Raw genomic sequence first — 55250 nt, 5'->3', positions numbered from 1 at the left:
GACGAAGTAGTTCACCGCTTGCACATTGCCCGACGCGATCGCTTCCGACACGACTTGCGTCGCGCGGGCTTCTGCTTCGGCCTGACGTTCGCGGGCTTCAGACTCCAGGAACGCCGCCTGCCGGCTACCTTCGGCCTCAAGGATCTGCGCCTGTTTCTTGCCTTCGGCGGTCAGGATTGCCGATGCTCGCAGCCCTTCCGCTTCAAGGATCTGTGCACGCTTGATTCGCTCGGCTTTCATCTGGCCCGACATGGCGGCCATCAGGTCGGCGGGCGGGCTGATGTCCTTGATCTCGATACGGGTGATCTTGATGCCCCACGGCGCGGTGGCTTCGTCTACGGTCTTCAGCAGTTTTTCGTTGATGCCATCACGCTGGCTGAGCATGGCATCCAGCTCCATGGACCCGAGTACGGTACGGATGTTGGTTTGCAGCAGGTTGCGGATGGCGTGTTCGAGGTTGTTGACCTCGTACGCGGCCTGGGCGGTGTTGACCACCTGGAAGAAACACACGGCGTCGATCTGCACAGTGGCGTTGTCGGCGGTGATGACTTCCTGGGGTGGGATATCCAGCACGCTTTCCATCACGTTGATCTTGCGACCAATGCGGTCCATGACCGGGATGATGATGTTCAGGCCAGGTTTGAGGGTGTTGGTGTAGCGGCCGAAACGCTCGACCGTCCACTGGTACCCCTGTGGGACCACCTTGAAACCCATGAATAGGATGGCAATGGCCAATCCTACGAAAAGAAGCAGTACGGTTCCGATCTGCATAGCGATTCCCTATCTGAATGTTTCAGTGAAACGACGTTGAGCCGATTGTAACGGTGTTGTCACCGATAAGAACGGTTTCACTGCTTATCAAACAAAGGATTTGTTACCGAATCCCCAGGCGTTACTCGTAATACTTCTGCCATCGTGGTCAGCCCCGCCTCGACCTTTTTCACGCCGGCCATGCGCAGGCTGCACATACCTTGGGCAATCGCTTTCTGGCGCAGGGCGTGTAGATCGGCGCCGGGTGTGATCAGGGTTTTGAGTGCTTCATTCAGCACCATGATTTCGTAAACACCGGCTCGCCCCCGATAACCGCTCTGTCGACACTCCCCGCATCCGACCGCTTCATGGGCGTCACCCAGCGTCCGCTTGCAATGAGGGCACAACACCCGCACCAGCCGCTGCGCCATCACCCCCAGCAAGGTGGCCTTGATCAAATAATGAGCAATGCCCAGTTCCTGCAAACGGCTGATGGCGCTGGGGGCGTCGTTGGTGTGCAGGGTCGACAGCACCAGATGCCCAGTCAACGCGGCCTGGATCGCCATTTCGGCGGTCTCTTGGTCGCGGATCTCGCCAATCATGATGATGTCCGGGTCCTGGCGCAGCAGGGCGCGGATGCCGCTGGCGAAGGTCAGGTCGATGTTGTGCTGCACCTGCATTTGGTTGAACGTGGGCTCGACCATCTCGATCGGGTCTTCCACGGTGCACAGGTTGACCTCCCGGGTCGCCAGTTGCCTGAGTGTGGTGTAGAGCGTGCTGGTCTTGCCCGACCCGGTCGGGCCGGTCACCAGGATGATGCCGTGAGTCTGGCGCGTCATGGATTGCCAGCGTCGCTGGTCATCCGCCGACAGGCCAAGCTGGTCAAAGCCCTTGAGCAACACCTGCGGGTCGAAAATCCGCAGCACCAACTTCTCGCCAAATGCCGTGGGCAAGGTGCAAAGGCGTAGCTCAACCTCAGCGCCCGTCGGGCTTTTGGTTTTGACCCGGCCGTCCTGGGGCCTGCGTTTTTCTGCCACGTTCATGCGGCCCAGGCTTTTCAGGCGGCTGACTACCGCCATCGTTACCTGGGGCGGAAACTGGTAGACATCATGCAGCAGCCCGTCGATACGAAAGCGCACACGTCCCTGTTCACGGCACGGTTCAATGTGGATATCACTGGCGCGCTGGGCGAAAGCGTACTGCAGCAGCCAGTCGACGATATTGACGATGTGTGCGTCATTGGCATCCGGTTCCTGTTCGCGGGCGCCGAGGTTGAGCAGATCGACGTTGCCAGCTGCCACCACCTTTTGATCGGCTCCGCTGACGGACTTCGCCAGCCGGTAGAACTCACCGATACAGCGCGTAATGTCCTGGGGATTGGCGACCACGCGTTTGATCGAACGCTTGAGCACCTGCGAAAGCCCGGCTTCCCAACTGGTGACATGGGGCTGGGCGCTGGCGACGGTGACGGTTTGTGCATCCACCGCCACCGCGAGGATGGCGTGGCGTTGGGCGAACGCGTGGGACATCAGTGGCACTACCGTCGCCACGTCGATTTTCAATGGGTCGATGCGCAGATAAGGTTGCCCGGCCCGTTGGGCGAGCCATTCGGTCAGGGTTTCCAGGCACAGGCCTTGGGCTGCGATGCTCTCCAATGGGTGCAGGGTGTTGCTGGCCGGCAGCGCCGACAAGCGTTGGGCGATTTCTGGCGTGATCAGCCGCCCTTCGACCAAAGCCGGCAACAGTTGATGCAGTTCCAATCGTTGATCAACCGGCATGAAGGTTTTCCTGGGTGGCTGAGGGCGTAAGTCCCAGGCTAGCCAGCCGCTGAATATCTTCCTCCCAGTGTGTATTGCAGGCTTTTACTGGGCGACCGCCACCACCGCTTGAGGCCCTACGGAATCAGCCGACCACATATCCAGAGTGCACACGCTGATCAGGTTTCGAATCTTTTCACCGATCACCTGGGCCCGGTGCCAGCTCAGGCCGTCCATCACGATGTCGATGTTCAGCAGGTCCTCTTCGCGGTTCACCATGACCTGTCGCGGCGTGAGGAATTGCAGGGCGAAATAGTTGAGGACCCGGCACAACAGGTCGGGCTCCGCCTCGGCGACGATTCGGTAATGCGCCTGGCAATGAACGCTGTTGACGGCCCACGCGTCGACGCGGGTAACGGGGTAGTTGGTTTCGACGGCGTGCATGGGAAAGCTCCAGATTCGACTGGAGAAATTTTTACATTCGCCAGCGGAGATTTCTTATCTAAGATGAGCCTGTTTTAGGAATAATCGAATTGATCAATTCAAGATGGGCACCATTGAAGGTATTTATATGCACAGCGAGTTGGACGCTTACGACCGCCGTATCCTGGCCCTGCTGCAAGAGGACGCCTCGCTGTCCAGCGCACAGATCGCCGAACAGGTGGGCCTTTCCCAGTCACCCTGCTGGCGGCGTATTCAACGTCTCAAGGAAGAGGGCGTGATTCGCGGCCAGGTGACTTTGCTGGATCGCAAGAAGATCGGCCTCAATACGCAGATCTTCGCCGAGGTCAAACTCAACGCCCACGGGCGCTCCAACTTCACCGAGTTCACCGACGCGATTCGCGGGTTTCCGGAAGTGCTGGAGTGTTATGTGCTGATGGGGGCGGTGGATTTTCTGCTGCGCATCGTTACCTCGGACATTGAGGCCTATGAGCGGTTTTTCTTCGAGAAGTTGTCGATGGTGCCGGGGATTCAGGAGGTCAATTCGATTGTGGCGTTGTCGGAGATCAAGTCCACCACCAGCCTGCCAGTGTTGCGCTGACAGGGCCGGCCTCATCGCGGGCAAGCCCACAGTGGATTGAGTTCACAGCTACCTGTCTGTGAACACAATCAGCGTGGGAGCCGGGCTTGCCCGCGATGACATCGTTACAGACGCAACAAAGTCTTCCAGGCCCGGTTCTGATACACCGCAATCGCCTGATGCATCCGCGCATCCAGCGACTCATCGGTGATCGGCTGGTTGGCCAGTTGGGCCAACTTGTTCAGCTCACCGTACAAACGGTCCAGCTCCGGAATGTCCACCACCTGACGCGCATGGTGCAGCCAGGCCTGGATGCGTTCGATACGCGGCAGTTGCTCGGCCAGGTCTTCCGGCTGTTGCTGGTAGCGCGGCAGTTGCAGGGCGACGGCGTCCTCGGCGAGCAGGCGCGGCAGCCAGTTGGTGAGTTGCGCAGCGCCCTGGCGGTTGCCACGCACGTTGCGGTCGGCAGTCCAGGTACGGGCGAGCAGCCAGCGCGAGGCGTTCAGGGAAAACAGGCCCCAGCGCACGTCTTCCAGTTCTTCGGTGAACTGTTCCGGCGCGGCTTTGCGGATGTCTTCGTCGTCGTCACCGGCTTGAACCAGTGGGCGCCAGTCTTCCAGCAGGGCATCCAGTGCGCTGCGCAGTTCGCTGGTGGATTGACGCGGTGCGGCCTGGCCGAGGCTGCCGACCAGGGCGCGCAGTTCGCCGAGGTTGTCGACCCAGTCTTGCAGCAGGCGCCAGTGGCCATTGAAGCGGTACTGCTCGGCCAGGCGCTGGCTGCTGCCCAGCAGGTGCCACATGATCGCGGCGAAGGCGTCGTCCAATGGCATTTCGGCGTGCAGCTGTGGCGCCGGCAGGCTCAGGGAATAGCTGCTGGCGTCGTACAGGCGGTAGCCGCGCTCGGCCTTGCTGATATCGCATGGCATCAGTGCCAGGGTGGCGGCCAGTTCGGCGGCCAGCTCCAGCAATGCAGCCGGTTCGCCTTCGCGCAGTTCCAGTTCCAGCTCACAGATCTCTTCTTTCTGCTTGCCGACGACCACGTGGCCCAGGTCCAGGGCGGCTTCGATGACTACCTTGGCCTTGCCGCGGCCCCAGGCGATTTCGGCGCGTTCGCGCACGAAGTCGGTGGTGAAGATCGGCTTGAGGGTCTTTTTGTCCAACTCGGCCAATTGCTCGGGCCAGCATTCGCCGTCGAGTTTTTTCACGTCGAGCTTGGCTTTGGGCAGGTCCCAGTTGTATTCGTTGCGTTCCGACAAGCCGGCGACGCTTTGGCCGCGGGTCTTGAGGGTCTGGATGATGTCGTCACCGTCCTTGCGCAGGCGCAGGGCGACTTTGGCCTGGGCCAGATCGCGCTCGGGGGTGTCGAAATACTGGTTCATCAACTCACGGCGTTCCCAGCCACTTTTGTTGCGTTTTTTCAGGAGCGGGTGCTCACGCAGCGCCGCGAGGGTCTCGCGGCTGACGCGGAGTTTGATTTCAGTTTCTTTTTGCATGGCCGGTACATCCAGGATCGGGAGCGCAGCCGGGGAAAAGAGTGGCTGCCAAGGTCGTGCAGTGTACAGGAGTGAGCCCGGCAACGTGCCGCAACGGTTTATTGTGTCGTGCAGATGGCTCTATAGTGAGGTTCATCCGGGAAGCTGAGAGACCGCGCATGCCGTTACCGTCCATGAAAGAGCAGTTCGCCGCATTGATTGCAGCGCCTTCTGTGAGTTGCACCCAGGCATCTCTCGACCAGACCAACCGCCCGGTGATCGATTTGCTTGCCAGTTGGCTGGGGGACCTGGGGTTCGCCATCGACATCCAGCAAGTCAGCCCTGGCAAGTTCAACCTGCTGGCCAGCTTCGGCAGTGGTCCCGGTGGCCTGGTGCTGGCGGGGCATAGCGACACGGTCCCCTATGACGCCGCACTGTGGAAGACCGATCCGCTCAAGCTGACGGAAGTCGACGGCCGCTGGGTGGGACTGGGCAGTTGCGACATGAAAGGCTTTTTCGCCCTGGCCATCGAAGCAGTGCTGCCCCTGCTGGACCAGACGTTCAAGCAGCCGCTGCTGATCCTCGCCACCTGCGATGAAGAAAGCTCCATGTCCGGTGCCCGTGCATTGGCCGAGGCAGGGCGTCCGCTGGGCCGTGCAGCGGTGATTGGCGAGCCGACCGGGCTCAAGCCGATCCGCTTGCACAAAGGCGTGATGATGGAACGCATCGACATTCTCGGTCAAAGCGGCCATTCGTCGGATCCCAGCCTGGGCCACAGCGCCCTCGAAGCCATGCACGACGCCATCGGCGAACTGCGTGGCCTACGCCTGGGCTGGCAGCGCGAGTATCGCAACCCCCAATTCAGCGTGCCGCAGCCGACCATGAACTTCGGCTGCATCCACGGCGGCGATAACCCCAACCGCATCTGCGGCCAGTGTTCCCTGGAGTTTGATCTGCGGCCTTTGCCGGGCATGGATCCCGAGGTGCTGCGCGCCGCGATCCGGCAGAAGCTTGAACCGCTCGCCGAGCGCCATCAGGTCAAGATCGACTACGCGCCACTGTTCCCCGCAGTCCCTCCCTTCGAGCAACCGGAAGACGCCGAACTGGTGCGGGTGGCGGAACGATTGACCGGCCATCGTGCCGAAGCAGTAGCGTTCGGCACCGAAGCGCCTTATCTTCAGCGCCTTGGTTGTGAAACCCTGGTGCTCGGCCCCGGCGACATCGCGTGCGCCCACCAGCCGGGCGAGTACCTCGAAATGTCACGCTTGACGCCTACAGTGCGTCTATTGCGGGAACTGATCGAACATTACTGCCTGAAGCCTGCATAAATTAACCCCTGATTGTTCGTACATAGAAGGAGAGTGAGCGTGTCGCCAAGCCTGTTCCGACGATAACCATCAGCCCGCTGTGCGTTTTCACGACTCATCCTTTTTCGGCTGCTTTTTATTACAGGCCCAGGTTCCATGCCCGACTACGTAAATTGGCTTCGTCACGCTTCCCCTTACATCAACGCGCACCGCGACTGCACCTTTGTGGTCATGCTGCCCGGCGACGGTGTGGAACATCCCAACTTCGGCAACATCGTCCACGACCTGGTGTTGCTCCACAGCCTCGGCGTGCGCCTGGTATTGGTCCACGGCTCGCGCCCACAGATCGAAGCGCGCCTTGAAGCCCGTGGCCTGACCCCGGCTTACCACGAAGGCTTGCGCATCACTGATGCGGCAACGCTGGAGTGTGTGATCGACGCGGTTGGCCAACTGCGTATCGCCATTGAAGCGCGCCTGTCCATGGACATGGCGTCGTCGCCAATGCAGGGTTCGCGCCTGCGGGTAGCCAGCGGCAACCTGGTGACCGCGCGTCCTATCGGGGTATTGGAAGGCGTGGACTACCACCACACCGGCGAAGTGCGCCGCGTCGATCGCAAGGGTATCAATCGCCTGTTGGACGAGCGTTCCATCGTGCTGCTGTCGCCATTGGGGTACTCGCCTACCGGTGAGATCTTCAACCTGGCCTGCGAGGACGTCGCCACTCGCGCCGCCATCGACCTGGGTGCCGACAAGCTGCTGCTGTTTGGCGCAGACATGGGCCTGATCGATGAAAACGGTCGTCTGGTGCGCGAACTGCGTCCGCAACAAGTGCCCGCACACCTGCAGCGCCTGGGCAGCAGCAACTACCAGGCCGAGCTGTTGGATGCGGCCGCGGAGGCCTGCCGTGGCGGAGTAGGGCGCAGTCATATTGTCAGCTACGCCGAAGACGGCGCGTTGCTCACCGAACTGTTCACCCGCGACGGCGGCGGTACGCTGGTGGCCCAGGAGCAATTCGAACTGGTGCGCGAAGCGGCGATTGAAGATGTCGGTGGCTTGCTCGACCTGATCAGCCCGTTGGAAGAGCAGGGCATTCTGGTGCGCCGTTCGCGGGAAGTGCTGGAGCGCGAGATCGAGCAATTCAGCGTGGTGGAGCGCGAAGGCATGATCATCGCCTGCGCGGCGCTGTATCAGATCGCGGATTCGAATGCGGGGGAGCTGGCGTGCCTGGCGGTGAACCCGGAATATCGCCACGGCGCGCGCGGAGATGTGTTGCTGGAGCGTATCGAATCCCGTGCCCGAGCCCAGGGATTGAAGACCTTGTTTGTCCTCACCACCCGCACCGCCCACTGGTTCCGTGAGCGAGGTTTTGAGCCGAGCAGCGTGGACCGTCTGCCGTCGGCGCGGGCTTCGCTGTACAACTATCAGCGCAATTCGAAGATTTTCGAAAAGGCGCTGTAACTAAAAGCTGGGGCTGGCTTGTGTGGGAGCTGGCTTGCCAGCGATAGCATCACCTCGGTTCAACTGAGCACCGAGGCGCTTGCATCGCAGGCAAGCCAGCTCCCACAGGGAGCGCATTTATTTCGAGATAAATGTGTCGGTCACGAAGGCCGAGTAATCCGGCAATACCGTTTCAACCTTCCCTTGTTCCTTCAAGAACTTCGCCGTCTCCCCAATCGCGTTTGCTGTCCCGCCTTTAAGCAGCGCATCGGTTTGCTGTGCTTGCGCGTCTGGGAACGTCGTCCCGGCGAGCAGTTCAGGAATGTCCACAGCATTTGAGCCTGTCAGTTTCGCGATTTTCTGGACCGGCTCGGAATCCACGGTCCAGCCGTCCTTATGGGCCGCATACTCGGCAAATGAATCCAGCGTAACCTTGGCAAACTTGGCCACTATGTCAGGATGTTTTTCCGCAAAATCCTTGCGCGCCACCCACACTTCAAACGTCGGCGCGCCCCACTGACCCACCTGGGCCGCGTCTGTCAGGGTCTTGCCGGTCTTGCGGATTTCGCCCAGGGCCGGCGACCACACGAATGCACCGTCGATATCGCCGCGTTTCCACGCGGCGGCAATTTCGGCCGGTTGCAGGTTCACCACCTTGACTTGCCTGGTGTCCAGGCCCCAGTGCTTCAGTGCGCCGAGCAGGCTGTAATGCGAGGTTGAGACCAATGGCGTAGCGATGGTTTTGCCGATCAGATCCTTGGGTGCGTCAATGTGGCTGCCGTTACGCACCACCAATGCTTCAGAAGTATTGATCTGGGCCGATACGATGAACGCGACGATGGGTAGATTGCGAGAAGCCGCTGCCGCGAGGGGGCTGGAACCGAGATTGCCAATCTGCACATCGCCTGAGGCAATAGCGGTTACGACTTCCGGCCCACTGTTGAAACGGCGCCAGGCGATTTTCTCGCCGATGGCCTTCTCATAGAGGCCGTCGGCCTGTGGGACTTTGCTGGGATCGATGCCGGTTTGGTAGCCGATGGTTAAATCGGCCGCTTTGACACCAAAAGAAAGTATTAGTGACACAAAAACTGTAACAAATTGACGGGAGGATGTGCGTTTGGCCATGATGGCGTCGCCTTTTTGATCGTGGGTGACGTATGCAACTGTACGGCCACACTAATCGATCTAAAAAAGCGCTAACAAATACCCTTTAGGAATTAGCTTATGGAGCGGTTCGTCTAACCTGACAGGCCAGCATCATGGAAAGGCTTATTCCAAAATCGTATGAAAAAGAATGAAATAATTCTTTTTGGGTGTATGAAAAACTCATTACCCTGCAGGGACCAAATCAACTGCGATTAGACGAAGGTAGTAGACATACAAGGTTACGATTGACTTGGTAGTCACTATCTGGCGCTAATCGCGCATCTGTGGATCGAGGGCGTCAGACCCGAGACCAAAGAAATACAAAAATTAGAAATGAGAGGAGCGGTACATGAAGAAGTCCACCTTGGCACTGGCTGTAGCCCTGGGCGCAATCGCTCAGCAAGCAGGCGCTGCCGGTTTCGTTGAAGACAGTAAAGCAACACTGGGTCTGCGTAACTTTTACATCAATACCGACAACCGTAACGGTACCGGCGCGAACAAGAACGAAGAATGGGGTCAAGGCTTCGATCTGCGTTTCATCTCCGGTTATACCCAAGGCACTGTTGGCTTCGGTGTTGACGCTATTGGCCTGCTGGGTGTTCGCCTGGATTCGGGCGGCGGCACCAACGGCGCCACCAAGCCAAGCGGCGCCAACCCAGGCTCCTACGGCGGCACCATCTTCCCTAGCGAGCATAACGGCAAGGCCGTTAATGACTACTCCAGCCTGGGTTTGACGGCCAAAGCCAAGATCTCTCAGACCGAACTGAAGCTGGGTACCTTGCAGCCTAAGTTGCCTGTGATCATCACCAACGATGGTCGTCTGTTGCCACAGACGTTCCAGGGTGGCCAGATCACTACCAACGATATCAAGGACCTGACGCTGGTCGGCGGTCAGATCGAAAAAGCCAAGGGCCGTAACTCCAGCAGCAACGAAAACCTGTCGTTGTCGGGTGCTAACAGCCGTGGCGCTACCTGGCGTGACAGCAACAAATTCATCTACGCCGGTGGTGACTACAAGATCACCAAAGACCTGACTGCCCAGTATTACTACGGCAATCTGGAAGACTTCTACAAGCAGCACTTCCTGGGTCTGACCCACAACTGGGCTATCGGCCCGGGTGTTTTGAAGTCTGATCTGCGTTACTTCAACAGCTCCGATGATGGCGCCAACGGTAACGAATCCGCTTACTTCACCACTGGCAACTACCAAGGCTTCCGCGCCGGTAAGGGCAAGGTCGACAACAATCTGTACAGCGGCCTGTTCCTGTACACCGTTGCCGGTCACACCTTCGGTGGTGGTTATCAAGTCAGCAACGGCAGCAGCGACTTCCCTTGGTTGAACCAGGGCGACGGTTCGTCGGCTTACCTGACCACTGACATGCAGATCCAGAAGTTTGCCCGTGCCGGCGAACGTACCTGGCAAGCTCGCTACGCTTATGACTTCGCCAAGGTTGGCGTTCCTGGTCTGACCGCCGGTGTTGTCTACCTCAAAGGCAGCGACATCGACACCGTAGCTAACACCGCTTCTCGTACACAGTTCAACGGTCAGTCCGAGTGGGAACGTGACATCACCGTTGCCTACGTGATTCCAGAAGGTCCGCTGAAAAACCTCGGCGTGGCGTGGAAGAACGCTATGTGGCGCACCGACATCGCTGGCGCGCGTGATCAAGACGAAAACCGTCTGATCGTCAGCTACTCGATCCCGCTGTTGTAAGCCTGTAAAACCTTGCCCGGCGCAACGCCGGGCAGGGTGTCTTGCCGTTCAAGTCGGGCTAAACCCCCGCAAGCCCTTCCTGAACCCCTCTTTGTACAGCGTCTCAAGGCCTTCTCGAACCTTGGAAACGATGTTGCTCTTCGCCTTTGCCTACGTCCAATGAACAGATTTTTAATATTCCTTTATCGTCTAGATAAATCGATATTTATTCTTTTTAAATAATCCGCAAACCATGCACAGTGGGTTCCATAAGCACTCATCAGGAGCCACACCATGAGCCTAAGACTGGGCGATATCGCCCCCGACTTCGAACAGGATTCCAGCGCCGGCAAAATTCGTTTCCACGAGTGGCTGGGCGATAGCTGGGGTGTGTTGTTTTCCCACCCGGCGGACTTTACCCCGGTGTGCACCACCGAGCTGGGTTTCACCGCCAAGCTCAAGGACGAATTCGCCAAGCGCGGCGTCAAGGCTATCGCCCTGTCGGTTGACCCGGTGGACTCGCACCACAAGTGGATCGAAGACATCAACGAAACCCAGAACACGGTCGTCAACTTTCCGATCCTGGCCGACGCCGACCGTAAAGTGTCCGACCTGTACGACCTGATCCACCCCAACGCCAGTGACACCCTCACCGTGCGCTCCTTGTTCGTGATCGACCCGAACAAGAAGATCCGCCTGACCATCACCTACCCGGCCAGCACCGGCCGCAACTTCCACGAAATCCTGCGCGTCATCGACTCGCTGCAACTGACCGACAATCACAAGGTCGCCACGCCCGCCAACTGGCAGGACGGTGATGAGGTGGTGATCGTGCCGTCGCTCAAGGATGAGGACGAGATCAAGCAGCGCTTTCCGAAGGGTTACCGGGCGGTGAAGCCGTATCTGCGGCTTACCCCTCAGCCGAATCGTTAACGCAGGCCCAATGTGGGAGCGAGCTTGCTCGCGAAGGCAGGCTGTCAGTCGATGCATCCTTTAATGACACACCGCTTTCGCGAGCAAGCCCGCTCCCACATGTAAATCGCATTTCAAGGCTCACACAGCAGGGGTTTTCAGGCCGTTTTTACGGCCTTTTTTTTCGTCCGGCGATTCATCATCTGTATATTTCTTTAAGGAATAAACAAATGAAAAAATAAGATTTATAGATATATAAATCAGCTGATAAGGTCTGTTCCATCTTGGCGCTATCGCCACACAGCGAACCGCTGACACCTGCGCAAGGAATTCCTGCATGTTGGTCGTAACACTTGGAGGCAGTCCCAGCCAGCGCTCCCGCTCAGGGGTGCTGCTGGATAAAACCCGTCAGTGGTTGCAAGAAAAAGGCGTCGAAGTGGTGAGTTACCAGATACGGGATTTCCCGGCTGAAGACCTGCTGCATGCGCGCTTCGACAGTCCCAAGGTCATCGACCTGCTGCAACAAGTGGCTAATGCAGATGGCCTGGTGATCGCCACGCCGGTGTACAAGGCTTCGTTCTCCGGCGCGCTGAAAACCGTGTTGGACCTGCTGCCCGAGCGCGCCCTGGCCCACAAGGTCGTGTTGCCGATGGCCACGGGTGGCAGCATCGCCCACATGCTGGCCGTGGACTATGCCTTGAAGCCGGTGCTGTCGGCGCTGAAGGCACAGGAGTTGCTCCACGGTATCTTTGCCGAGGACAGTCAGATCGCTTACGGCGAAGGCAGTGCCCAGGCACAACTGGTGCCGGTACTCGAACACCGTTTGCACGAGGCACTGGAGACGCTGTACGACGCCATGGCCCGTCGCCCGAAACCGCTGGACCCCCACGTGTTGAATGAACGTTTGTTGAGTGCTCGCTGGAGCATTTAAGCCACATCGAAATGTAAAACCGAAATGTAAAAAACTCACCTTACTCAGCCGCCAACGGCCAAGCAGGTGCAGCCAACCCCCTAAACGCATTATTTGGAGAGAGCGCCATGCGCACTGTCATCTTGCGTCGTGGTCTGGTCGCACTGTTTGCTGCGGCTGTGTCCTTCGGCGCCATTGTTCAAGCTCAAGCCGCCGAGACCTTGCGGATCGGTTATCAGAAGTACGGCACGCTGGTGCTGCTCAAGGCCAAGGGCACGTTGGAAAAACGTTTGGCTGCCCAAGGCGTGAACGTGCAGTGGACTGAGTTCCCTGGCGGCCCGCAATTGCTGGAAGGCTTGAACGTCGGCTCCATCGACTTCGGCGTGACCGGCGAAACCCCACCGGTCTTCGCCCAGGCAGCCGGTGCCGACTTGCTCTACGTGGCCTACGAGCCGCCTGCACCGACCAGCGAAGCGATCCTGGTGCCGAAAGATTCACCGATCAAATCCGTGGCTGAGCTCAAGGGCAAGAAAGTCGTGCTCAACAAAGGCTCCAACGTGCATTACCTGTTGGTACGTGCCTTGGAAGATGCCGGCTTGAAATACACCGACGTGCAGGCCGTGTTCCTGCCGCCCGCCGATGCCCGTGCCGCCTTCGAGCGTGGCAGCGTGGACGCCTGGGTCATCTGGGACCCGTACCAGGCCGCCGCCGAAAAACAACTGCAAGCCCGCACCCTGCGTGATGGCACCGGCATCGCCGACAATCACCAGTTCTACCTGGCGACAAAGCCATACGCCCAACAGCACCCCGAAGTGATCAAGGCGCTGGTGGAGGAGGTACGCGCCGTGGGCGAATGGTCCAAGGCCAACCCACAGGAAGTGACTGAACAAGTGGCGCCGCTGCTTGGCCTGCCGGCTGACATCACCCTGACCTCGGTGAAACGCCAAGGCTACGGTGCACTGTTCCTGACCCCTGAAGTGGTGGCTGCCCAGCAGAAGATCGCCGACAGCTTCTACCAACTCAAACTGATCCCCAAGCCCTTGAACATCAAGGACGTTATCTGGACGCCACCCGCCGCCGTGGCCACAGCGCCGTAATGCGACTTCTTCAGGAGACAACTCCATGAGCCTCACTATTTTCTGGTTCCTGCCTACCCACGGCGACGGCCATTACCTTGGCACTGCCGAAGGCGCTCGCGCCGTTGACCACGGTTACCTGCAGCAAGTGGCCCAGGCCGCTGATCGCCTGGGTTTCGGCGGGGTGCTGATCCCTACCGGGCGCTCCTGCGAAGACTCGTGGCTGGTGGCCGCCTCGCTGATCCCGGTGACCCAGCGTCTGAAATTCCTTGTCGCACTGCGCCCCGGGATCATTTCCCCGACGGTAGCGGCGCGTCAGGCAGCAACCCTGGATCGTCTGTCCGGTGGCCGTGCGTTGTTTAATCTGGTCACCGGCGGTGATCCGGAAGAACTGGCCGGTGACGGCTTGTTCCTCAGCCACGAAGAGCGCTACCAGGCCTCGGTGGAATTCACCCGTATCTGGCGCCGTGTGCTGGAAGGCGAAACCGTGGATTACGACGGCGAGCACATCCGCGTCAAAGGCGCCAAGCTGCTTTACCCGCCGATCCAGCAACCGCGCCCGCCGCTGTACTTCGGTGGTTCTTCCGAAGCGGCCCAGGACCTGGCAGCCGAGCAGGTGGAAATGGTGCTGACCTGGGGCGAGCCGCCGGCGGCCGTCGCGGAAAAAATCGAACAGGTGCGGGCCAAGGCCGCAAAACTCGGACGCACCGTGCGCTTCGGTATTCGCCTGCATGTGATCGTGCGTGAAACCAACGATGAAGCGTGGAAAGCCGCCGACAAACTGATCTCCCATCTGGACGACGACACCATCGCCCGTGCCCAGGCCTCCCTGGCGCGTTTCGATTCCGTCGGCCAGCAGCGCATGGCCGCCTTGCATGGTGGTAACCGCGACAACCTCGAAGTCAGCCCCAACCTGTGGGCCGGCGTCGGCCTGGTCCGTGGCGGTGCGGGCACCGCGCTGGTGGGCGATGGCCCAACGGTGGCGGCACGCGTGAAGGAGTACGCAGCGCTGGGCATCGACACCTTTATCTTCTCCGGTTATCCACACCTGGAAGAATCGTATCGCGTCGCGGAGCTGCTGTTTCCCCACCTGGATATCGAGCGTCCCGAGCTGCCGAAAAGCGCCGGCTACGTGAGCCCGTTTGGCGAGATGGTCGCCAACGACATCCTTCCCAAAGCTGCGTCACAGAGCTAAGGCAGCGCCATGAACTATGAAAAATTGAGCCACCGTGTGGCGCCCTGGGTACTGCCGGTTCTATTGCTGGTGGTGTGGCAGTTGTCGGTATCGGCGGGCTGGTTGTCGACCCGTATCCTGCCGGCCCCCAGCGCAGTGATTGAAGCCGGTATCAACCTGGTCGCCAGCGGCGAAATCTGGACCCACCTGGCCATCAGTGGCTGGCGTGCCGGCCTGGGTTTCCTGATCGGTGGCAGCATCGGCCTGGCCCTGGGCTTCATCACCGGCCTGTCGAAGTGGGGCGAACGCCTGCTGGACAGCTCGGTGCAGATGATCCGTAACGTGCCGCACCTGGCACTGATCCCGCTGGTGATCCTGTGGTTCGGCATTGACGAGACGGCGAAGATTTTCCTGGTCGCCCTCGGCACGCTGTTCCCGATCTACCTCAACACCTATCACGGCATCCGCAACGTTGATCCGGCACTGGTGGAAATGTCGCGCAGCTATGGCTTGTCCGGGTTCAGCCTGTTCCGCCAGGTGATCCTGCCGGGCGCGCTGCCGTCGATCCTGGTGGGCGTGCGCTTTGCCCTGGGCTTCATGTGGCTGACGCTGATCGTGGCGGAAACCATCTCGGCCAGTGCCGGTATCGGTTATCTGGCGATGAACGCCCGTGAATTCCTGCAAACCGATGTGGTGGTACTGGCCATCGTCATGTACGCCATCCTCGGCAAACTCGCGGACCTGGCGGCTCGTGGCCTGGAGCGTGTATGGCTGCGTTGGCACCCGGCGTATCAAGTGAACAAAGGCGGTGTGGCATGACAGCTCAACAACCCCCGCGCCTGCTGAAGGGCATTCCCCTGGCGGTACGCAAGTTGCGCAAGGCCTTTGGCGCGCGCGAAGTGCTCAAGGACATCGACCTGCATATTCCGGCCGGCCAATTCGTGGCGGTGGTCGGGCGCAGCGGTTGCGGCAAAAGTACCTTGCTGCGCCTGCTGGCCGGTCTGGATAAGGCCAGCGGCGGCGAGCTGCTGGCCGGTTCCGCGCCATTGAGCGAAGCGATTGAAGACACGCGGCTAATGTTCCAGGAAGCACGGCTGCTGCCGTGGAAGAAGATCATCGACAACGTGGGGCTGGGGCTTAAAGGCGACTGGCGCCCCAAAGCGCTGGAAGCCTTGGAAGCGGTCGGCCTGGCTGAACGTGCCAATGAATGGCCGGCGGCGCTGTCCGGCGGGCAGAAGCAACGCGTGGCCCTGGCCCGTGCGCTCATCCATCAACCGCGTTTGTTGCTGTTGGATGAGCCGTTGGGCGCGCTGGATGCCTTGACCCGTATCGAGATGCAGCAACTGATCGAAAACCTGTGGCAGAAGCACGGTTTCACCGTGTTGCTGGTCACCCACGATGTCAGTGAAGCCGTGGCGATTGCCGACCGGGTGATCCTGATCGAAGACGGTGAAATCGGTTTGGACCTTATCGTCGACCTGCCACGCCCACGTGCCCGGGGCTCACATCGCCTGGCCGCGCTGGAAGCCGAAGTGCTCAACCGTGTGTTGTCCCTGCCGGGCTCACCGCCGGAACCCGAACCTGTTTCACCGCTGCCTACGCAATTGCGCTGGGCTCAATAACTCACTTGTCCCATGAAGAGAGAACGACATGACTATTAAAGCTATCAACGTGCGTAACCAGTTCAAAGGCACCATCAAAGAAATCGTCGAAGGCGACGTGCTGTCGGAGATCGACGTGCAGACCGCTTCCGGCATCGTCACTTCCGTGATCACCACCCGTTCGGTCAAAGAGCTGGAGCTGGTGATTGGCAGCGAAGTGATTGCCTTTGTGAAGTCCACCGAGGTGTCGATCGCCAAGTTGTGATCGAGGATCGTTGTCGCTTCCGAGATCGCCTTCGCGAGCAAGCCCGCTCCCACATTTTGATGTGTGAACGGGCTTGCTCGCGAAGAGGCCGCCCCCATCGGTACAAGACTTAGTGCGCAGCCGGCCGCTTAGGCAAATACGCCGGTAAATAAAGCCCCACATACGCATCAAACACCCGCATCCCTTCATCCGCCATGCGTGGCGTAATCAGCCCATGCTGATGCACCGAGCGCGCATACACGCGGTCGCTCAACTCCAGCGCCAAGGCAAACACGTCCACATCGCTGGGCAATGTCGGCACTTCAAAGTGACGGTTGAACACGGTGAGCATCAAGTCACCCAGTTCCAGGTCATGCTGACGGTCGGCCTGGGTCACTTCGGTAAGCCCGTGCTGCGCCAGGATCAACTGGCGCGCGGCGGCGTCATGATCATAGATAGTGAGCATGCGCTGCTCGACGATGTAGGACAGGTCGCGCCAGTGTTTGAGTGAGTCATGCTCGATGGGCGCCTGAATGGCTGCCCGGAAAGCGGCGTGCACGTCAGCGGTCAACGCCTCCAGCAATGCGGGCACGCTGGCGAAGAAGTGATACACCGACGACGGTGGGATCTGCGCCCGCTCGGCCACGCTGTAGATCGACAACCCCGCCACGCCTTCGGCAGCCAGCAAAGTGCGGGCAGCGTCGAGGATCGCGTCGATCCGGGCCTGGCTGCGAGCGCGGGGTTTGCGAGGGGCGGCGGGGCGGGTGGTCATGGAAGTCTCCTACAAGGCAGCGGGCATTGTATGAGCAGGAAGGTGTGTTGTCTGCCAGGCCGCCATCGCAGGCAAGCCAGCTCCCACATTTTGATCTGTGAATACATTCGAATGTGGGAGCTGGCTTGCCTGCGATGAAGCCAACTCGATCTAACTGAAAAAAACACAAAAAAAAGCCGCAAACCCCTAAGGTCTGCGGCGTTTTTTTTGCAGCAACCGTTTAAACGGTATGCAGGTACCAGTTGTACTCAAGGTCGGAGATGGAGTGTTCGAACTCCTCCAGCTCACTTTCCTTACAGGCGACGAAGATATCGATGTACTTAGGATCGATGTACTTGGCCATCACCTCGCTGTCGTCCAACTCACGCAGGGCATCGCGCAGGTTGTTCGGCAGGCTCTGTTCGTTCTGCTCGTAGCTGTTGCCTTCCACCGGTGCGTTCGGCTCGATCTTGTTGGTCAGGCCGTGGTGCACGCCTGCCAGGACCGAAGCCATCAGCAGGTAAGGGTTGGCGTCGGCGCCGGCCACGCGGTGTTCGATACGCACCGCGTCGGACGAGCCGGTCGGTACGCGGATCGCCACGGTACGGTTGTCCAGGCCCCAGCACGGCGAGTTCGGCACGTAGAATTGTGCGCCGAAACGACGGTAGGAGTTGACGTTGGGGCACAGGAACGCCATTTGGGCGGGTAGGGTCTCCAGCACACCGCCGATCGCGTGACGCAATGCGGCGTTCTGCTCGGGATCCTCGCTGGCAAAGATGTTCTTGCCGTCTTTGTCCAGGATCGAAATGTGCACGTGCAAGCCGTTGCCTGCCTGGCCTGGGTAAGGCTTGGCCATGAAGGTGGTGTCCATCTCATGGTCGTAGGCGATGTTCTTGATCAGGCGCTTGAGCAGCACCGCGTAGTCGCAAGCCTTGATCGGGTCGGCCACGTGGTGCAGGTTCACTTCGAACTGCGCCGGGGCACTTTCCTTGACGATGGCGTCGGCCGGGATGCCTTGCTCTTTTGCACCTTCCAGAATGTCCTGGAGGCAGTCGACGTATTCGTCGAGGTCGTCGATCAGGTAGACCTGTGTCGAGTGCGGGCGTTTGCCGGAGATAGGCGAGCGGGGCGGTTGTGGGCGGCCGTTCACGTTCTCCTGGTCGATCAGGTAGAACTCAAGCTCGAAGGCGGCGCAGATGGTCAGACCGAGGTCGTCAAATTTGCTTACAACTTGGCGGAGCACTTCGCGCGGATCGGCGAAGAAAGGTTCACCTTCAAGTTCGTGCATGGTCATCAACAATTGCGCGGTAGGGCGCTTTTGCCAAGGTTCATTGCACAGGGTGTCGGGGATTGGATAACAGATTCGGTCAGCATCACCGATGTCCAGGCCCAGGCCGGTGCTTTCCACCGTAGAGCCGTTGATATCCAGGGCAAATAAAGAGGCAGGCAGGTTAATGCCCTTCTCGTAAACCTTGTGGAGGCTGGTGCGTTCGATGCGCTTGCCGCGCACCACACCATTCATATCCGCAATTAGAAGGTCTACGTACAGAACCTCAGGATGATCCTTAAGGAACGCGTTCGCTTCGTTAAGCTGAACGGCACGCGGGGGTACCGACATGATGCAACACCTTTGTTGTTAAAAATATCAATCATTGATCTTTTCTGGTTTCAGTCAACCCGAACGGCATGCCGAAGTCAAGCGAGGCCTTTTTTGCCCTAAAAAAGCGCCACGAAGGCTTTTTTGGGGCTTTTTGGGGCGGTTTTTTGGGTTTGAAGGGCTTGGGACTCGCAGGCTTGAGCGGGCCGTGTTGTATTTTTTACGGGGGTGTTGTGTAAAAAAATGAACAAGGCTAAGCTCGATTCAAACCCATAACAGCAATAATACCGGGGTGCTTCATGTGTCACCTGCCGCCCAACGGCGTCTTGGCCTGCTTCAGTCAGGCTGTGTCACCCGTCCAATCCTCCCGCGTGAATGCCCGCGCACCGGCCAATATTCTTGACGCCCGGCCCGACCTCTTTCTTGCCTCCTCATTTGCCACAGAACGGCATGCGCCTCGCCTGCTGCTCAAGATTGCGCACAACTTTGGCGTGAGGAATGCAACGCAGCAGCAAATGGCAGGTAAGCTCCTACCCTGAATGAAAAAACGACGCGGATGCTGCGTCAACCAACGCCTGGCCTTTAATGGATGCCAGGAAACCCAGCCCAGAGGCATTTATGAGTAACAACCTCGACCAGCTCACCGATTGGTTGAAAGACCACAAGATCACAGAAGTCGAATGCATGATTGGCGACCTCACCGGTATCACCCGGGGCAAGATCTCGCCGACCAACAAGTTCATCGCCGAAAAAGGCATGCGCCTGCCCGAGAGCGTGCTGTTGCAGACCGTGACCGGCGACTATGTCGAAGACGACATCTATTACGAATTGCTCGACCCGGCCGACATCGACATGATCTGCCGCCCCGACCAGAACGCGGTGTTCCTGGTGCCCTGGGCCATCGAGCCCACCGCCCAGGTGATCCACGACACCTACGACAAGCAAGGCAACCCGATCGAGCTGTCGCCGCGCAACGTGCTCAAGAAAGTCCTCAAGCTCTACGCCGACAAAGGCTGGCAGCCCATTGTGGCGCCGGAGATGGAGTTCTACCTGACCAAGCGCTGTGAAGACCCGGACTTCCCGTTGCAACCGCCGATTGGTCGGTCCGGCCGTCCGGAAACCGGCCGGCAGTCTTTCTCTATAGAAGCCGCCAACGAATTCGACCCATTGTTCGAAGACGTCTACGACTGGTGCGAGCTGCAGGAGCTGGACCTCGACACCCTGATCCACGAAGACGGCACCGCGCAGATGGAAATCAATTTCCGTCACGGCGATGCCCTGTCCCTGGCCGACCAGATCCTGGTGTTCAAGCGCACCATGCGAGAAGCCGCGCTCAAGCACGACGTGGCCGCCACTTTCATGGCCAAGCCGATGACTGGCGAGCCGGGCAGCGCGATGCACCTGCACCAGAGCATCATCGACATCGCTACTGGCAAGAACGTCTTCTCCAATGAAGACGGGACCATGAGCCAGCTGTTCCTCAACCACATTGGCGGCCTGCAGAAATTCATCCCTGAATTGCTGCCGCTGTTCGCCCCCAACGTGAACTCGTTCCGCCGCTTCCTGCCGGACACCTCGGCGCCGGTGAACGTGGAGTGGGGCGAAGAAAACCGCACCGTCGGCCTGCGTGTTCCGGATGCCGGCCCACAGAACCGTCGCGTGGAAAACCGCCTGCCGGGCGCTGACGCCAACCCGTACCTGGCGATCGCCGCCAGCCTGTTGTGCGGCTACATCGGCATGGTCGAAGGCCATAACCCGAGCGCGCCGGTGGTGGGTCGTGGTTACGAACGGCGCAACCTGCGCCTGCCGTTGACCATCGAAGACGCCTTGGAGCGCATGGAAAACAGCAAGACCATCGAAAAATACCTGGGTCAAAAATTCATCACGGGCTACGTCGCGGTCAAGCGGGCCGAGCATGAAAACTTCAAGCGCGTGATCAGTTCGTGGGAGCGGGAATTCCTGCTCTTCGCCGTCTGATGCGCCGGGCGCGTCCTTCACACGGCGCGCCCTCACCTGAAAAGTCTAGGAGATTGGTATGTCCAGCAACAACCCGCAAACCCGTGAATGGCAAGCCTTGAGCAGTGATCACCACCTGGCGCCGTTCAGCGACTTCAAGCAGTTGAAAGAGAAAGGCCCGCGCATCATCACCAAAGCCCACGGCGTCTACCTGTGGGACAGCGAAGGCAACAAGATCCTCGACGGCATGGCCGGCCTGTGGTGCGTGGCGATCGGTTACGGTCGCGATGAACTGGCAGACGCCGCCGCCAAGCAGATGAAAGAACTGCCGTACTACAACCTGTTCTTCCAGACCGCTCACCCGCCGGTGCTGGAGCTGGCAAAAGCCATTTCCGACATCGCGCCGGCCGGCATGAACCACGTGTTTTTCACCGGTTCCGGCTCCGAAGGCAACGACACCATGTTGCGTATGGTCCGCCACTACTGGGCGATCAAGGGCCAGCCAAACAAGAAAACCATCATCAGCCGCAAGAATGGCTACCACGGCTCCACGGTGGCCGGCGCCAGCCTCGGCGGCATGACCTATATGCATGAGCAGGGCGACTTGCCGATCCCGGGCATCACCCACATCGCCCAGCCGTACTGGTTTGGCGAAGGCGGCGACATGAGCCCCGAAGAGTTCGGTGTATGGGCCGCCAACCAGTTGGAAGAAAAGATTCTGGAATTGGGCGTGGACAACGTCGGTGCCTTTATTGCCGAGCCGATCCAGGGCGCCGGTGGCGTGATCGTGCCGCCTGCGACCTACTGGCCGCGCATCAAGGAAATCCTCGCCAAGTACGACATCCTGTTCATTGCCGACGAAGTGATCTGCGGTTTCGGCCGCACCGGTGAGTGGTTCGGTAGCGATTTCTACGACCTCAAGCCGCACATGATGACCATCGCCAAGGGCCTGACGTCGGGTTACATCCCGATGGGCGGCCTGATCGTTCGCGATGAAGTGGTGGAAGTCCTCAACGAGGGCGGTGATTTCAACCACGGCTTCACTTACTCCGGTCACCCGGTTGCGGCGGCAGTGGCGCTGGAAAACATCCGCATCATGCGTGATGAAAAAATCGTTGATCGTGTGCACGACGAAACGGCACCGTATTTGCAGAAACGTCTGAGGGAATTGGCGGATCATCCGCTGGTGGGCGAAGTGCGTGGTGTGGGTATGCTCGGTGCCATTGAACTGGTACAGGACAAAGCCACGCGCAAGCGTTACGAAGGCAAGGGCGTTGGCATGATTTGCCGTACGTTCTGCTTCGAAAATGGCCTGATCATGCGCGCCGTGGGCGACACCATGATCATTTCGCCACCGCTGGTGATCAGCAAGGCAGAAATCGACGAGTTGGTGACCAAGGCTCGTCAGTGCCTGGACCTGACTTTGGCGGCACTGCAGGGCTAAGTGCTAGGCTCAGGACGCAGCGGCTTTCGGGCGCTGCGTCTGAGCAGTCAGAAATATGAGGGCCTTGGTTGAAAGCCGGCCCTTGAACTTGCCAGACTGTCGCCCTGTTTTGTTGCCCTTTGGCTGGGCCTCGAAACATATGAAGCTTGTGGCCCAAAAAAGAAAAAATTGGAGCATCACCAAATGAAGGCATTAGGTTTGAAGAACGCTGGCAAGACCCTCCTCGCGTTGTCCCTGATGGGCGCAATGGCGGGCGCGGCCCAGGCAGACGACAAAGTGCTGCACGTCTACAACTGGTCCGACTACATTGCACCGGACACCATCGCCAACTTTGAAAAAGAGTCCGGCATCAAAGTGGTGTACGACGTGTTCGACAGCAACGAAACCCTGGAGGCCAAGTTGCTGGCAGGCAAGTCCGGTTACGACATCGTCGTACCGTCGAACAACTTCCTCGCCAAGCAGATCAAGGCCGGTGTCTACCAGGAGCTGGACAAGTCCAAGCTGTCCAACTACGACAACCTGAACAAATCCCTGCTTAAAGCCGTGTCGGTCAGCGACCCGGACAACAAGCACGCCTTCCCGTACATGTGGGGCTCGATCGGCATCGGCTACAACCTGGAGAAGGTCAAGGCCGCGCTGGGCGTGGACAAGATCGATTCGTGGGACGTGCTGCTCAAGCCAGAGAACATCGCCAAGCTGAAAAGCTGCGGCGTGAGCTTCCTCGATTCGCCGACCGAAATGCTGCCGGTGGCACTGCATTACCTGGGCCTGCCAACCGACACGCAGAAGAAAGCTGATCTGAAACAGGCCGAAGATCTGTTCCTGAAAATCCGTCCTTCGATCGGCTACTTCCACTCGTCCAAGTACATCTCCGACCTGGCCAACGGCAATATCTGCGTGGCCGTGGGTTACTCGGGTGACATCGAACAGGCCAAGTCCCGTGCGGCTGAAGCCGGTGGCAAGGTCAAAGTGGCCTACGACATTCCGAAAGAAGGTGCTGGCAGCTTCTTTGACATGGTCGCCATCCCCAAGGATGCCGAGAACGTCGACGCCGCCTACAAGTTCATGAACTACCTGCTCAAGCCGCAAGTCATGGCTGAAATCACCAACAGCGTGCATTTCCCGAACGGTAACGAGAAAGCCACCGCACTGGTCGACAAGGAAATCACCAGCGACCCGGGCATCTACCCGCCAGCGGACGTACAGGCCAAGCTCTACGCCATTGCTGACCTGCCGGCTGCGACCCAGCGTGAAATGACACGCAGCTGGACCAAGATCAAGTCCGGTAAATAACCGGTCTTTGCTAACCACCGCGCCTGGCGCGGTGGTTATCGAAACAATTAAATGACAGAAAGTTTTGCCGGATCGGTTTATCGAGGGTAAGTTGCGCGCCGGTTTTGTTGCCGGGCAACAACTTTGGGCCCAACTATTTAAGAGGACCTCCACTTGCCAATTTCTTTATTTCGCAAAGCCATGCTGGTGGGTGCAGGTATCACGCTGACGTTGAGCGTGCAGGCCGCACCGACTGTGCATATTTATAACTGGTCGGATTACATCGGCACCGACACCCTGGCCAACTTCGAAAAGGCCAGCGGCATCAAGCCCGTGTATGACGTGTTTGATTCCAACGAAACCCTGGAAGGCAAGCTGCTGGCCGGGCGTACCGGTTACGACGTGGTGGTGCCGTCCAACCACTTCCTGGGCAAGCAGATCAAGGCCGGGGCGTTCCAGAAACTCGACAAGTCATTGCTGACGAATTACGCCAACCTCGACCCGGCGCTGCTCAAACGCCTGGAAAAGAATGACCCCGGCAACCAGTACGCCGTGCCGTACCTGTGGGGCACCAATGGCATCGGCTACAACGTCGATAAAGTGAAGGAAGTGCTGGGCGTCGACCATATCGATTCCTGGGCCGTGCTGTTCGAGCCGGAGAACATGAAGAAGCTGGCGACCTGCGGTGTGTCGTTCATGGACTCGGCGGATGAAATGCTGCCGGCGGTGCTCAATTACATGGGCCTGAACCCTAACAGTACGAACCCGGACGATTACAAGAAGGCCGAAGAGAAGCTGCTGAAAGTGCGGCCGTACGTGACCTACTTCCATTCTTCCAAATACATTTCGGACCTGGCCAACGGCAACATCTGCGTGGCGGCAGGTTTCTCCGGCGATGTGTTCCAGGCCAAGGCCCGCGCGGCGGAGGCCGGCAAGGGCGTGAACATCGCCTACACGATTCCGAAAGAAGGCGGCAACCTGTGGTTCGACGTGCTGGCCATCCCCAAGGATGCCACCAACGTCAAAGAGGCCCACGCCTTCATCAACTATTTGCTGCAACCTGAGGTGATCGCCCAGGTCAGTGATTACGTCGGTTACGCCAACCCTAACCCAGGGGCGGACAAGCTGATGGAGCAATCGATACGCACGGACGAGGCGGTTTACCCACCGCAGGCGGTACTCGACAGGACATTCGTCAACTTCGAGCTACCCCCGAAAGTGCAACGTTTGATGACCCGTAGCTGGACCAAGGTCAAGACGGGCAAGTAAGGCTCAACCTATCCAAGGTTCGTCCGTATTGGACGTTCTGCACTCTTTTTTTCTGGGAGTTTCGTAAATGGCAGTTGCCTCCGGCGCCTATAAGAAAGCCCTCGAAGGGGACCAGACACCGAAGAAGGTGCTGGTCAAAATCGACCGGGTCACGAAGAAGTTCGACGAGACGATTGCCGTGGACGATGTGTCCCTGGAAATCAAGAAAGGCGAGATCTTCGCCCTGCTCGGCGGTTCGGGTTCGGGCAAGTCCACCTTGCTGCGCATGCTCGCCGGTTTCGAGCGCCCGACTGAGGGCCGTATCTACCTCGACGGCGAAGACATCACAGACATGCCGCCCTACGAGCGGCCGATCAACATGATGTTCCAGTCCTACGCCTTGTTCCCACATATGACCGTGGCTCAGAACATCGCCTTCGGCCTGCAACAGGACAAGATCCCCAAGGCCGAGATCGACGCCCGCGTGGCCGAGATGCTCAAGCTGGTGCAGATGAGCCAGTACGCCAAGCGCAAGCCGCACCAGTTGTCCGGCGGTCAGCGTCAGCGTGTGGCCCTGGCCCGTTCCCTGGCCAAGCGCCCGAAACTGTTGCTGCTCGATGAGCCCATGGGCGCTCTCGACAAGAAGCTGCGTTCGCAGATGCAGCTGGAACTGGTGGAAATCATCGAGCGCGTCGGCGTGACCTGCGTGATGGTGACCCACGACCAGGAAGAGGCCATGACCATGGCCGAGCGCATTGCGATCATGCACCTGGGCTGGATCGCCCAGATCGGCAGCCCGATCGACATCTACGAAACGCCAACCAGCCGCCTGGTGTGCGAGTTCATCGGCAACGTCAACATCTTCGACACCCAAGTGGTCGATGACGCCGAAGGCCACGCGGTGCTCAAGTGCCCGGACCTGGACCGCGACATCTACGTGGGCTACGGCATCGCCACTTCGGTGGAAGACAAGTCGGTGACCTACGCGATTCGCCCGGAAAAACTGCTGGTCACCACCGAAATGCCGACCTGCGAGCACAACTGGTCCAGCGGCAAGGTGCACGACATCGCCTACCTGGGCGGCCACTCGGTGTTCTACGTGGAGCTGCCGAGCGGCAAACTGGTGCAGTCATTCGTTGCCAACGCCGAGCGTCGTGGGCAGCGGCCGACCTGGGGTGACCAGGTCTACGTGTGGTGGGAAGACGACAGCGGCGTGGTACTTCGCTCATGAACATGAAGAAGCTCAAGCGCCGCCTGCAACGAATAACGCCCAGTGGCCGTCATGCGGTCATTGGCATTCCCTTCCTGTGGCTGTTCCTGTTCTTCATGCTGCCGTTCTTCATCGTCCTGAAGATCAGTTTTGCCGAAGCCGACGTCGCGATTCCGCCGTACACCGAGATCTACACGTTCGTTGAGCAGAAACTGCAGTTGGTGCTCAACCTGGGCAACTACGCGATGCTCGGCGACGACGAGTTGTACATCGCCGCGTACCTGGGCTCGCTGAAAATGGCGTTCTTCAGCACGCTGCTGTGCCTGCTGATCGGTTACCCGATGGCCTACGCCATTGCCAGTGCGCGCAAAGAGATGCAGACCGTGCTGGTGCTGCTGATCATGATGCCGACCTGGACCGCGATCCTGATCCGCGTGTATGCGTGGATGGGCATTCTCAGCAATAACGGCCTGCTCAATGGCTTCCTGATGTCCATGGGGTTGATCAACGAACCGCTGCAGATCCTCAACACCAACATCGCGGTGTACATCGGCGTGGTCTATTCGTACCTGCCGTTCATGATCCTGCCGCTGTACGCCAACCTGGTGAAGCACGATCAGAGCCTGTTGGAAGCCGCATCCGACCTGGGTTCGAGCACCTTCAACAGCTTCTGGAAGATCACCGTGCCGCTGTCCAAGAATGGCATCATCGCCGGCTGCATGCTGGTGTTCATCCCGGTGGTGGGCGAGTTCGTGATCCCGGAACTGCTGGGCGGCCCGGAAACCCTGATGATCGGTAAAGTGTTGTGGCAAGAATTCTTCAACAACCGTGACTGGCCGGTGGCCTCTGCCCTGGCGGTGGTGATGCTGGCGATCCTGATCGTGCCGATCATCCTGTTCAACCGCAGCCAAGCCAAAGAGATGGAGGGCAAGATATGAAGCGCTTCAGTTTCTCGAGTTTCATGCTGGTGGCGGGGTTGTTGTTTATCTACCTGCCGATGCTGATCCTGGTGATCTACTCGTTCAACGAATCCAAGCTGGTGACGGTGTGGGGCGGTTGGTCGATCAAGTGGTACGTAGGCCTGCTGGACAATACCCAGTTGATGGGCTCGGTGGCGCGCTCCCTGGAAATTGCCTGCTACACGGCGGTGGCCGCAGTGGCGTTGGGTACGTTGGCGGCCTTCGTGCTGACGCGCATCAGCCAGTTCAAGGGCCGCACGCTGTTCGGCGGCCTGGTGACCGCGCCGTTGGTAATGCCGGAAGTGATCACCGGTCTGTCGCTGTTGCTGCTGTTCGTGGCCATGGCACAGATGATCGGTTGGCCCCAGGAGCGTGGCATCGTCACCATCTGGATCGCCCACACCACGTTCTGTGCGGCGTATGTGGCGGTGGTGGTGTCGGCGCGCCTGCGTGAGCTGGACCTGTCGATCGAAGAGGCGGCGATGGACCTGGGGGCGCGGCCGTGGAAGGTGTTCTTCCTGATCACCATCCCGATGATCGCGCCATCGTTGGCGGCGGGCGGCATGATGTCGTTCGCACTGTCCCTGGATGACCTGGTGCTGGCGAGTTTCGTGTCGGGTCCGGGGTCGACCACCCTGCCGATGGAAGTGTTCTCGGCGGTGCGCCTTGGGGTTAAGCCTGAGATCAACGCCGTGGCCAGCCTGATTCTGTTGGCAGTGTCGCTGGTGACCTTCCTGGTGTGGTTCTTCAGCCGTCGTGCCGAAGAACACCGCAAGAAAGCCATCCAGCAAGCGATTGAAGAAGCGGCGGCAGATGGCTGGAAACAGCCGGACAAGCGCCGAGCGCCTGCACCGGTCTGATCCGGATCAAACTGTGGGAGCGGGCTTGCTCGCGAATACGGTGTATCAGTCACCAGATGTATCGACTGATCCAACGCATTCGCGAGCAAGCCCGCTCCCACATTTGATTGCGTTTCAGGCTGATTAAGCCGTCCAGGGGGATGTGCGGATGACCTCGACAAAATTCATCGGCTTGAACCCCGGCTCCTGATCCACCAAGACATCCGTCTTCACGTTGCCAAACGTGGTCTGCGGGCGATGGCGCAAGCCGTCGGCAAAGGCGCAGATAATGCACTCCTTGAACCCTTCACCGCGCGGGTGCGCATGCACCACGGCTTCGCGCTGCACGGTTGAAAACGCGGCGTAGTCCATGCCCAGCACGTCCATTTCCACACCGGCCGTCACCAGCGCCACGGTCGGGCGCAGATGCTGCGGCACGCCCGGCGTGGTGTGCAGGGCGATGGATAGCCACACCTGTTCGATATCGTCATCGCTCAGCCCGTAAGGCTTGAGGAAGGCAGCGGCGGCGTTGGCACCGTCGACTTCGAAGCGCTCGTTGTCACTGCGATGACCTTCGACCAGGCCCAGGTCGTGGAACATCGCGCCGACGTAGAGCAACTCCGGGTTGTAGGCGAGTTGCTTGCGTTCGCCGCTCAAGGCGCCGAACAGAAAGACCCGGCGGGAGTGGTGGTAGAGCAGGTCCGATTCGACGTCGCGGATGTATTCGGTGGTGGCTTTGGCCAGGGCGCTGTCCGGGATCTGGATGCCGGCGATGGTGGTGCTCATGGGTGTTCTCCTCTGTAAAGTCCCCAGTCTGGTCGCGCGCCAGTCAGGGGGCTATCGCGGCGAGGGAGCGATGTCGGCCAATGTGCCGTCACATCGTGCCAGCGCCAGGCACGCTCACATGTGGGAGCTGGCTTGTCGGATCGCCGCATTGCTGCGATAGCGTCACCTCGGTATACCTGATGGACCGAGTCGCCAGCATCGCGGGCAAGCCCGGCTCCCACAGGGTTTGCGTCCGCCCGGATATAAAGGTTTACCCATGCATAAAACCGTCGCCATTCTGATCTTTCCTGGCGTCCAGTCGCTGGACGTGACCGGCCCCCTGGATGTGTTCTGCGAGGCCAATCGTTTTCTGTCGCCGCAGGATCATTACCAACTGGACGTCATCGGTCTGGGCCACGGCAGCATGGCGGCCTCCAACGGCCTGTCATTGCAGGCCCATCGGCATTACAGCGAGGCCTTGCAAGCCTATGACCTATTGCTGGTCGCCGGCGGCCCGCAGTTGCCGTTCGAAGACTTCGGTGCCGAATTTGATGACTGGCTGCGCAGCGCCACTGCTCGCGCGCAACGCTTCGGCTCGATCTGCAACGGCGCCTTCATGCTGGCGCGCGCCGGGCTGTTGGATGGCAAAACCGTCACCACCCATTGGAATGACGCGGCCGATCTGGCGCGCCTGTGCCCCACGGCCCAGGTCGACGCCGACCGCCTCTACGTGCAGGACGGCAACCTCTACACATCGGCCGGGGTCACGGCGGGCATCGATCTGTCGCTGTATCTGCTGGCTCAGGACCACGGCCCGGAAGTCGCACTGAGCGTGGCCAAGCGCCTGGTGGTGTTTACCCAGCGGTCGGGCGGGCAGTCGCAGTTCAGCCCGTTTCTCACGCCCCACGCCGAAACCACCTCGGCAGTGGCGCTGGTGCAGCTGTACGTGTTGGCGAACCTCACCGGGGATTTGACCATTGCCGACCTGGCCAAGGCGGCCAATATGAGCGCGCGCAATTTCTCTCGGGTGTTTGCCCGTGAGGCGCGGATCACACCGGCGGAATTTGTCGAACGGGCGCGGGTTGACGCGGCGCGGGTCATGCTCGAAAGCAGCCGCGCGCCGCTCAAGACCGTCGCCTATCAATGCGGCTTTCGCGACGCCCAGCACATGCGCAGTGTGTTCAACCGCAGGCTGGGCGTCACGCCGCAACAGTTCCGGCTTAATTTTGCGGCGCCGGTTTGAGCGTGTCGTAGGCTTCCAGCGCGCGCAACGAGTAGATATATGCCGCACCCGCATTCAGCGAGATGGCGGTGGCCAGTGTTGCGGCGACTTCTTCACGGGTGGCACCGGCCTTGATCGCAGCATCCGCATGCACACCGATGCAGCCATCGCAGCGAGTGGTGATGGCCACGGCGATGGAAATCAGTTCACGGGTCTTGGCGTCGAGCACGTTGTTTTCCTCGGCAGCCTCGCCCAGCGCCATGTAGGCTTTGACCATCTTCGGGTTGCTCTTGCCCAGCGCGCCAAAGGCTTTCTTCACGGTAGGCAGCAAGTCGGACCAGTTATTGAACATTGCGGTAACTCCTGAACGAGGGTTGGTGTGGAACCAGTCTCTTCCGTTCGGGGGCGGCGTTATTGTTCAATCCGCTCATCTTTTTGACCGATGCTCGCAAATGAATTCGATCGACACGCTCATCGCGCTGGCCAACCTGCGCGGCAGTCTGGATTTACGGTGTCAGTTTCAAGGGGAATGGGCGCTGGACCACCCGCCGGAGAGCCTCGGCGTGGCGCCTTACCACATCGTGCTCAGCGGCACCTGTCGTGCCGAGTTGTCCGGCGGGCAGCACGTGACGCTGGAGGAGGGTGACATCCTGCTGATGCCTGGCGGTGCCACTCACTTGTTGCGCAGTCAGGGCGCGCGGATTCGGCCGGTACAACCCAAGGTGATTGAAGGCGGCGTACTCAAAGTGCACCGCCTGGGCGGTGACCGACCGGACTTGGACATGCTGTGTGGCAGCTTCCACTACAACCGCCAGTCACTGCTGCTCGGCGCGTTGCCGGAGTACCTGGTGGTGTCCAGCCGAGAGTGGCAGGGCGACGGCCAACTGGCGGCGTTGATCGCGTTATTGCGCAGCGAGGCGGACGGCCAGCAACTGGGCGCGCGCTCCTTTATCGATGCGTTGTCATCGGCGCTGTTCACCCTGATCCTGCGCACCTGGCTGGCCCGCCAGACACCTGTTGCCGGCACCTTCGCGTTGCTCGTCGACAAGCGCCTGAGCAAGGCCTGGCAAGCCATGCTGGCCGATCCGGGGCATGAGTGGACCATCGACAGCCTGGCGGCTGCCGCGACGATGTCACGCGCCACCTTCATGCGGGCGTTCGTGAAGGTGGCGGGCGTGTCGCCGTGGGGGCTGTTGACGCAGTTGCGCATGGAGCTGGCCTTCAACCTGTTGCGCCAGTCGCACCTGAGCCTGCTGGATATCGCCACCCAGGTGGGCTACCAGTCCCAGGCAGCGTTCAGCAAGAAATTCAAGGAGACCTATGGCGAGGCGCCGGGGCGCCTGCGTTCATCGGGCGGGTAGCAGCTTGAGGATGCCACGGGTGTTGGCGGTCACTTCCTCATCGGTGAAGTGCGCCTGTTCGTAGCCGCCCTCGATGTAGGTTTCCGCCTGGTCGCCATAGTGTCGGTCAAATGGCACGCCGCTTTGGCCGACCGGGTTGATGGTCAATGCGTGTGCTACATCGGCGAAATCGATCAGGCGGCGAGTCGAAGGCCCGTAGGTAACGGGCCACGGTGCCGGACCGATATTGGCCGATTGGTTGTTCGGCACTTCGTGGGTGCCTGGCGCCGGGAACGGGCCAACATTGACGATCAGGTCCAACGGTTTCTGCGAGCCCAGTGGGTGGCCGTGGGTCAGGGTATGGGCCTTGCCCCACTGCCATTGGCTCGGGTCATCGCCGAAGGTGGCCTTTAGGTGCGCGAGGCTGTTGTCCCAGGCAAGCTTGATGGTTTCGGCGCGCTTGCCGTCCCACCATGGTGAATCCGGCGCGGCGGCCAGGCGTGGGAGGGCGGCGTCGATCACGCGGGTGCCGAGCAGGGTCTTGAACAGATTGTCGCCGAGCTTCGGGTGGAAGGCAGCGTCGGCCAGGTTGAACAGGAACTGGTTGAACAGGGTGGCGCTGGTGGAGTCCAGCGGATAGTCACCCTTCCAGCTTGCAAGCTGCTCCACCAGTTTAAGTTGCGCCGGGTTCTTGACCGCCTCGCGCAGCACCGGCAACAGCGGCGCCAGCAGGCGCGGGCCGAAGGCGGTGGTGGTGCCGAGCTGCAAGGCCTGGCTGTTGTTTACATCCCACTTCACGCTCTTGTCGCTCAATTGCGCGTTCAACTGCTGACCACGGTCGGCGAGGTTGTAGTAACCGGGGATCTCCAGGCCAGTCGGCGAGACGGGCTGGGCGTTGGCCGACACCACGTAACCGCGTACCGGGTTTTCTTCCTGGGGGTTGGCGCTGAAGGGGTAGAAGCCCAGCTTGTCGGCCTGGGCGGTGCTGCCGTCGAGTATAAAACCGGCGTTGACCCCGGCTGGACGAATCGGCAACTGCCCCGCCGCCCACCAGCCGATATCGCCCTTGGTATTGGCCCACACGATGTTCAGCCCCGGCGCAGACACCTTGGCTGCCGCCGCACGGGCCTTCACCAGGGTGTCGGCGCGGTTGAGCTGGTAGAAACCTTCAAGGATCGGGTTCTGGGTATCGAGGAATGCCCACCACATGGCAATCGGTGTCTTGCCGGCGTTCTCGCCCAGCACGTCATTGATGATCGGGCCGTGGGGTGACTGGCGCAGGATCAGCGTCACCGGCGCCTGGCCCTTCACGGCGATCTGTTGTTCGGTGCGGGTCATGTCGACCCACTGGTCGTGGTACCAGACTTGGTTGGGGTCATCGGGGTTGACCTTCTCGGCGATCAGGTCGAGGTCATCGTTCTGGAACATGGTCAGGCTCCAGCCGAAATCCAGGTTGTGCCCCAGGAACGCCACCGGCACCAGTGCGTTGTGATAGCCATACAGCTCGAAACCCGGCGCCGACAGCTGCGCCTCGTACCACACCGACGGCACCGAGAAACGGATGTGCGGGTCACCCGCCAGCAACGGTTTGCCGCTTTTGGTGCGGTTGCCGCTGATGGCCCAGGCGTTGCTGCCTTCGAACTGCGGCAGGCCGTTGTCGGCCAGGGCCTGTTCGCTCAGGGAGGCAATGGCGCCGAGGGTCTGCCAATCGCTGGCGGCGAGGTTGAGGGCGCCCTTGGGCTGCCAGTCCAGGTCGAAGACTTTCAGGTAATCGCTGCCCAGTTGGTCGCGGATGTAAGTCAGCACCGGCTCGGTACGAAACGCTGCGGCAAAGCTGTAGGCCATATACCCGGCGACGCTGATGGTGTCCTCAGCGGTAAACGGCCGCTTGGGGATGCCTAGCACGTCGAACTCCATGGGGCGGGCGTGGCTGTCCTGATATTGGTTGATCCCGTCCAGATAGGCTTGCAGGGCCTTCCAGTGCGCCGACTCATGGTCAAGTTGCGCTACATAAGTGGCCGCGCGGTCGCGAATGCGCAGGCTGCGGAACAGCTTGTCGGTGTCCAGCACCTTGGGCCCCAGCACCTCGGCCAGCTCGCCACGGGCCAGGCGCCGCATGATCTCCATCTGGAACAGCCGGTCCTGGGCGTGCACATAGCCCAGGGCGCGGTACAGGTCGGTCTCGTTCTCGGCTTGAATGTGCGGCACGCCACGGTCGTCGTAACGCACCGTGACCGAGCCTTGCAGGTTGGCCAGTGTGACCGTGCCCTGGCGGGTGGGCTGCTTGCTGTACACGTACCAACCGGCACCGAGGGCGACCAGCACGACAAGAACCGCGAGAACCCGCAAGACGCGCTTCATGAACATTCCTTACCAAGAGTGGGGGGCGATTTAAGAGCCTTTTGGCCACGAACAATAGCAGCCCACCGCCAGGGTGTGCGTGGCATTTACCTCACGTCCTGTTTCAAGGGCCTTCAAGATCGGCTCAATAAAACTGTTGCTGGAATTACACGTGAGGCCTTCGCTGTAGGGCCCGAAATACGCGAGCTTGCCGCTGCGATCCCAGATGCCTACGGCCGGGCTGGCCGGCACCTGCTCGGCGCCGGGCAGGGCGGTGAGGGTTTTCATCGTGCGCAGGTTGTCGGGCAATTGGCCGTGGCTGCCGGGTTTTTGCAGGGCGTAGAACTCGACCCCCTGGGGCGCGTATTGCTCGATCAATTCGCCCAGGTGCTGCTGGTTACCGACGTTGCACGGGCAGGCCGGGTCCCAGAAGTGCACCAGGCGGATCGGGCCGGGGCCGGCGAGGTTGGCAGGCAACTTCAATCGGTCGCCGGAAAACACCGCCGTGTGCTCGCTGAAGGCACGCAGGTAGCGGCCCTGGAACCAGTCATACGCCGCCCACAGCATGCCGGCGCAGATAATCAGGATCAGGCTGGCAAATAAGGCGGTGCGGTAGGGCTGTCGCATTCAGATGTATCCTCGAAGGTCGCGTAGCTTGCCATGCTTGTCCTGACAGATGAATATCGCAGCTCGATATTCATCTTTGCCGCAAGTCTGGAAGCCTTTATGCCCGTTACCTTTGACCCTGATCATCTGCGCGAAAGCTTGCGACCCCTGGTGGATGCGCAACCGCTTTCAGCCGAGGCGCGGGTCTATCAGCGTTTCTACGGGCTCGACCAGGCCGTGAGCCGCCTGGGGCGCTTCGAGGTGGATGGATTTGAGGTGGTGGCGCAAGTGTGGTGGCCGCCCACGCCGGTGGCGACGATGTTCATGTTCCACGGTTTCTACGACCACATGGGGCTGTATCGCCATGTGCTGAAGTGGGCGCTTGACCAAGGCTTCGTGGTGATCGCCTGCGATTTGCCGGGGCACGGTCTGTCCAGTGGCGTGCGTGCCAGCATCGATGATTTTGCGGTGTATCAACAGGTGTTGCAGGCGCTGTTTGCCCAGGCGCAAGCCCTGCAACTGCCGCAACCCTGGCACCTGTTCGGGCAAAGTACCGGCGGTGCGGTGGTGGTGGATCATCTGCTCAACCATGGCGCCGACAGCCCCGCCCAGGGCAAGACCTTCCTGCTGTCACCCCTGGTGCGGCCACGTGCCTGGGGATGGTCGCAGGTCAGCTACTACCTGCTGCGTCCGTTCGTCAAAGGCATCGCACGGCGATTCAGCGAGAACACTAACGACCCGGCGTTCAAGCCGTTCCTGGAAGCCGACCCGCTGCAGCCGCGCCAATTGCCTACCGCCTGGGTGGGCGCCCTGGCGCGCTGGATCAAACGCATCGAAGCCGCACCGCGCAGTGCCCGGCGGCCGGTGATCGTTCAGGGTGAGGAAGACATGACGGTGGACTGGCAGCACAACCTGCAAGTGTTGCGCGGCAAGTTCGACCAGCCCGAGGTGTTGATGCTGCCGCGTGGCAGGCATCATTTGGCGAATGAGATTCCGCAGATTCGCGATGAGTACTTTAAGTACCTGACGGATCACCTGACGTCATAAGGTGTAAATGCGGGAACGGGCTACGGCGTCAGGCTTGAGGTGCTCTGGCCGACCGCCAAGCCGGCGCGAATGGCTGCAAGGGCGGCTTGGTAATACGCTTTGCCCTCCGGGGACTCGGCAAACGTCGCGAACTCTTCCAGCTCTGGGTCGGACAAATCCTGGTAGACATACAGCAGCGTGTTGTTCAGATCCTTGTCGATCTGCTGCATCAACCGCTCGCGCTGGCCGTTCAGCATGCCTTGGGCTTGTCCACCCCCCAACAGGCCGGGAATCATCTGGCTCAGGCTATCGGCCGCCACACCGGCAATCGCCAGGCTGACTTCCGCGCCTGCTTCACGGGCCGGCAGGGCCTGGGCCAGATGACCGATGATCAGGCTGCGAGTAGCGTCGGCTTCGATTTTCGGCAGGCCCTGGGCGTTCTTCGCCAGTTGGTCGCGACGGGTGGCGAGCAGTTCGGCGGCGACAATCTTGCGGCCCAGGGGCGATTGAAAAAACGCCAGGGCAGGCTTGGGGTCTGCGAGGTTCTTGCGCAATTGCGCTTCAGCGCGCTGGTCCACGGCCTGGGCGGCGAAGCGTTTATTGCTGTTGTCCACCAGCGCCTGGTACACCGCTGGCGGCAGGCTGTTGCGGTAGCGTTGCTGGGCAGCATTGAGAGCGTCATTAAAATGCGCACGTTGTTCGGCCCAGCCGGCGACCTTGTACAACTGGTCATGGCCGTCTGCCCAGGCGGGCAAAACGCAGAACATCAGCAAGGAAAAAAACAAACGACGCATATGGACTCCTGTCAGTCGGCCACTATTGTCCGTGTCGGGCGTAGGATTTGTCGAGAAGTCCTATCAGTCACCTGACTAAAGTGTATTCAGACGCCCGGCGGCTCTGTCGGATTCACAGGCGTATGGATACTATGCGCGCCATGCAAATACCCCTCGATCACCCCTTGCTGCAACGTATTGTCGACGACCTGGCCGAGAAGGGCTGGTCCCGGCAGAACGGCTTCCTGCCCCAGGCTCTGACACTGGAACTGGCGGCTGAGTGCCGTAAACGTGCGGCAGAGGGTGAACTGGCCCCGGCGGCGGTGGGGCGTGGCCCGGCCCAGGAGATTCGCGAAGGTATTCGCGGTGATCATATCCAGTGGCTGGAGGACGGTGACGCGGCGGTCTGCGACACCTATATGGCGCTGATGGACAGCCTGCGCCTGGCGATGAACCGCAGCCTTTTCCTGGGCCTGGAAGATTTCGAAAGCCACTTCGCGATGTACCCGCCAGGGGCGTTTTACCTCAAGCACCTGGACCGCTTCCGCGACGATGACCGACGCATGGTCTCGGCGGTGATTTACTTGAACGACGCCTGGCTGCCCGAACATGGCGGCCAATTGCGCATGTACCTCAAGGACGGCGTCGAATACGATGTGGTGCCCACCGGCGGTTGTCTGGTGGTGTTCCTGTCGGGCGAGGTGCCCCATGAAGTCATGCCCGCCACGCGCGAACGCCTGTCCCTGACAGGGTGGTTTCGTCGGCGGGGCAACGAGCCGTTTTAAACATGGAAAAGATTCTGGTCAGCCGTTGCCTGCTGGGGCACAAGGTTCGCTACGACGGCGGGGCCAGCGGGCCGTTCGATCCGTTGGCCGCGTGGCAGGCCGAGGGGCGTGTGGTTGCGATCTGCCCGGAAGTATCAGGTGGTTTGCCGACGCCCCGACCCGCTGCCGAAATACCCGGCGGGCAAGGTGTGGATGTCTGGGAGGGCCGCGCCCAGGTGCTGACCGCCGAGGGCGAAGATTTCAGCGCCGCGTTCCTTGACGGTGCTCGCCAGGCCCTGGCGCTGGTGCAGTGCCACAACATCCGCATCGCCGTGCTCAAGGCCAATAGCCCGTCGTGCGGCAACCTGCACACCTACGACGGCACGTTCAGCGGCGTGAAGGTGACAGGCGAGGGCGTGACGGCGGCGTTGCTCAAGCAGCATGGTGTGCAGGTGTTCAGTGAGTTGGAGTTGCCCGAGGCGGCAGCGGCTCTGACGCAGCTAACGAAACCTGTATAGATCAAATGTGGGAGCTGACTTGCCTGCGATAGGTCAGCTAGCATCCCTGGTCCCGATCCACCGCTATCGCAGGCAAGCCAGCTCCCGCACTGACCGAGTCAAATCCGAAAAATTACTGCGCCTTGGCGACGGGCTTCTCGTCTTCAAACCACTTCTGCGCCAACGCCTTCAATCGGCCATCGGCCTTCACACGCCCCAGCGCCTTATCCAAACTCGCCTTGAACGCCGGATTGCCCTTCTGGAACGGAATCGCCAGCTCAGGCTTCTCGCTGTAAGGCTCACTGAAATCGAACCGATCCTGCAACTCGGCAGTCATAGCGATATGGTTGATGGCCACGTCGTACTTGCCGGTTTCCACGCCCGGCAGCAGGTCAGCGTCATCGGTGGTAATAAATGACGGGCGCACGTCCATCTCTTTAGCCAGTTGTTCACCCAGGTCCACTTCGAAGCCGGTGAGTTTGTCGCCTTCCTTGAAGTTGAACGGCGGGGTGTTGGCTTCAAGGGCAATGCGCAGTTCGCCACGGTCGAATACATCATCGATCAGTTCGGCATGAGCCAAGGGGCTCAGAAGGGGCAGCAGCAGTAACAGGCCAGGCGAAAAGCGCATGGTCACTCCTAGAGATTTTTAATGTGCGAGGCGCCGTTCAGCATCGCTTTGCTATGGTGTTGAGTGCCTTGGACAGCAATTTGTCGCGAAGTTGTCATAACCCTACAGATTTCACAGAAAAACTGGAGAAGCGAATGAAAGCCCTTTTGTCCCGTGCAACCCTGGCCTCCCTGCTGTTGGGTGCTTCCATGCTGGCCACAGCCGCCGACGGTATCCCGCGCAGCGCGCCACCTGAAGGCGCCAAAGTATTTATCGTGTCGCCAAAAGACGGCGCCACCGTCGACAAGACCTTCACTGTCAAATTCGGCATGGAAGGCCTGAAACTGGCCCCGGCCACTGACCAGGAACCCGGCACCGGTCACCACCACCTGCTGGTCGACCAGAAAGCCCTGCCTGACGCCAGCGTGCCGATCCCGGCCACCGACACCGTGATCCACTACGGCAAGGCCCAGACTGAAACCGAACTGACCCTCACCCCAGGCAAACACACCTTGCAGCTGGTCGCCGGCGACAAATTGCACATGCAGTTCAACCCGACTGTAGCCTCGAAAGTGATCACGGTTAACGTTAAGTAAGATTTGTTCAGATGCAAAAAAGGGAGCCCGAGGGGCTCCCTTTTTCGTGGTGCGGTTGAAGCGTTAGAACAACACGCGGCTACGGATGGTGCCGTTGATGTGCTGCAGTTTCTCTTGCGCCAAGTCCGAGTACTCGGCATCGACGTCGATCACCACGTAGCCGACCTTCTCGTTGGTCTGCAGGAACTGACCGGAGATGTTGATGCCGTTTTCCGCGAAGACCTTGTTGATCTCCATCATCACGCCAGGGATGTTCTGGTGGATGTGCAGCAGACGGTGCTTACCAGGGTGAGCCGGCAGGGCCACTTCCGGGAAGTTCACGGACGACACCGAGGTACCGTTGTCGCTGTACTTGACCAGCTTCTCCGACACTTCCAGGCCGATGTTGGCCTGGGCTTCAGCGGTGGAGCCGCCGATGTGCGGGGTCAGGATCACGTTGTCCAGGCCACGCAGCGGGCTTTCGAAGATGTCGTCGTTGGAGCGAGGCTCCACCGGGAACACGTCGATAGCGGCGCCGATCAGGTGCTTGTCCTTGATCGCGTCGGCCAGGGCGTCCAGCTCGACCACGGTGCCACGGGCAGCGTTGATCAGGATGCCGCCTTTCTTGATGGCGCGGATTTCCTTCTCGCCGATCATCCACTGGGTCTCAGCGGTTTCCGGAACGTGCAGGGTCACGATGTCGGACATGCCCAGCAGCTCGGTCAGGCTGGCCACTTGAGTGGCGTTGCCCAATGGCAGCTTGGTCAGGGTGTCGTAGAAGAACACCTGCATGCCGAGGCCTTCAGCCAGGACCGACAGCTGAGTACCGATCGAGCCGTAACCGACGATACCCAGCTTCTTGCCGCGGATTTCGAAGGAGTTGGCTGCGCTTTTGATCCAGCCGCCACGGTGGCAGGAAGCGTTCTTCTCAGGAATGCCGCGCAACAGCAGGATGGCCTCGGCCAATACCAGCTCCGCAACGGAACGGGTGTTGGAGTACGGTGCGTTGAACACCGCGATGCCGCGCTCGCGCGCTGCGTTGAGGTCGACCTGGTTGGTGCCGATGCAGAAACAGCCGACCGCCACGAGTTTCTTGGCGTGATCGAAGATCTCTTCGGTCAGCTGAGTGCGGGAGCGAATGCCGATAAAGTGCGCGTCGGCGATCTTTTCCTTGAGTTGGGCTTCCGGCAGAGAACTGGTGATGTACTCAATGCTGGTGTACCCGGCGGCTTTCAGAACGTCGACAGCCGATGGGTGGACGCCTTCCAGAAGAAGGAACTTGATCTTGCTCTTATCGAGAGAAGTCTTGCTCATCTGCGTAAACCTGTATCCCGGAGAAAAATGGCAGGGAATCGAGCAGCACAAGCTGACCCGGACGGCAGGAAAGCCGTCACCGCAGAAACGCCCTTGGGCTCTGTCCTGCGGGGGCGGTATGCTAGCATACGCGCCCCGCTAAACACCTATTCCTGCGACGTGAAGCGTTCTCAGGATGACCATGAATTGTTCGAGAGTTCTGTCGATGACCCATCCTGCCCTGATTGATGAGCTAAAGACCCTGGTTGAGCCCGGCAAAGTGCTGACCGATGCTGACTCCCTGGAGGCTTACGGCAAGGATTGGACCAAGCACTTCGCACCCGCGCCGACCGCCATCGTGTTTCCCAAGACCACTGAGCAGGTCCAGGCTATCGTGCGTTGGGCCAATGCCCACAAGGTGGCGCTGGTGCCATCGGGCGGGCGTACCGGCTTGTCGGCCGCTGCTGTGGCGGCCAATGGCGAGGTGGTCGTGTCGTTCGACTATATGAACCAGATCCTCGACGTGAACCTTACCGACCGCACCGCCGTGTGCCAGCCGGGGGTGGTTACCAAGCAATTGCAGAACGTCGCTGAAGAAAACGGCCTGTACTACCCGGTGGATTTCGCGTCGTCCGGTTCCAGCCAGATTGGCGGCAATATCGGCACCAATGCCGGCGGGATCAAGGTGATTCGCTACGGCATGACCCGCAACTGGGTAGCCGGCATGAAAGTCGTCACCGGCAAGGGCGACGTGCTGGAGTTGAACCGCGACCTGATCAAGAACGCCACCGGCTACGACATGCGCCAGCTGTTCATCGGCGCGGAGGGCACCCTGGGCTTTGTGGTCGAAGCCACTATGCGCCTGGACCGTGCGCCGAAAAACCTCACCGCGATGGTGCTGGGCACGACCGACTTCGACTCGATCATGCCGGTATTGCACGCCTTTCAGAGCAAGCTGGACCTGACCGCCTTCGAATTCTTCTCCGACAAGGCCTTGGCCAAGGTCATGGGCCGTGGCGACGTGCCGGCGCCGTTCGAAACCGAGTGCCCGTTCTACGCGCTGCTGGAATTCGAAGCCACCACCGAAGAAGTCGCCAACCACGCGCTGGAAACCTTCGAACATTGCGTGGAGCAGGGCTGGGTGCTGGACGGCGTGATGAGCCAGAGCGAAACCCAACTGCACAACCTGTGGAAACTGCGCGAGTACATCTCCGAGACCATTTCCCACTGGACCCCGTACAAGAACGATATCTCGGTGACTGTCTCCAAAGTGCCGGCGTTTTTGAAGGAAATTGACGCGATCGTCGGTGAACACTACCCCGACTTCGAAATCGTCTGGTTTGGCCACATCGGCGACGGCAACCTGCACTTGAACATCCTCAAGCCGGAAAACCTGAGCAAGGATGAGTTCTTCGCCAAATGCGCCACCGTGAACAAGTGGGTTTTTGAAACCGTCGAGAAGTACAACGGTTCGATCTCCGCCGAACATGGTGTGGGCATGACCAAACGCGACTACCTGACTTACAGCCGCTCGCCGGTTGAAATCGAATACATGAAGGCAGTGAAAGCCGTGTTCGACCCGAACGGAATCATGAACCCTGGCAAGATCTTCGCTGTTTAATCGCCTTGAAGGAGTCGTTCCATGAACTACCAGCACAAGTATGTCGACGGCACCAACATCCACTTTCCAGTCGGCAAAGTGGTGTGTATCGGGCGTAACTACGCCGAACATGCCAAGGAACTGGACAACCCGGTCCCGACCGAGCCGCTGCTGTTCATCAAGCCAGGCAGCTGCGTGGTGCCGCTGGAAGGCGGTTTCAGCATCCCGACCGAACGCGGTTCGGTGCATTACGAAGCGGAAATCGCGGTATTGATCGGCAAGCCGCTGTCGACCAAGCCCAGCCGCGAGGAAGTGCTCGACGCCATCTCCGGCTTCGCTCCAGCCTTGGACCTGACCCTGCGCGACAAGCAGGCCGAGCTGAAAGCCAAGGGCCTGCCGTGGGAAATCGCCAAGTCCTTTGACGGTGCGGCCGTTATCGCACCGTTCGTGGTGGGCAGCACCTTCCCGGACGTGACCGACATCGGCATCCGCCTGAGCATCAATGGCGAAGTGCGCCAGGATGGCAACAGCGCGCAGATGCTCAACCCGATCGTCCCGATGATCCAGCACATGGCCGGCTGCTTCTCTCTGCAGGCAGGCGATGTGATCCTCACGGGCACCCCGGCCGGTGTGGGCCCGCTGAATGTGGGCGATGAGCTGGTGTTGGAGCTGTCAGGTGTGAACCGCTTCGAAAGCAGCGTGCGTTAAACGCAGCACACCGCTCAACTGTGGGAGCTGGCTTGCCTGCGATAGTATCGGCGGGGTGTCACTGACACGCCGCGTCGTCTGCATCGCGGGCAAGCTCGACGCCCACAGGGTTTATGTGCAGCCGCCCATTGCGTGCTTTTGCATTTTTTTCACACGCCATCCGGATAATCCTTCAGGCTCGAGCGCGCGGTTCCGCTGAACCTGTGCTATCACCTAACGCTGATTTCCCGGATAAAGTGCCCAATGGCCGTGCCCCTGCCTACCGTCACCCCCAAGTTGCGTTCCCGTTTTGCCCTGCGCTGGTATTCATGGCTGTTTCTCGCCGGGGCCATTGTGTATGGCATCGCCTGGGCCATGCACTGGGATGATCGCGGCGTGCTGTGGATGCTGGAGCGTTTTGAAACGCCGGCCGAACGCCAGGAAAGCGTATGGCTGCCGGACTATCACGCGGTCATCGACGCCAAGTTGCTGCCGGGCATGGAGAAGGACGAAGCCTCGGACCTGGCCTACAACCCCCAGACCAAGACCCTGTTCTCCGTCATGGGCAAAAATCCGTTCCTGGTCGAGCTGACCCTGCAAGGCGATGTGCTGCGCAAGATGCCGCTCAATGGCTGGAACAACCCCGAAGGGCTGACGGTGCTGGAAAACGGCCTGATGGCCGTGGTCGATGAGCGCCAGCACAGCCTGACCATCGTCAAGGTCGACGCCGCTACCACGGCACTGAACAAGGCCGACTTCCAGAGCTATGACCTGGGCCCGTCCAAGGACCAGAACAAAGCCTTTGAAGCCATCACTTGGGACAAGCGCAACCAGCAGTTGGTGCTGGGTGAAGAGCGTCCACCGGCATTGTTTACCTGGAAAAGCGACGGCAGCCAGACCCTGACGGGCAACAAGGTGAAACAGGTCACCAGCGAGCTGGACATGCGTAACCTCTCCGCACTCGCTGTCGACCCGCGCACCGGGCATCTGCTGGCGTTGTCGGCCGACTCCCATCTGTTGCTGGAGCTGGACGAGAAGGGCGAGCAAGTCAGTTTCATGACGTTGCTTGGTGGCTTCAATGGCCTGAAAGACACGATTCCCCGTGCCGAAGGGGTGACCATGGACGAGGACGGCACGCTGTACATGGTCAGTGAGCCCAATCTGTTCTATCGCTTCGAAAAGCAGAAATAGCGGATCAATTACGTCGGATGTTTCTCTATGAGCGGCATTCGCCAGACATCAGGGCGTGTTTAAGTTTAAATTCAGACGGGCGTGATATTCATTCGCCACTTTTGACTTTGAGCCCGCCCGATGCGACGACTAGCCCGCCCCAAACCCCTCTTCTTCACGCTTGCATTGATCGCCCTGGTCAGCGCCGGGGTCGTTGCACAGCATTTTCGCCTGTTCGAGCGCGCCTGGTTCAACTGGCAGGCGTGGCGCCAGCCGACTAATGAGCGTTCCATCGGCCTGGCGGATTACCGGGTGGCGCTGGAGGCTCAGGTAATCGAGGGCCTTGATGACGATGTGTCGGCCTTGACCTACGATCCGGTACGCAAAAGCCTGTTCACCGTTACCAACAAAAACGCCGAGCTGATCGAGCTGTCCTTGGAGGGCAAGATTCTGCGGCGTATTCCCTTGGTGGGGTTTGGCGATGCCGAAGCCGTGGAGTTCATCAGCGACAACATTTATGTCATCAGCGATGAACGCCAGCAGCGGCTGATCAAGGTGCATGTGAACGACGACACTCAGTTCCTCGACGCCGCCGATGCCGAGCAAATGACCCTGGGCGTGCACGTCGGTGGCAACAAGGGCTTTGAAGGCCTGGCCTACGATTCGGTGGGCAAGCGCCTGTTCGTGGCCAAGGAGCGCGACCCGATGTTGATCTACGAGGTTCACGGCTTTCCCCACTTCAAACCGGAAAAAACCTACTCGGTACACGTGATCAACAACCCCAAGCGTGACGCCGGACTGTTTGTGCGCGACCTGTCGAGCCTGCAATATGACGAGCGCAGCGGCCATTTGCTGGCGCTGTCTGATGAGTCGTTTCTGGTGCTGGAACTGGATATCGACGGTCGCCCGTTGAGCAGTCTGTCACTGCTGAACGGGCGCCATGGCCTGAAGAAGCGGGTTCCGCAGGCCGAAGGGATCGCCATGGATGACGAGGGCGCGTTGTACCTCGTCAGCGAGCCGAACCTGTTCTATGTGTTCAAAAAACCGAGTTCCTGAACACACGGCTGAACCAATGTGGAGCCGGCTTGCTTAGGCCTTGAGGGTTTTCACGCCTTCGGGGGTGCCCAGCAGCAATACATCGGCCGGGCGCGCCGCGAACAAGCCGTTGGTGACCACGCCGACGATCGCGTTGATCTGAGTTTCCAGCTCGACCGGGTTGGTGATCTGCATGTTGAACACGTCGAGGATGATGTTGCCGTTGTCGGTCAAGACACCTTCGCGGTACACCGGGTCGCCGCCCAGTTTCACCAGCTCGCGGGCCACGTGGCTGCGGGCCATCGGAATCACTTCCACCGGCAGCGGGAACGCGCCGAGCACCGGCACCAGCTTGCTGGCATCGGCGATGCAGATAAAGGTCTTGGCCACGGCTGCGACGATCTTCTCGCGGGTCAGGGCCGCGCCGCCGCCCTTGATCAGGTTCAGGTGTTCGTCGCTTTCATCGGCGCCGTCGATGTAGAACTCCAGGTCGCTCACGGTGTTGAGCTCGTACACCGGAATGCCATGGCCCTTCAGGCGTGCAGCGGTGGCTTCGGAGCTGGCCACGGCGCCGTCGAATGCGCCCTTGTGCTGGGCCAGCGCATCGATAAAGCAGTTGGCGGTGGAGCCGGTGCCGACACCGACGATGCTCTTGTCGTCGAGTTTAGGAAGGATTAAATCGACAGCGGCCTGGGCCACTGCCTGTTTGAGTTGATCCTGGGTCATGCGGGCTCCGGAACGGGCGGGGAGTTATCGAGGGGCGCGAGTATAACCCAACAAAACCTCTGGATTCGTGTGGTCGCCCGCCCAAACGCTGGGTTAGACTCCTTGGCCCTGCCCAACCCGCCCAGTGATATCCGCCGATGCTTGAACAGTACGTCAAAAAGATCCTCACCTCGCGCGTTTACGACGTTGCCGTAGAAACCCCGTTGCAGACCGCCCGTCAGCTCTCCGAGCGGCTGGGCAACCAGGTCTGGCTCAAGCGTGAAGACTTGCAGCCGGTGTTCTCGTTCAAGATTCGCGGCGCCTATAACAAGCTGACCCAATTGACCGCTGAAGAGCGTGCGCGCGGCGTGGTCACGGCGTCGGCCGGCAACCATGCCCAGGGCCTGGCCCTGGCCGCCAAGGTGCTGGGGGTCAAGGCCACCATCGTGATGCCCAAGACCACGCCTGAGATCAAGGTCGAAGGCGTGCGTTCGCGTGGCGGCAAAGTGGTGCTGCATGGTGATTCCTTCCCGGAAGCCCTGGCCTACTCGCTGAAACTGGTCGACGAAAAAGGCTACGTCTACATCCACCCCTACGACGATCCACACACCATTGCCGGGCAGGGCACCGTGGCGATGGAAATCCTGCGTCAGCATCCAGGGCCTTTGGACGCGATTTTCGTCCCGGTGGGCGGTGGTGGGCTGATCGCCGGTATTGCGGCGTATGTGAAGTACCTGCGCCCGGATATCAAGATCATCGGCGTGGAGCCAGACGATTCCAATTGCCTGCAAGCCGCCCTGGCGGCGGGCGAGCGCGTGGTGTTGCCGACCGTCGGCATCTTTGCCGATGGCGTGGCGGTGGCGCAGATCGGCCAGCACACCTTCGACATCTGCAAGGACTATGTGGATGAAGTGATCACCGTGAGCACCGATGAAATCTGTGCGGCGATCAAGGACATCTACGATGACACCCGTTCGATCACCGAGCCGGCAGGGGCATTGGGCGTGGCCGGGATCAAGAAGTACGTCGAGACCCGTGGCGTCACCGGGCAGACCCTGGTGGCGATCGACTCCGGCGCCAACGTCAACTTCGACCGCTTGCGCCATGTGGCTGAGCGCGCGGAGCTGGGTGAGGGCCGCGAAGCCATCATCGCCGTGACCATTCCCGAGAGGCCCGGTAGCTTCAAGGCGTTCTGCGAGGCCGTGGGCAAGCGCCAGATCACCGAATTCAACTACCGCTTTCACTCCGGCAGCGAAGCACACATCTTTGTCGGTGTGCAGACCCACCCGGAAAACGACCCGCGCAGCGCGCTGATCGCCAGTCTCACCCGCCAGGGTTTCCCCGTGCTGGACCTGACCGAGAACGAGCTGGCCAAGTTGCACATCCGCCATATGGTCGGTGGCCATGCAGCCCACGTCAGTAATGAAGTGGTGTTTCGCTTCGAATTCCCGGAGCGTCCGGGGGCCTTGTTCAACTTTCTTAACAAATTGGGCGGGCGCTGGAACATCTCGATGTTCCACTATCGCAACCACGGCGCGGCCGACGGTCGTGTGGTCGCCGGGCTGCAAGTGCCGGCGGACGAGCGTCACCTGGTGCCGGCGGCCCTGGAAGCCATCGGCTATCCGTACTGGGATGAGAGCGATAACCCGGCCTACACACTGTTCCTCGGTTGAGCGACTACGCTGATTGGGGCGGCCTTTAAGGAAGACGAGACATGGAAACGCTGACCACCCTGAAAGTTATCCACATCGCGGCCACGGTATTGCTGCTGCTCAGCGGCCTGGGCCTGGCATTGCTCGCCTGGCGCAAACGCAGCGCCGGCCCGGCAGTGACCGTGCAGCGCCCGTGGGCGTTCGTCTGGTTGTTGATGGGCGTGTGTGTGGTGAGCATGCCGTTTACCGGCTGGTGGCTGGTGCACCTGATCGGTTGGCCGCTGGGGCAGACCTGGATCCTGGGCTCCAGCATCCTCTACAGCGTGGCGGCGCTGGCCTGGTTCTGGCTGGTGGCGCGGCTCAATCGCCTGCGCAAAGGCGAGGGTGGTAGCTTGAACTTCACGCTGGTGCTGGCGGTGGTCAGCCTGGTGGGGTTCGTGGCGATTGCCGGGTTGATGGGCGCCAAACCCGTCTAGATGAGCGCTTACCTGCTGCTGAAAACCCTGCATATCCTATCGTCGACGATCCTGTTCGGGCTGGGCGCGGGCTCGGCTTACTACGCGTTGCGCGCTTGGCGCACTGGCAACGTGGAAGTGATCGCCGTGACCTTCAAGCACCTGGTATTCGCTGACTGGGCGTTTACCGCGACCACGGCGGTGTTCCAGCCGTTGAGTGGCATCGGCTTGATGCACCTGGCGGGCTGGTCGCTGCAGCAGAGCTGGCTGCAATGGACGTTCGGCTTGTATGGGGTGGCGGGGATCTGCTGGCTGCCGGTGGTGTGGTTGCAGATTCGCGTACACAAGATGGCGGAGCAGGCGTTGCGGGAGGGTACGGCAATGCCGATCAAGGCCGCGACGTACATGCGCTGGTGGTTTGGCCTGGGGTGGCCGGCGTTTCTCGCGTTTGTGGCGATTTTCTACTTGATGGTCGCCAAGCCTATGTAGGGCTTGGGACCGTGTCGACTTTATCGCAGGCAAGCCAGCTCCCACACTTGACCGAGTTCCAGCATGAGAATGCGGTCCAAATGTGGGCGCGGGCTTGCTCGCGAAGGCGTCATCAGATGCGCAGGGTAATCACCGGCCAGCCACGCTTCTCGGCCTCAGCCCGCAAATTCGGATCCGGATCTACCGCCACCGGGTGAGTCACCTGTTCCAGCAGCGGCAGGTCATTCATCGAGTCACTGTAGAAGTAGCTGTCTTCCAGGTTGTACCCGGTTTCTTCCAGCCAACGATTCAAGCGCGTCACCTTGCCCTCGCGAAAGCACGGCACGTCAGTGCTGCGGCCAGTGTAGCGGCCGTTTTCCATCTCGCACTCGGTGGCGATGAGGGTTTCCACGCCCAAGCGTGCGGCAATCGGCGCGGTGACGAAACGGTTGGTGGCGGTGATGATCACCAGCTTGTCACCGGCGGCGCGGTGTTTGGCCAGCAGTTCAGTGGCCAGCGGCAGCAGGATCGGCTCGATGCAGTCACGCATATAGTCGTTGTGCCACTCTTCCAACTGGGCCATCTCGGTGCGGCCGAGGATTTCCAGGCAAAAGTTCAGGTAGGCAGCGTTGTCCAGCTTGCCGGCCAGGTAATCCTGGTAGAACTCGTCGTTGCGGGCCTTGTAGGCGACCGGGTCGAGAATCCCGCGTTCACAGAGGTAATCGCCCCAGGCGTGGTCGCTGTCACCGCCGAGGAGGGTGTTGTCCAAGTCGAATAAAGCCAGGCGCATTGCAGTTACTCGCTGAAAAGTCTGTAAAAAGGCGTCCAGAATACGGTCTTTTCACAAGAGTGCACATAAGGTAAGAAGCCTCGTTGCCGCTTCATCAACCTTTGTGGAACAATGCGGCGACATGCGTTTGCGAGGTTGTTGCCGTGATCGACCCCGATGGTTTCCGTCCTAATGTCGGGATCATTCTTACGAATGATGCCGGACAGGTGCTATGGGCTCGCCGAATCAACCAAGATGCCTGGCAGTTTCCTCAAGGTGGAATCAACCCCGACGAAACCCCTGAGGACGCCTTGTACCGTGAGTTGAACGAAGAAGTCGGCCTTGAGCGCGAAGATGTACAAATTCTGGCCTGTACCCGTGGCTGGTTGCGCTATCGTTTGCCGCAACGCCTGGTGCGTACCCACAGCCAACCGCTGTGCATCGGCCAGAAGCAGAAGTGGTTTCTCCTGCGCCTGATCTCCAATGAGCAGCGGGTGCGGATGGATTTGACCGGTAAACCGGAGTTCGATGGTTGGCGCTGGGTCAGCTATTGGTATCCGTTGGGCCAGGTGGTGACATTCAAGCGCGAAGTTTATCGTCGCGCTCTCAAAGAGCTTGCCCCGCGCCTTTTAGCGCGCGACTGACGACGGAGTTCGACCCCGAGCCATGCTCAATACGCTGCGCAAGATCGTCCAGGAAGTTAACTCCGCCAAGGATCTCAAGGCGGCGTTGGGGATTATTGTGTTGCGCGTCAAGGAAGCCATGGGCAGCCAGGTCTGCTCGGTTTACCTGCTGGACCCCGAGACCAACCGTTTTGTGCTGATGGCCACCGAGGGTTTGAACAAGCGCTCGATCGGCAAGGTCAGCATGGCGCCCAATGAAGGTCTGGTGGGCCTGGTGGGGACGCGTGAAGAACCCCTGAACCTTGAAAACGCGGCCGATCACCCGCGTTATCGCTACTTTGCCGAAACCGGCGAAGAGCGTTACGCCTCGTTCCTCGGCGCCCCGATTATTCACCACCGCCGCGTTGTCGGCGTGTTGGTCATCCAGCAAAAAGAACGCCGCCAGTTCGACGAAGGTGAAGAAGCCTTCCTCGTGACCATGAGCGCGCAGCTCGCCGGGGTTATCGCTCACGCCGAAGCCACCGGTTCGATTCGCGGCCTGGGCCGTGAGGGCAAGGGCATCCAGGAAGCCAAATTCGTGGGCGTGCCGGGTTCACCGGGCGCTGCGGTCGGTACGGCGGTGGTCATGTTGCCGCCGGCGGATCTGGATGTGGTGCCGGACAAGACCGTCAGCGACATCGACGCTGAAATCAAACTGTTCAAGACTGCCCTGGAAGGCGTGCGCGCCGACATGCGCAACCTGTCGAACAAGCTGGCCACCCAGTTGCGCCCCGAAGAGCGCGCATTGTTCGACGTTTACCAGATGATGCTCGATGACGCGTCCCTGGGTAACGAAGTCAAGACCGTGATCAAGACCGGCCAGTGGGCCCAGGGCGCACTGCGCCAGGTGGTCACCGATCACGTCAACCGTTTCGAAATGATGGATGACGACTACCTGCGTGAGCGGGCCTCGGATGTGCGCGACCTGGGTCGCCGTCTGCTGGCCAAGCTGCAGGAAGACCGCACCACCAACCTGGTTTACCCCGACAACACCATCCTGGTCAGTGAGGAACTGACCGCCACCATGCTCGGCGAAGTGCCTGAGGGCAAGTTGGTGGGGCTGGTTTCGGTACTCGGTTCGGGCAACTCCCACGTCGCGATCCTGGCGCGTGCCATGGGCATCCCGACGGTGATGGGCCTGGTAGACCTGCCGTATGCCAAGGTCGACGGCATTGGCATGATCGTCGATGGCCATCGCGGTGAAGTGTTCACCAACCCCAGCGAAGTACTGCGCAAGCAATACGCCGAAGTGGTTGAAGAAGAGAAACAACTGGCGCTGGGCCTCGATTCCTTGCGCGAACTGCCGTGCGTGACCACCGATGGTCACCGTGTGCCGTTGCTGGTTAACACCGGCCTGCTGGCCGACGTGGCCCGGGCGCAACAGCGCGGCGCTGAAGGTGTGGGGCTGTACCGCACTGAAGTGCCGTTCATGATCAACCAGCGTTTCCCGAGCGAGAAGGAGCAGCTGGCGATTTATCGCGAGCAACTGCAGGCCTTCCACCCGTTGCCGGTGACTATGCGCAGCCTGGATATCGGCGGCGACAAGTCACTGTCCTATTTCCCGATCAAGGAAGACAACCCCTTCCTTGGCTGGCGCGGCATTCGCGTGACCCTCGACCACCCTGAAATTTTCCTCGTACAGACCCGCGCCATGCTCAAGGCCAGCGAGGGCCTGAACAACCTGCGTATCCTGCTGCCGATGATCTCCGGCACCCACGAGCTGGAAGAGGCGCTGCACCTGATCCACCGTGCGTGGGGCGAAGTGCGCGACGAAGGCGCCGACGTACCGATGCCGCCGATTGGCGTGATGATTGAAATCCCGGCAGCGGTGTACCAGGCCAAGGAGCTGGCGCGGCAGGTGGACTTCCTGTCGGTGGGCTCCAACGACCTGACCCAATACCTGTTGGCCGTGGACCGTAACAACCCGCGGGTGGCCGACCTCTACGACTACCTGCACCCGGCGGTGCTGCAAGCCCTGCAACACGTGGTGCGCGACGCTCATGCCGAAGGCAAGCCGGTGAGCATCTGCGGTGAAATGGCCGGCGATCCGGCGGCGGCGGTGCTGTTGATGGCGATGGGCTTCGATAGCTTGTCGATGAACGCCACCAACTTGCCGAAGGTGAAGTGGATGCTGCGCCAGGTTGAGTTGAGCATGGCCAAGGACCTGCTGGCGGAGTTGATGACCATCGACAACCCGCAAGTTATCCACAGTTCGCTGCAGTTGGCGCTGAAGAACCTGGGGCTGACAAGGATGATCAATCCGGCTTCCGCCAAAACCTTGTAGGGGCGAGCTTGCTCGCGAAGAACGTCAACGATAACGCGGGGTGCCTGATTACCCGCGGCGTTCTCAGGTTTTTCGCGAGCAAGAACTAGGCGTCCCCCTCGCTCCTACAGGTTGATGTCTACTTCGCCCAACCGCCCACCATGGGGTCCAAAGCTTCGCTCCACCATCCGCCGGGTGCCATCGGCATTCACAATCAACGCCGTGCTCGCCCGTGTCCCATAACTCGGGCTGGCGATAAACACACTCGACAGCAAACTCTCCGTCGCCAACCCCACGCCGGTATCCGGCAGCTCGGCAAAAGGTGCAATCTGTGGATCGCTCAGAATCTCCAGTAGCGCTTCGGGCTGGGGATCGTTCAGCAACTCACTCAGCGCGGCTTTGGCCTTAAGCAGTTTCGGCCAAGGTGTATCCAGCCCTGCATTGGATAACCCATACACGCCCGCTTTCAACTGCGTCGGCTCTGTGTGATTAGCGTTGTAATGCCACAGCTCACCCGGTGTGCCCACCAGCAGGTTGAACCCTGCGTATTCAATCGAACGGCCGTTAACGTCGGCCAAATACTGCTCAACCGGCAGTGAACCGTTGAGAAAGCGCGCGACCAGCTCGCCACGGGACTTGCGGGCCGGCGGTTGGTGCGGATCGCGGATATTGGTCAGCGCGGCAAAGCGCCCCTCGGCGTTCACCCCCAGCCAGGTGCCGCCTGCTTCCTGATCGCGGCCGGCATAGACAGTGGGTGCATCCTCCCACTGGGCCAACGGCAGGCTGGGGCGGGCGTAGAACTCATCGCGGTTGGCCGCGACGATCAGCGGCTGGGCGTGGCCCGGTCGCCAAGCGAAAACAATCAGGCACATCAGGCGATCCCTTTTGTGTTTTTTGCCACTCTACCCACTCAAGCACAGGCGTTCCATCGTATCCAGTTGGGTCGCATGCCTTCCATCCGTTAACATGCCGGACTTGGTTCGGGGGCTCCCATGGAATTTCTGCTGTATTTGCTGCTTGGCGCCTGTGCGGGTGTACTCGCCGGGCTGTTTGGCGTGGGCGGCGGGATCATCATCGTGCCGGTGCTGGTGTTCAGCTTCACCTTGCAGGGCTTCGACCCGCAGGTGCTGACCCACTTGGCTGTGGGCACGTCCCTTGCGACCATCATCTTTACCTCGGTGAATGCCGTACGCGAGCATCACCGGCGGGGTGCGGTGCGTTGGCCGATCTTTGTGTGGATGACCGTGGGTATCCTGATCGGCGCCGGTTTTGGCGCACTGACGGCCGAGGCGATTTCCGGCCCTCACCTGCAAAAGATCATCGGCGTGTTCGCCTTGCTGGTGGCCGTTCAACTTGCACTGGACGTTAAGCCCAAGGCCAGCCGGACGGTGCCGGGCAAACTCGGCCTGACCGTCGCCGGTACGTTTATCGGCTGGGCCTCGGCGATTTTCGGCATTGGCGGCGGCTCGCTGACCGTGCCGTTCCTGACCTGGCGCAGTGTGCCGATGCAGCAGGCGGTGGCCACTTCATCCGCCTGTGGCCTGCCGATTGCGCTGGCCAGTGCGTTAAGTTTCATGATTCTGGGCTGGCATGACCCGCTGTTGCCCGCGCATAGTCTAGGGTTCGTGTATTTGCCGGCACTGCTGGGCATTGCCCTGACCAGCATGGTGTTTGCCCGCTTCGGCGCACGCTTGGCGCATCGATTGTCGCCGCGTCTGCTCAAGCGGTTGTTCGCCGGGCTGTTGTTCTGTGTCGGCATAAATTTTTTGTTTTGAAAAACTTGAGTAATGCAGTCTTAATCGCGCCCGGGCATGGTCCGGACGCCATAACGAATGATTTAACGAGGAGTCGCAATGCTGCCTTACCCGCAGATCGACCCGGTGGCCCTGGCCATTGGTCCGCTGAAAATCCACTGGTACGGGTTGATGTACCTGATCGGCATCGGCGGTGCCTGGTTTCTGGCCTCTCGACGCCTGAACCGTTTCGATCCGACCTGGACCAAGGAGAAGCTCTCCGACCTGATTTTCTGGCTGTCGATGGGGGTCATTGTCGGCGGGCGCCTGGGCTATGTGCTGTTCTACGATCTCTCGGCGTACATCGCCAATCCGACGCTGATCTTTGAAGTGTGGAAAGGCGGCATGGCATTCCACGGCGGTTTTATCGGCGTGATGATTGCCGCCTGGTGGTTCGGCCGTCGTAATGGCAAGTCGTTCTTCCAACTGATGGACTTCGTTGCGCCAATGGTGCCGATCGGCCTAGGCGCCGGGCGTATCGGTAACTTCATCAACGCCGAGCTGTGGGGCAAGCCGACCGACGTGCCGTGGGCCATGGTGTTCCCGCCGTTCAGCGACCCCGCGCAACTGCCACGCCACCCGTCGCAGCTGTATCAGTTCGCGTTGGAAGGCGTGGCGCTGTTCCTTATCCTGTACATCTTCTCGCGCAAACCGCGCCCCACCATGGCGGTGTCGGGCATGTTCGCGTTGTTCTACGGGATCTTCCGCTTTATCGTCGAGTTCGTGCGCGTGCCGGATGCGCAGCTGGGCTACCTGGCGTTCGGTTGGGTGACCATGGGCCAGATCCTCAGCCTGCCGATGATCCTTGGCGGCCTGGGCTTGCTGTGGTGGGCGTACAATCGCCCGCAACCTTTGAAGAACACCGCGCTTTAAATTCGAATGCCCGGGCCGTAGGGTCCGGGCTTCAACGATACGGGTACCCAAATGAAGCAATATCTCGAACTACTGAACGACGTCGTGACCAATGGATTGACCAAGGGCGATCGCACCGGCACCGGCACCAAGGCCGTGTTTGCCCGTCAGTATCGGCATAACTTGGCCGACGGCTTCCCGCTGCTGACCACCAAGAAGCTTCACTTCAAAAGTATCGCCAACGAGCTGATCTGGATGTTGAGTGGCAACACCAACATCAAGTGGCTGAATGAGAACGGCGTGCGCATCTGGGACGAATGGGCCACCGAAGACGGCGACCTGGGCCCGGTGTACGGCGAACAGTGGACCGCCTGGCCGACCAAGGACGGCGGCACGATCAACCAGATCGACTACATGGTCCACACGCTCAAGACCAACCCCAACAGCCGCCGTATCCTGTTCCACGGCTGGAACGTCGAGTACCTGCCCGACGAGACCAAGAGCCCCCAGGAAAACGCGCGCAACGGCAAGCAAGCGTTGCCGCCGTGCCACCTGCTGTACCAAGCGTTCGTGCACGACGGCCACCTGTCGATGCAGTTGTACATCCGCAGCTCCGATGTCTTCCTCGGCCTGCCGTACAACACCGCCGCGCTGGCATTGCTCACTCATATGCTGGCCCAGCAGTGCGACTTGATCCCCCACGAGATCATCGTCACCACCGGCGATACCCACGCCTACAGCAATCACATGGAACAGATCCGCACCCAGCTGGCGCGCACGCCGAAGAAACTGCCGGAACTGGTGATCAAGCGCAAACCTGCATCGATCTACGACTACAAGTTCGAAGACTTCGAGATCGTGGGCTACGACGCCGACCCAAGCATCAAGGCTGACGTCGCGATCTAAAAACTGCCTCGGTCTAAACTGTGGGAGCTGGCTTGCCTGCGATAGCGGTACATCAGTCACCTAATCAGGTGCTGACACTCCGCTATCGCAGCGATGCGGCGATCCGACAAGCCAGCTCCCACAGTTGGTCGGTGCTCACTTGAGTTAGTGGCCGTGGCTCCTGCCCACATGCGAAGGCTCCGCCTCGCTGGCCTGCACGCTCCCACTGACCTCCAGCCGCTGCAAAATCCCGCACTGATCCCCGCCGCCACAGCGTTGGCGCAGGTCCAGCAACTGTTCCTGCAATGCCAGCAGCCCATCGATGCGCGCTTTCACGTGGTGGATATGCTCGTCGATCAACGCATTCACGTTTTCGCACTGGTCCTGGGGGCTGTCGCGCAAGCCCAGCAGGCTGCGGATTTCTTCCAGGGTCATGTCGAGGCTGCGGCAGTTGCGGATAAAGATCAGCCGCTCGGTGTGTGCCTGGGTGTACACGCGGTAGTTGGCGTCAGTGCGCGCCGGTGGCGGCAGCAGGCCTTCCTTTTCGTAGTAACGGATGGTTTCCACCGGGCAGTCGGTCAGTTTGGCCAGTTCGCCGATCTTCATCGCAGCAATCTCCAAATGGGTGCTTGACCCTATAGTGGCTACAGGGTCTTTACTTGGCAACAGG

Annotated in this window: 55 protein-coding genes (1 of these 55 running past the window's edge); 36 read left to right on the top strand and 19 right to left on the bottom strand. The window is 60.2% G+C overall.

Translation table 11 applies throughout. The annotated features are described in order from the left end of the window. From AB4N92_RS10865 to AB4N92_RS10855, 3 genes are all read right to left on the bottom strand, one after another. Nucleotides 1-771, bottom strand: the 5' portion of a protein-coding gene (locus tag AB4N92_RS10865; protein ID WP_010207363.1) for an SPFH domain-containing protein. The gene continues 150 nt to the left of window position 1, outside the view; the window shows 771 of its 921 coding nt (coding positions 1-771); its start codon is at nucleotides 769-771; its stop codon lies off the left edge, out of view. 77 nt (nucleotides 772-848) lie between these two features. Then, nucleotides 849-2528 carry a GspE/PulE family protein gene (locus AB4N92_RS10860; protein WP_042570916.1) on the bottom strand — a complete coding sequence of 560 codons (1680 nt, stop codon included), beginning with the start codon at nucleotides 2526-2528 and terminating at the stop codon, nucleotides 849-851. Nucleotides 2529-2612: 84 nt separating this feature from the next. Next, entirely contained in the window at nucleotides 2613-2951 is a 339-nt protein-coding gene (locus AB4N92_RS10855) for a hypothetical protein (protein WP_010207359.1), read from the bottom strand. A 127-nt stretch (nucleotides 2952-3078) separates the two neighbouring features. Here AB4N92_RS10855 and AB4N92_RS10850 point away from each other — a divergent pair, with 127 nt between their 5' ends. Next, complete coding sequence (locus AB4N92_RS10850; protein ID WP_010207358.1) at nucleotides 3079-3549, top strand: Lrp/AsnC family transcriptional regulator; 471 nt, start codon at nucleotides 3079-3081, stop codon at nucleotides 3547-3549. Nucleotides 3550-3653: 104 nt separating this feature from the next. On the opposite strand, the gene AB4N92_RS10845 is transcribed toward AB4N92_RS10850, so the two are convergent. After that, entirely contained in the window at nucleotides 3654-5021 is a 1368-nt protein-coding gene (locus AB4N92_RS10845; RefSeq protein ID WP_010207357.1) for a CYTH domain-containing protein, read from the bottom strand. Nucleotides 5022-5179: 158 nt separating this feature from the next. Here AB4N92_RS10845 and argE point away from each other — a divergent pair, with 158 nt between their 5' ends. Further along, nucleotides 5180-6328: an acetylornithine deacetylase gene (gene argE, locus AB4N92_RS10840; protein ID WP_236266736.1), complete on the top strand. Its 1149-nt coding sequence runs from the start codon at nucleotides 5180-5182 to the stop codon at nucleotides 6326-6328. 135 nt (nucleotides 6329-6463) lie between these two features. Beyond that, complete coding sequence (argA, locus tag AB4N92_RS10835) at nucleotides 6464-7765, top strand: amino-acid N-acetyltransferase (protein ID WP_010207355.1); 1302 nt, start codon at nucleotides 6464-6466, stop codon at nucleotides 7763-7765. Between the two features lie 117 nt (nucleotides 7766-7882). Here the strand turns inward: argA and tauA are convergent, their stop codons facing one another. After that, nucleotides 7883-8869: a taurine ABC transporter substrate-binding protein gene (gene tauA, locus AB4N92_RS10830; RefSeq protein ID WP_236266735.1), complete on the bottom strand. Its 987-nt coding sequence runs from the start codon at nucleotides 8867-8869 to the stop codon at nucleotides 7883-7885. 370 nt (nucleotides 8870-9239) lie between these two features. Between tauA and AB4N92_RS10825 the strand changes: the two genes are divergently transcribed. Further along, the gene (locus AB4N92_RS10825; protein WP_010207352.1) at nucleotides 9240-10604 is read left to right on the top strand and encodes an OprD family porin; all 1365 of its coding nucleotides are present in this window, start codon (nucleotides 9240-9242) and stop codon (nucleotides 10602-10604) included. A 273-nt stretch (nucleotides 10605-10877) separates the two neighbouring features. Continuing rightward, a complete protein-coding gene (locus tag AB4N92_RS10820; RefSeq protein WP_010207351.1) occupies nucleotides 10878-11516 on the top strand; it encodes a peroxiredoxin in 639 nt (212 codons plus the stop codon). Nucleotides 11517-11636: 120 nt separating this feature from the next. On the opposite strand, the gene AB4N92_RS10815 is transcribed toward AB4N92_RS10820, so the two are convergent. After that, on the bottom strand, nucleotides 11637-11834 hold the full coding sequence (locus tag AB4N92_RS10815) for a hypothetical protein (RefSeq protein WP_176331951.1): 198 nt from the start codon (nucleotides 11832-11834) through the stop codon (nucleotides 11637-11639). Between AB4N92_RS10815 and ssuE the strand changes: the two genes are divergently transcribed. From ssuE to AB4N92_RS10785, 6 genes are all read left to right on the top strand, one after another. Continuing rightward, entirely contained in the window at nucleotides 11833-12426 is a 594-nt protein-coding gene (gene ssuE / locus AB4N92_RS10810; protein WP_010207349.1) for an NADPH-dependent FMN reductase, read from the top strand. The two genes, AB4N92_RS10815 and ssuE, sit on opposite strands and share 2 nt — an antisense overlap. 107 nt (nucleotides 12427-12533) lie before the next feature. Further along, nucleotides 12534-13502 (top strand): sulfonate ABC transporter substrate-binding protein, encoded by a 969-nt coding sequence (locus AB4N92_RS10805; protein WP_010207347.1) that lies wholly within the window; start codon nucleotides 12534-12536, stop codon nucleotides 13500-13502. Nucleotides 13503-13527: 25 nt separating this feature from the next. Next, complete coding sequence (ssuD, locus tag AB4N92_RS10800) at nucleotides 13528-14676, top strand: FMNH2-dependent alkanesulfonate monooxygenase (protein WP_010207346.1); 1149 nt, start codon at nucleotides 13528-13530, stop codon at nucleotides 14674-14676. A gap of 9 nt (nucleotides 14677-14685) precedes the next feature. Continuing rightward, nucleotides 14686-15474, top strand: a complete 789-nt coding sequence (gene ssuC, locus AB4N92_RS10795) for an aliphatic sulfonate ABC transporter permease SsuC (RefSeq protein WP_010207345.1) — start codon at nucleotides 14686-14688, stop codon at nucleotides 15472-15474. Continuing rightward, nucleotides 15471-16277 (top strand): aliphatic sulfonates ABC transporter ATP-binding protein, encoded by an 807-nt coding sequence (ssuB, locus tag AB4N92_RS10790; RefSeq protein ID WP_010207344.1) that lies wholly within the window; start codon nucleotides 15471-15473, stop codon nucleotides 16275-16277. Before ssuC ends, ssuB begins: the two co-directional genes overlap by 4 nt. A gap of 28 nt (nucleotides 16278-16305) precedes the next feature. Continuing rightward, nucleotides 16306-16521, top strand: coding sequence for a TOBE domain-containing protein (locus tag AB4N92_RS10785; RefSeq protein WP_003213899.1), 216 nt, complete (start codon nucleotides 16306-16308; stop codon nucleotides 16519-16521). A 109-nt stretch (nucleotides 16522-16630) separates the two neighbouring features. Here the strand turns inward: AB4N92_RS10785 and AB4N92_RS10780 are convergent, their stop codons facing one another. Together AB4N92_RS10780 and AB4N92_RS10775 are read right to left on the bottom strand one after the other, a co-directional pair. Next, nucleotides 16631-17272, bottom strand: coding sequence for a TetR/AcrR family transcriptional regulator (locus tag AB4N92_RS10780; protein ID WP_010207342.1), 642 nt, complete (start codon nucleotides 17270-17272; stop codon nucleotides 16631-16633). A 220-nt stretch (nucleotides 17273-17492) separates the two neighbouring features. After that, nucleotides 17493-18869, bottom strand: a complete 1377-nt coding sequence (locus AB4N92_RS10775; protein WP_010207341.1) for a glutamine synthetase family protein — start codon at nucleotides 18867-18869, stop codon at nucleotides 17493-17495. A 597-nt stretch (nucleotides 18870-19466) separates the two neighbouring features. Here AB4N92_RS10775 and AB4N92_RS10770 point away from each other — a divergent pair. The 7 genes from AB4N92_RS10770 to AB4N92_RS10740 all read left to right on the top strand — a co-directional run bounded on the left by AB4N92_RS10770 (nucleotide 19467) and on the right by AB4N92_RS10740 (nucleotide 27797). Continuing rightward, nucleotides 19467-20825, top strand: a complete 1359-nt coding sequence (locus AB4N92_RS10770) for a glutamine synthetase family protein (RefSeq protein ID WP_003176780.1) — start codon at nucleotides 19467-19469, stop codon at nucleotides 20823-20825. A 58-nt stretch (nucleotides 20826-20883) separates the two neighbouring features. Next, nucleotides 20884-22248, top strand: coding sequence for an aspartate aminotransferase family protein (locus tag AB4N92_RS10765; RefSeq protein WP_069672949.1), 1365 nt, complete (start codon nucleotides 20884-20886; stop codon nucleotides 22246-22248). A 198-nt stretch (nucleotides 22249-22446) separates the two neighbouring features. Continuing rightward, nucleotides 22447-23541, top strand: a complete 1095-nt coding sequence (locus AB4N92_RS10760) for a polyamine ABC transporter substrate-binding protein (RefSeq protein WP_329605890.1) — start codon at nucleotides 22447-22449, stop codon at nucleotides 23539-23541. Nucleotides 23542-23694: 153 nt separating this feature from the next. Next, nucleotides 23695-24789, top strand: coding sequence for a polyamine ABC transporter substrate-binding protein (locus tag AB4N92_RS10755; protein ID WP_010207338.1), 1095 nt, complete (start codon nucleotides 23695-23697; stop codon nucleotides 24787-24789). Between the two features lie 67 nt (nucleotides 24790-24856). After that, nucleotides 24857-25999, top strand: coding sequence for an ABC transporter ATP-binding protein (locus tag AB4N92_RS10750; RefSeq protein WP_010207336.1), 1143 nt, complete (start codon nucleotides 24857-24859; stop codon nucleotides 25997-25999). Further along, a complete protein-coding gene (locus AB4N92_RS10745; RefSeq protein WP_010207335.1) occupies nucleotides 25996-26916 on the top strand; it encodes an ABC transporter permease subunit in 921 nt (306 codons plus the stop codon). Before AB4N92_RS10750 ends, AB4N92_RS10745 begins: the two co-directional genes overlap by 4 nt. Next, nucleotides 26913-27797: an ABC transporter permease subunit gene (locus AB4N92_RS10740; RefSeq protein WP_010207334.1), complete on the top strand. Its 885-nt coding sequence runs from the start codon at nucleotides 26913-26915 to the stop codon at nucleotides 27795-27797. The genes AB4N92_RS10745 and AB4N92_RS10740 overlap by 4 nt, the downstream gene beginning before the upstream one ends. A gap of 123 nt (nucleotides 27798-27920) precedes the next feature. Here the strand turns inward: AB4N92_RS10740 and AB4N92_RS10735 are convergent, their stop codons facing one another. After that, on the bottom strand, nucleotides 27921-28562 hold the full coding sequence (locus AB4N92_RS10735) for an HD domain-containing protein (protein WP_010207332.1): 642 nt from the start codon (nucleotides 28560-28562) through the stop codon (nucleotides 27921-27923). Between the two features lie 256 nt (nucleotides 28563-28818). On the opposite strand from AB4N92_RS10735, the gene AB4N92_RS10730 reads away from it, so the two are divergent. Further along, nucleotides 28819-29784, top strand: coding sequence for a GlxA family transcriptional regulator (locus AB4N92_RS10730; protein ID WP_010207330.1), 966 nt, complete (start codon nucleotides 28819-28821; stop codon nucleotides 29782-29784). Here the strand turns inward: AB4N92_RS10730 and AB4N92_RS10725 are convergent. After that, entirely contained in the window at nucleotides 29762-30115 is a 354-nt protein-coding gene (locus tag AB4N92_RS10725) for a carboxymuconolactone decarboxylase family protein (protein WP_003176771.1), read from the bottom strand. The genes AB4N92_RS10730 and AB4N92_RS10725 overlap by 23 nt on opposite strands. 100 nt (nucleotides 30116-30215) lie before the next feature. Between AB4N92_RS10725 and AB4N92_RS10720 the strand changes: the two genes are divergently transcribed. After that, on the top strand, nucleotides 30216-31124 hold the full coding sequence (locus AB4N92_RS10720; protein ID WP_010207329.1) for an AraC family transcriptional regulator: 909 nt from the start codon (nucleotides 30216-30218) through the stop codon (nucleotides 31122-31124). Here AB4N92_RS10720 and AB4N92_RS10715 read toward each other — a convergent pair. Further along, nucleotides 31110-33464, bottom strand: coding sequence for a penicillin acylase family protein (locus AB4N92_RS10715; RefSeq protein ID WP_236266733.1), 2355 nt, complete (start codon nucleotides 33462-33464; stop codon nucleotides 31110-31112). The genes AB4N92_RS10720 and AB4N92_RS10715 overlap by 15 nt on opposite strands. A gap of 30 nt (nucleotides 33465-33494) precedes the next feature. After that, nucleotides 33495-34070 carry a DUF6436 domain-containing protein gene (locus AB4N92_RS10710; protein ID WP_198831510.1) on the bottom strand — a complete coding sequence of 192 codons (576 nt, stop codon included), beginning with the start codon at nucleotides 34068-34070 and terminating at the stop codon, nucleotides 33495-33497. Nucleotides 34071-34169: 99 nt separating this feature from the next. Between AB4N92_RS10710 and bipL the strand changes: the two genes are divergently transcribed. Beyond that, entirely contained in the window at nucleotides 34170-35096 is a 927-nt protein-coding gene (gene bipL / locus AB4N92_RS10705) for a phospholipase BipL (protein WP_010207326.1), read from the top strand. A gap of 20 nt (nucleotides 35097-35116) precedes the next feature. On the opposite strand, the gene AB4N92_RS10700 is transcribed toward bipL, so the two are convergent. After that, nucleotides 35117-35869: a DUF2059 domain-containing protein gene (locus tag AB4N92_RS10700; protein WP_010207325.1), complete on the bottom strand. Its 753-nt coding sequence runs from the start codon at nucleotides 35867-35869 to the stop codon at nucleotides 35117-35119. 131 nt (nucleotides 35870-36000) lie between these two features. On the opposite strand from AB4N92_RS10700, the gene AB4N92_RS10695 reads away from it, so the two are divergent. Then, a complete protein-coding gene (locus AB4N92_RS10695; protein WP_044288034.1) occupies nucleotides 36001-36633 on the top strand; it encodes a 2OG-Fe(II) oxygenase in 633 nt (210 codons plus the stop codon). A 2-nt stretch (nucleotides 36634-36635) separates the two neighbouring features. Beyond that, nucleotides 36636-37130, top strand: a complete 495-nt coding sequence (locus AB4N92_RS10690) for a 2-thiouracil desulfurase family protein (RefSeq protein ID WP_021492646.1) — start codon at nucleotides 36636-36638, stop codon at nucleotides 37128-37130. 112 nt (nucleotides 37131-37242) lie between these two features. On the opposite strand, the gene AB4N92_RS10685 is transcribed toward AB4N92_RS10690, so the two are convergent. Then, complete coding sequence (locus AB4N92_RS10685) at nucleotides 37243-37737, bottom strand: transporter substrate-binding domain-containing protein (protein ID WP_069672944.1); 495 nt, start codon at nucleotides 37735-37737, stop codon at nucleotides 37243-37245. A 134-nt stretch (nucleotides 37738-37871) separates the two neighbouring features. On the opposite strand from AB4N92_RS10685, the gene AB4N92_RS10680 reads away from it, so the two are divergent. Further along, nucleotides 37872-38312: a DUF4399 domain-containing protein gene (locus tag AB4N92_RS10680; RefSeq protein WP_042571404.1), complete on the top strand. Its 441-nt coding sequence runs from the start codon at nucleotides 37872-37874 to the stop codon at nucleotides 38310-38312. Between the two features lie 63 nt (nucleotides 38313-38375). Here AB4N92_RS10680 and serA read toward each other — a convergent pair whose 3' ends face one another. Next, nucleotides 38376-39605 (bottom strand): phosphoglycerate dehydrogenase, encoded by a 1230-nt coding sequence (gene serA, locus AB4N92_RS10675; protein WP_003195214.1) that lies wholly within the window; start codon nucleotides 39603-39605, stop codon nucleotides 38376-38378. A gap of 205 nt (nucleotides 39606-39810) precedes the next feature. Here serA and AB4N92_RS10670 point away from each other — a divergent pair, with 205 nt between their 5' ends. The 4 genes from AB4N92_RS10670 to AB4N92_RS10655 all read left to right on the top strand — a co-directional run bounded on the left by AB4N92_RS10670 (nucleotide 39811) and on the right by AB4N92_RS10655 (nucleotide 44097). Next, nucleotides 39811-41205: an FAD-binding oxidoreductase gene (locus AB4N92_RS10670; protein WP_042571405.1), complete on the top strand. Its 1395-nt coding sequence runs from the start codon at nucleotides 39811-39813 to the stop codon at nucleotides 41203-41205. Nucleotides 41206-41226: 21 nt separating this feature from the next. Then, nucleotides 41227-41892, top strand: coding sequence for a fumarylacetoacetate hydrolase family protein (locus AB4N92_RS10665; RefSeq protein WP_010207311.1), 666 nt, complete (start codon nucleotides 41227-41229; stop codon nucleotides 41890-41892). Between the two features lie 243 nt (nucleotides 41893-42135). Then, nucleotides 42136-43062: an SdiA-regulated domain-containing protein gene (locus AB4N92_RS10660; RefSeq protein WP_010207310.1), complete on the top strand. Its 927-nt coding sequence runs from the start codon at nucleotides 42136-42138 to the stop codon at nucleotides 43060-43062. Nucleotides 43063-43182: 120 nt separating this feature from the next. Beyond that, the gene (locus tag AB4N92_RS10655) at nucleotides 43183-44097 is read left to right on the top strand and encodes an SdiA-regulated domain-containing protein (RefSeq protein ID WP_010207309.1); all 915 of its coding nucleotides are present in this window, start codon (nucleotides 43183-43185) and stop codon (nucleotides 44095-44097) included. Between the two features lie 33 nt (nucleotides 44098-44130). Here AB4N92_RS10655 and rpiA read toward each other — a convergent pair whose 3' ends face one another. Next, entirely contained in the window at nucleotides 44131-44802 is a 672-nt protein-coding gene (gene rpiA, locus AB4N92_RS10650; protein ID WP_010207308.1) for a ribose-5-phosphate isomerase RpiA, read from the bottom strand. Nucleotides 44803-44939: 137 nt separating this feature from the next. Between rpiA and ilvA the strand changes: the two genes are divergently transcribed. Genes ilvA through AB4N92_RS10635 form a run of 3 tightly spaced genes read left to right on the top strand, consistent with a single transcriptional unit; the run spans nucleotide 44940 to nucleotide 47377 of the window. Further along, nucleotides 44940-46454 (top strand): threonine ammonia-lyase, biosynthetic, encoded by a 1515-nt coding sequence (gene ilvA / locus AB4N92_RS10645; RefSeq protein WP_010207306.1) that lies wholly within the window; start codon nucleotides 44940-44942, stop codon nucleotides 46452-46454. Between the two features lie 41 nt (nucleotides 46455-46495). After that, nucleotides 46496-46909 carry a DUF2269 family protein gene (locus tag AB4N92_RS10640; RefSeq protein ID WP_021492649.1) on the top strand — a complete coding sequence of 138 codons (414 nt, stop codon included), beginning with the start codon at nucleotides 46496-46498 and terminating at the stop codon, nucleotides 46907-46909. After that, entirely contained in the window at nucleotides 46910-47377 is a 468-nt protein-coding gene (locus AB4N92_RS10635) for a DUF2269 family protein (RefSeq protein WP_236266801.1), read from the top strand. A gap of 112 nt (nucleotides 47378-47489) precedes the next feature. Here the strand turns inward: AB4N92_RS10635 and AB4N92_RS10630 are convergent, their stop codons facing one another. After that, the gene (locus tag AB4N92_RS10630; RefSeq protein ID WP_236266802.1) at nucleotides 47490-48146 is read right to left on the bottom strand and encodes a histidinol-phosphatase; all 657 of its coding nucleotides are present in this window, start codon (nucleotides 48144-48146) and stop codon (nucleotides 47490-47492) included. Between the two features lie 143 nt (nucleotides 48147-48289). Between AB4N92_RS10630 and AB4N92_RS10625 the strand changes: the two genes are divergently transcribed. Together AB4N92_RS10625 and ptsP are read left to right on the top strand one after the other, a co-directional pair. Further along, nucleotides 48290-48769, top strand: coding sequence for an RNA pyrophosphohydrolase (locus AB4N92_RS10625; protein ID WP_003176750.1), 480 nt, complete (start codon nucleotides 48290-48292; stop codon nucleotides 48767-48769). A 22-nt stretch (nucleotides 48770-48791) separates the two neighbouring features. Beyond that, entirely contained in the window at nucleotides 48792-51071 is a 2280-nt protein-coding gene (gene ptsP / locus AB4N92_RS10620) for a phosphoenolpyruvate--protein phosphotransferase (protein WP_010207299.1), read from the top strand. 104 nt (nucleotides 51072-51175) lie between these two features. Here ptsP and AB4N92_RS10615 read toward each other — a convergent pair whose 3' ends face one another. Next, nucleotides 51176-51922: an NRDE family protein gene (locus tag AB4N92_RS10615; RefSeq protein WP_010207298.1), complete on the bottom strand. Its 747-nt coding sequence runs from the start codon at nucleotides 51920-51922 to the stop codon at nucleotides 51176-51178. Between the two features lie 120 nt (nucleotides 51923-52042). Between AB4N92_RS10615 and AB4N92_RS10610 the strand changes: the two genes are divergently transcribed. The 3 genes from AB4N92_RS10610 to AB4N92_RS10600 all read left to right on the top strand — a co-directional run bounded on the left by AB4N92_RS10610 (nucleotide 52043) and on the right by AB4N92_RS10600 (nucleotide 54601). Next, complete coding sequence (locus AB4N92_RS10610; RefSeq protein ID WP_010207297.1) at nucleotides 52043-52825, top strand: sulfite exporter TauE/SafE family protein; 783 nt, start codon at nucleotides 52043-52045, stop codon at nucleotides 52823-52825. Nucleotides 52826-52903: 78 nt separating this feature from the next. After that, nucleotides 52904-53716 (top strand): prolipoprotein diacylglyceryl transferase, encoded by an 813-nt coding sequence (gene lgt / locus AB4N92_RS10605; RefSeq protein WP_010207296.1) that lies wholly within the window; start codon nucleotides 52904-52906, stop codon nucleotides 53714-53716. A 51-nt stretch (nucleotides 53717-53767) separates the two neighbouring features. Further along, the gene (locus tag AB4N92_RS10600; protein ID WP_010207295.1) at nucleotides 53768-54601 is read left to right on the top strand and encodes a thymidylate synthase; all 834 of its coding nucleotides are present in this window, start codon (nucleotides 53768-53770) and stop codon (nucleotides 54599-54601) included. 144 nt (nucleotides 54602-54745) lie between these two features. Here AB4N92_RS10600 and cadR read toward each other — a convergent pair whose 3' ends face one another. Continuing rightward, nucleotides 54746-55186 (bottom strand): Cd(II)/Pb(II)-responsive transcriptional regulator, encoded by a 441-nt coding sequence (gene cadR / locus AB4N92_RS10595; RefSeq protein ID WP_010207294.1) that lies wholly within the window; start codon nucleotides 55184-55186, stop codon nucleotides 54746-54748. Nucleotides 55187-55250 lie beyond the last annotated feature (64 nt).

It is taken from the genome of Pseudomonas sp. S3_A09 (assembly GCF_054668065.1).
The sequence above is the reverse complement of the archived record's forward strand: the minus strand, read 5'-3'. Positions and strand labels throughout refer to the sequence as shown.

Bases quoted from the DNA above. Each gene is read 5' to 3' on its own strand.
- bipL (WP_010207326.1), top strand. From the start codon at position 34,170: ATGCCCGTTACCTTTGACCCTGATCATCTGCGCGAAAGCTTGCGACCC.
- AB4N92_RS10720 (WP_010207329.1), top strand. From the start codon at position 30,216: ATGAATTCGATCGACACGCTCATCGCGCTGGCCAACCTGCGCGGCAGT.
- AB4N92_RS10780 (WP_010207342.1), bottom strand. From the start codon at position 17,272: ATGACCACCCGCCCCGCCGCCCCTCGCAAACCCCGCGCTCGCAGCCAG.
- AB4N92_RS10735 (WP_010207332.1), bottom strand. From the start codon at position 28,562: ATGAGCACCACCATCGCCGGCATCCAGATCCCGGACAGCGCCCTGGCC.
- AB4N92_RS10730 (WP_010207330.1), top strand. From the start codon at position 28,819: ATGCATAAAACCGTCGCCATTCTGATCTTTCCTGGCGTCCAGTCGCTG.
- AB4N92_RS10690 (WP_021492646.1), top strand. From the start codon at position 36,636: ATGGAAAAGATTCTGGTCAGCCGTTGCCTGCTGGGGCACAAGGTTCGC.
- AB4N92_RS10635 (WP_236266801.1), top strand. From the start codon at position 46,910: ATGAGCGCTTACCTGCTGCTGAAAACCCTGCATATCCTATCGTCGACG.
- argA (WP_010207355.1), top strand. From the start codon at position 6,464: ATGCCCGACTACGTAAATTGGCTTCGTCACGCTTCCCCTTACATCAAC.
- AB4N92_RS10845 (WP_010207357.1), bottom strand. From the start codon at position 5,021: ATGCAAAAAGAAACTGAAATCAAACTCCGCGTCAGCCGCGAGACCCTC.
- AB4N92_RS10775 (WP_010207341.1), bottom strand. From the start codon at position 18,869: ATGTCGGTACCCCCGCGTGCCGTTCAGCTTAACGAAGCGAACGCGTTC.
- AB4N92_RS10670 (WP_042571405.1), top strand. From the start codon at position 39,811: ATGACCCATCCTGCCCTGATTGATGAGCTAAAGACCCTGGTTGAGCCC.
- AB4N92_RS10695 (WP_044288034.1), top strand. From the start codon at position 36,001: ATGCGCGCCATGCAAATACCCCTCGATCACCCCTTGCTGCAACGTATT.
- AB4N92_RS10610 (WP_010207297.1), top strand. From the start codon at position 52,043: ATGGAATTTCTGCTGTATTTGCTGCTTGGCGCCTGTGCGGGTGTACTC.
- AB4N92_RS10855 (WP_010207359.1), bottom strand. From the start codon at position 2,951: ATGCACGCCGTCGAAACCAACTACCCCGTTACCCGCGTCGACGCGTGG.
- AB4N92_RS10615 (WP_010207298.1), bottom strand. From the start codon at position 51,922: ATGTGCCTGATTGTTTTCGCTTGGCGACCGGGCCACGCCCAGCCGCTG.
- AB4N92_RS10860 (WP_042570916.1), bottom strand. From the start codon at position 2,528: ATGCCGGTTGATCAACGATTGGAACTGCATCAACTGTTGCCGGCTTTG.
- AB4N92_RS10725 (WP_003176771.1), bottom strand. From the start codon at position 30,115: ATGTTCAATAACTGGTCCGACTTGCTGCCTACCGTGAAGAAAGCCTTT.
- AB4N92_RS10770 (WP_003176780.1), top strand. From the start codon at position 19,467: ATGAGTAACAACCTCGACCAGCTCACCGATTGGTTGAAAGACCACAAG.
- serA (WP_003195214.1), bottom strand. From the start codon at position 39,605: ATGAGCAAGACTTCTCTCGATAAGAGCAAGATCAAGTTCCTTCTTCTG.
- AB4N92_RS10660 (WP_010207310.1), top strand. From the start codon at position 42,136: ATGGCCGTGCCCCTGCCTACCGTCACCCCCAAGTTGCGTTCCCGTTTT.
- AB4N92_RS10745 (WP_010207335.1), top strand. From the start codon at position 25,996: ATGAACATGAAGAAGCTCAAGCGCCGCCTGCAACGAATAACGCCCAGT.
- ssuE (WP_010207349.1), top strand. From the start codon at position 11,833: ATGTTGGTCGTAACACTTGGAGGCAGTCCCAGCCAGCGCTCCCGCTCA.
- AB4N92_RS10715 (WP_236266733.1), bottom strand. From the start codon at position 33,464: ATGAAGCGCGTCTTGCGGGTTCTCGCGGTTCTTGTCGTGCTGGTCGCC.
- AB4N92_RS10680 (WP_042571404.1), top strand. From the start codon at position 37,872: ATGAAAGCCCTTTTGTCCCGTGCAACCCTGGCCTCCCTGCTGTTGGGT.
- AB4N92_RS10600 (WP_010207295.1), top strand. From the start codon at position 53,768: ATGAAGCAATATCTCGAACTACTGAACGACGTCGTGACCAATGGATTG.
- lgt (WP_010207296.1), top strand. From the start codon at position 52,904: ATGCTGCCTTACCCGCAGATCGACCCGGTGGCCCTGGCCATTGGTCCG.
- ssuB (WP_010207344.1), top strand. From the start codon at position 15,471: ATGACAGCTCAACAACCCCCGCGCCTGCTGAAGGGCATTCCCCTGGCG.
- AB4N92_RS10805 (WP_010207347.1), top strand. From the start codon at position 12,534: ATGCGCACTGTCATCTTGCGTCGTGGTCTGGTCGCACTGTTTGCTGCG.
- AB4N92_RS10640 (WP_021492649.1), top strand. From the start codon at position 46,496: ATGGAAACGCTGACCACCCTGAAAGTTATCCACATCGCGGCCACGGTA.
- AB4N92_RS10710 (WP_198831510.1), bottom strand. From the start codon at position 34,070: ATGCGACAGCCCTACCGCACCGCCTTATTTGCCAGCCTGATCCTGATT.
- AB4N92_RS10655 (WP_010207309.1), top strand. From the start codon at position 43,183: ATGCGACGACTAGCCCGCCCCAAACCCCTCTTCTTCACGCTTGCATTG.
- ptsP (WP_010207299.1), top strand. From the start codon at position 48,792: ATGCTCAATACGCTGCGCAAGATCGTCCAGGAAGTTAACTCCGCCAAG.
- argE (WP_236266736.1), top strand. From the start codon at position 5,180: ATGCCGTTACCGTCCATGAAAGAGCAGTTCGCCGCATTGATTGCAGCG.
- AB4N92_RS10665 (WP_010207311.1), top strand. From the start codon at position 41,227: ATGAACTACCAGCACAAGTATGTCGACGGCACCAACATCCACTTTCCA.
- tauA (WP_236266735.1), bottom strand. From the start codon at position 8,869: ATGGCCAAACGCACATCCTCCCGTCAATTTGTTACAGTTTTTGTGTCA.
- AB4N92_RS10740 (WP_010207334.1), top strand. From the start codon at position 26,913: ATGAAGCGCTTCAGTTTCTCGAGTTTCATGCTGGTGGCGGGGTTGTTG.
- ssuC (WP_010207345.1), top strand. From the start codon at position 14,686: ATGAACTATGAAAAATTGAGCCACCGTGTGGCGCCCTGGGTACTGCCG.
- AB4N92_RS10825 (WP_010207352.1), top strand. From the start codon at position 9,240: ATGAAGAAGTCCACCTTGGCACTGGCTGTAGCCCTGGGCGCAATCGCT.
- AB4N92_RS10630 (WP_236266802.1), bottom strand. From the start codon at position 48,146: ATGCGCCTGGCTTTATTCGACTTGGACAACACCCTCCTCGGCGGTGAC.
- AB4N92_RS10820 (WP_010207351.1), top strand. From the start codon at position 10,878: ATGAGCCTAAGACTGGGCGATATCGCCCCCGACTTCGAACAGGATTCC.
- AB4N92_RS10785 (WP_003213899.1), top strand. From the start codon at position 16,306: ATGACTATTAAAGCTATCAACGTGCGTAACCAGTTCAAAGGCACCATC.
- AB4N92_RS10815 (WP_176331951.1), bottom strand. From the start codon at position 11,834: ATGCAGGAATTCCTTGCGCAGGTGTCAGCGGTTCGCTGTGTGGCGATA.
- AB4N92_RS10850 (WP_010207358.1), top strand. From the start codon at position 3,079: ATGCACAGCGAGTTGGACGCTTACGACCGCCGTATCCTGGCCCTGCTG.
- AB4N92_RS10685 (WP_069672944.1), bottom strand. From the start codon at position 37,737: ATGCGCTTTTCGCCTGGCCTGTTACTGCTGCTGCCCCTTCTGAGCCCC.
- cadR (WP_010207294.1), bottom strand. From the start codon at position 55,186: ATGAAGATCGGCGAACTGGCCAAACTGACCGACTGCCCGGTGGAAACC.
- AB4N92_RS10765 (WP_069672949.1), top strand. From the start codon at position 20,884: ATGTCCAGCAACAACCCGCAAACCCGTGAATGGCAAGCCTTGAGCAGT.
- ilvA (WP_010207306.1), top strand. From the start codon at position 44,940: ATGCTTGAACAGTACGTCAAAAAGATCCTCACCTCGCGCGTTTACGAC.
- AB4N92_RS10750 (WP_010207336.1), top strand. From the start codon at position 24,857: ATGGCAGTTGCCTCCGGCGCCTATAAGAAAGCCCTCGAAGGGGACCAG.
- ssuD (WP_010207346.1), top strand. From the start codon at position 13,528: ATGAGCCTCACTATTTTCTGGTTCCTGCCTACCCACGGCGACGGCCAT.
- rpiA (WP_010207308.1), bottom strand. From the start codon at position 44,802: ATGACCCAGGATCAACTCAAACAGGCAGTGGCCCAGGCCGCTGTCGAT.
- AB4N92_RS10700 (WP_010207325.1), bottom strand. From the start codon at position 35,869: ATGCGTCGTTTGTTTTTTTCCTTGCTGATGTTCTGCGTTTTGCCCGCC.